The sequence below is a fragment of the Arthrobacter sp. PM3 genome, from assembly GCF_003352915.1.
Classification (GTDB): Bacteria; Actinomycetota; Actinomycetes; order Actinomycetales; family Micrococcaceae; genus Arthrobacter.
On the sequence record NZ_CP022314.1, the window covers coordinates 2,091,394 to 2,148,845 of the forward strand.

49 protein-coding genes, 1 tRNA gene and 1 riboswitch (2 of these 51 only partly in view) are annotated in these 57,452 nt (G+C 66.5%); of the genes, 25 read left to right on the forward strand and 25 right to left on the reverse strand.

Going from position 1 to position 57,452, the window contains the following annotated elements; all coding sequences use genetic code 11:
• The 5 genes from CFN17_RS09695 to CFN17_RS09715 all read right to left on the reverse strand — a co-directional run.
• Positions 1-446, reverse strand: the 5' portion of a protein-coding gene (locus tag CFN17_RS09695; RefSeq protein ID WP_208751182.1) for a hypothetical protein. It extends 172 nt beyond the left edge of the window; only the first 446 of its 618 coding nucleotides appear in the window; it begins with the start codon at positions 444-446; its stop codon lies beyond the left edge, outside the window.
• A 153-nt stretch (positions 447-599) separates the two neighbouring features.
• Entirely contained in the window at positions 600-755 is a 156-nt protein-coding gene (locus CFN17_RS09700; RefSeq protein ID WP_208751183.1) for a hypothetical protein, read from the reverse strand.
• Positions 739-1,002 carry a hypothetical protein gene (locus tag CFN17_RS09705; RefSeq protein WP_208751184.1) on the reverse strand — a complete coding sequence of 88 codons (264 nt, stop codon included), beginning with the start codon at positions 1,000-1,002 and terminating at the stop codon, positions 739-741. Before CFN17_RS09705 ends, CFN17_RS09700 begins: the two co-directional genes overlap by 17 nt.
• Before the next feature lie 75 nt (positions 1,003-1,077).
• Positions 1,078-1,656, reverse strand: coding sequence for an SRPBCC family protein (locus CFN17_RS09710; RefSeq protein WP_208751185.1), 579 nt, complete (start codon positions 1,654-1,656; stop codon positions 1,078-1,080).
• Positions 1,657-1,668: 12 nt separating this feature from the next.
• The gene (locus tag CFN17_RS09715) at positions 1,669-2,679 is read right to left on the reverse strand and encodes a LacI family DNA-binding transcriptional regulator (protein ID WP_208751186.1); all 1,011 of its coding nucleotides are present in this window, start codon (positions 2,677-2,679) and stop codon (positions 1,669-1,671) included.
• A gap of 244 nt (positions 2,680-2,923) precedes the next feature.
• Between CFN17_RS09715 and CFN17_RS09720 the strand changes: the two genes are divergently transcribed.
• The 12 genes from CFN17_RS09720 to CFN17_RS09775 all read left to right on the forward strand — a co-directional run bounded on the left by CFN17_RS09720 (position 2,924) and on the right by CFN17_RS09775 (position 17,470).
• Complete coding sequence (locus tag CFN17_RS09720) at positions 2,924-4,468, forward strand: sugar ABC transporter ATP-binding protein (RefSeq protein WP_208751187.1); 1,545 nt, start codon at positions 2,924-2,926, stop codon at positions 4,466-4,468.
• Positions 4,465-5,511, forward strand: a complete 1,047-nt coding sequence (locus CFN17_RS09725) for an ABC transporter permease (protein ID WP_208751188.1) — start codon at positions 4,465-4,467, stop codon at positions 5,509-5,511. The genes CFN17_RS09720 and CFN17_RS09725 overlap by 4 nt, the downstream gene beginning before the upstream one ends.
• Positions 5,504-6,586 (forward strand): ABC transporter permease, encoded by a 1,083-nt coding sequence (locus CFN17_RS09730; protein ID WP_208751189.1) that lies wholly within the window; start codon positions 5,504-5,506, stop codon positions 6,584-6,586. The genes CFN17_RS09725 and CFN17_RS09730 overlap by 8 nt, the downstream gene beginning before the upstream one ends.
• Before the next feature lie 79 nt (positions 6,587-6,665).
• On the forward strand, positions 6,666-7,733 hold the full coding sequence (rhaS, locus tag CFN17_RS09735; protein ID WP_208751190.1) for a rhamnose ABC transporter substrate-binding protein: 1,068 nt from the start codon (positions 6,666-6,668) through the stop codon (positions 7,731-7,733).
• A 186-nt stretch (positions 7,734-7,919) separates the two neighbouring features.
• Positions 7,920-9,368, forward strand: a complete 1,449-nt coding sequence (locus CFN17_RS09740; protein ID WP_208751191.1) for an L-fucose/L-arabinose isomerase family protein — start codon at positions 7,920-7,922, stop codon at positions 9,366-9,368.
• On the forward strand, positions 9,365-9,748 hold the full coding sequence (locus CFN17_RS09745) for an L-rhamnose mutarotase (RefSeq protein WP_208751192.1): 384 nt from the start codon (positions 9,365-9,367) through the stop codon (positions 9,746-9,748). The genes CFN17_RS09740 and CFN17_RS09745 overlap by 4 nt, the downstream gene beginning before the upstream one ends.
• On the forward strand, positions 9,745-10,923 hold the full coding sequence (gene rhaI / locus CFN17_RS09750) for an L-rhamnose isomerase (RefSeq protein ID WP_208751193.1): 1,179 nt from the start codon (positions 9,745-9,747) through the stop codon (positions 10,921-10,923). Before CFN17_RS09745 ends, rhaI begins: the two co-directional genes overlap by 4 nt.
• A 2-nt stretch (positions 10,924-10,925) precedes the next feature.
• Complete coding sequence (locus CFN17_RS09755; RefSeq protein WP_222612666.1) at positions 10,926-12,983, forward strand: bifunctional aldolase/short-chain dehydrogenase; 2,058 nt, start codon at positions 10,926-10,928, stop codon at positions 12,981-12,983.
• Positions 12,980-14,503, forward strand: coding sequence for a rhamnulokinase family protein (locus CFN17_RS09760; RefSeq protein ID WP_208751195.1), 1,524 nt, complete (start codon positions 12,980-12,982; stop codon positions 14,501-14,503). The genes CFN17_RS09755 and CFN17_RS09760 overlap by 4 nt, the downstream gene beginning before the upstream one ends.
• The gene (locus CFN17_RS09765) at positions 14,500-15,303 is read left to right on the forward strand and encodes a (Fe-S)-binding protein (protein WP_208751196.1); all 804 of its coding nucleotides are present in this window, start codon (positions 14,500-14,502) and stop codon (positions 15,301-15,303) included. Before CFN17_RS09760 ends, CFN17_RS09765 begins: the two co-directional genes overlap by 4 nt.
• A complete protein-coding gene (locus tag CFN17_RS09770) occupies positions 15,300-16,832 on the forward strand; it encodes a LutB/LldF family L-lactate oxidation iron-sulfur protein (RefSeq protein WP_208751197.1) in 1,533 nt (510 codons plus the stop codon). Before CFN17_RS09765 ends, CFN17_RS09770 begins: the two co-directional genes overlap by 4 nt.
• A complete protein-coding gene (locus CFN17_RS09775; protein WP_208751198.1) occupies positions 16,829-17,470 on the forward strand; it encodes an LUD domain-containing protein in 642 nt (213 codons plus the stop codon). Before CFN17_RS09770 ends, CFN17_RS09775 begins: the two co-directional genes overlap by 4 nt.
• Before the next feature lie 24 nt (positions 17,471-17,494).
• Here CFN17_RS09775 and CFN17_RS09780 read toward each other — a convergent pair whose 3' ends face one another.
• On the reverse strand, positions 17,495-18,361 hold the full coding sequence (locus CFN17_RS09780) for an MIP/aquaporin family protein (RefSeq protein ID WP_208751199.1): 867 nt from the start codon (positions 18,359-18,361) through the stop codon (positions 17,495-17,497).
• A 170-nt stretch (positions 18,362-18,531) separates the two neighbouring features.
• Here CFN17_RS09780 and CFN17_RS09785 point away from each other — a divergent pair, with 170 nt between their 5' ends.
• A complete protein-coding gene (locus CFN17_RS09785) occupies positions 18,532-19,308 on the forward strand; it encodes a potassium channel family protein (protein WP_208751200.1) in 777 nt (258 codons plus the stop codon).
• Here the strand turns inward: CFN17_RS09785 and CFN17_RS09790 are convergent, their stop codons facing one another.
• Positions 19,309-20,322, reverse strand: a complete 1,014-nt coding sequence (locus tag CFN17_RS09790) for a LacI family DNA-binding transcriptional regulator (RefSeq protein WP_261792429.1) — start codon at positions 20,320-20,322, stop codon at positions 19,309-19,311.
• Positions 20,323-20,540: 218 nt separating this feature from the next.
• Between CFN17_RS09790 and CFN17_RS09795 the strand changes: the two genes are divergently transcribed.
• On the forward strand, positions 20,541-21,980 hold the full coding sequence (locus tag CFN17_RS09795) for a sugar porter family MFS transporter (protein WP_208751201.1): 1,440 nt from the start codon (positions 20,541-20,543) through the stop codon (positions 21,978-21,980).
• Between the two features lie 119 nt (positions 21,981-22,099).
• Here the strand turns inward: CFN17_RS09795 and CFN17_RS09800 are convergent, their stop codons facing one another.
• The 5 genes from CFN17_RS09800 to CFN17_RS09820 form a co-directional block, all read right to left on the reverse strand.
• Positions 22,100-22,426, reverse strand: a complete 327-nt coding sequence (locus CFN17_RS09800) for a DUF1905 domain-containing protein (protein WP_208751202.1) — start codon at positions 22,424-22,426, stop codon at positions 22,100-22,102.
• Between the two features lie 72 nt (positions 22,427-22,498).
• Positions 22,499-23,131 (reverse strand): hypothetical protein, encoded by a 633-nt coding sequence (locus tag CFN17_RS09805; protein ID WP_208751203.1) that lies wholly within the window; start codon positions 23,129-23,131, stop codon positions 22,499-22,501.
• Between the two features lie 1,859 nt (positions 23,132-24,990).
• The gene (gene pepN, locus CFN17_RS09810; protein ID WP_261792430.1) at positions 24,991-27,606 is read right to left on the reverse strand and encodes an aminopeptidase N; all 2,616 of its coding nucleotides are present in this window, start codon (positions 27,604-27,606) and stop codon (positions 24,991-24,993) included.
• Between the two features lie 132 nt (positions 27,607-27,738).
• Positions 27,739-29,157 (reverse strand): MFS transporter, encoded by a 1,419-nt coding sequence (locus CFN17_RS09815; RefSeq protein WP_208751205.1) that lies wholly within the window; start codon positions 29,155-29,157, stop codon positions 27,739-27,741.
• Between the two features lie 78 nt (positions 29,158-29,235).
• Complete coding sequence (locus CFN17_RS09820; protein WP_208751206.1) at positions 29,236-30,609, reverse strand: M14 family zinc carboxypeptidase; 1,374 nt, start codon at positions 30,607-30,609, stop codon at positions 29,236-29,238.
• A gap of 87 nt (positions 30,610-30,696) precedes the next feature.
• On the opposite strand from CFN17_RS09820, the gene CFN17_RS09825 reads away from it, so the two are divergent.
• A complete protein-coding gene (locus tag CFN17_RS09825) occupies positions 30,697-31,293 on the forward strand; it encodes a TetR/AcrR family transcriptional regulator (protein WP_208751207.1) in 597 nt (198 codons plus the stop codon).
• Between the two features lie 530 nt (positions 31,294-31,823).
• Here the strand turns inward: CFN17_RS09825 and speB are convergent.
• The 6 genes from speB to CFN17_RS09855 all read right to left on the reverse strand — a co-directional run bounded on the left by speB (position 31,824) and on the right by CFN17_RS09855 (position 37,628).
• On the reverse strand, positions 31,824-32,798 hold the full coding sequence (gene speB / locus CFN17_RS09830) for an agmatinase (protein ID WP_208751208.1): 975 nt from the start codon (positions 32,796-32,798) through the stop codon (positions 31,824-31,826).
• Between the two features lie 571 nt (positions 32,799-33,369).
• Positions 33,370-34,215 carry an ABC transporter ATP-binding protein gene (locus CFN17_RS09835; protein ID WP_208751209.1) on the reverse strand — a complete coding sequence of 282 codons (846 nt, stop codon included), beginning with the start codon at positions 34,213-34,215 and terminating at the stop codon, positions 33,370-33,372.
• Entirely contained in the window at positions 34,212-35,198 is a 987-nt protein-coding gene (locus CFN17_RS09840; protein ID WP_208751210.1) for an ABC transporter ATP-binding protein, read from the reverse strand. The genes CFN17_RS09835 and CFN17_RS09840 overlap by 4 nt, the downstream gene beginning before the upstream one ends.
• Entirely contained in the window at positions 35,195-36,061 is an 867-nt protein-coding gene (locus tag CFN17_RS09845; protein WP_208751211.1) for an ABC transporter permease, read from the reverse strand. Before CFN17_RS09845 ends, CFN17_RS09840 begins: the two co-directional genes overlap by 4 nt.
• A complete protein-coding gene (locus tag CFN17_RS09850) occupies positions 36,058-37,005 on the reverse strand; it encodes an ABC transporter permease (RefSeq protein ID WP_208751212.1) in 948 nt (315 codons plus the stop codon). Before CFN17_RS09850 ends, CFN17_RS09845 begins: the two co-directional genes overlap by 4 nt.
• Positions 37,006-37,007: 2 nt before the next feature.
• A complete protein-coding gene (locus tag CFN17_RS09855; RefSeq protein WP_208751213.1) occupies positions 37,008-37,628 on the reverse strand; it encodes a TetR/AcrR family transcriptional regulator in 621 nt (206 codons plus the stop codon).
• Between the two features lie 115 nt (positions 37,629-37,743).
• On the opposite strand from CFN17_RS09855, the gene CFN17_RS09860 reads away from it, so the two are divergent.
• A complete protein-coding gene (locus CFN17_RS09860; RefSeq protein ID WP_208751214.1) occupies positions 37,744-39,405 on the forward strand; it encodes an ABC transporter substrate-binding protein in 1,662 nt (553 codons plus the stop codon).
• A 219-nt stretch (positions 39,406-39,624) separates the two neighbouring features.
• Positions 39,625-40,899: a M14 family zinc carboxypeptidase gene (locus CFN17_RS09865; RefSeq protein WP_208751215.1), complete on the forward strand. Its 1,275-nt coding sequence runs from the start codon at positions 39,625-39,627 to the stop codon at positions 40,897-40,899.
• A gap of 1,735 nt (positions 40,900-42,634) precedes the next feature.
• On the opposite strand, the gene CFN17_RS09870 is transcribed toward CFN17_RS09865, so the two are convergent.
• A tRNA-Ser gene (locus CFN17_RS09870) sits at positions 42,635-42,724 on the reverse strand.
• 140 nt (positions 42,725-42,864) lie between these two features.
• On the opposite strand from CFN17_RS09870, the gene CFN17_RS09875 reads away from it, so the two are divergent.
• The 4 genes from CFN17_RS09875 (at position 42,865) to CFN17_RS09890 (ending at position 46,732) form a co-directional block, all read left to right on the forward strand.
• Positions 42,865-43,887, forward strand: coding sequence for a dehydrogenase (locus CFN17_RS09875; protein WP_208751216.1), 1,023 nt, complete (start codon positions 42,865-42,867; stop codon positions 43,885-43,887).
• A 3-nt stretch (positions 43,888-43,890) separates the two neighbouring features.
• Complete coding sequence (locus tag CFN17_RS09880) at positions 43,891-44,289, forward strand: 6-carboxytetrahydropterin synthase (protein WP_208751217.1); 399 nt, start codon at positions 43,891-43,893, stop codon at positions 44,287-44,289.
• A 9-nt stretch (positions 44,290-44,298) separates the two neighbouring features.
• Positions 44,299-45,387 (forward strand): glycosyltransferase, encoded by a 1,089-nt coding sequence (locus CFN17_RS09885; protein ID WP_208751218.1) that lies wholly within the window; start codon positions 44,299-44,301, stop codon positions 45,385-45,387.
• A gap of 61 nt (positions 45,388-45,448) precedes the next feature.
• Positions 45,449-46,732 (forward strand): DNA glycosylase AlkZ-like family protein, encoded by a 1,284-nt coding sequence (locus CFN17_RS09890; protein WP_208751219.1) that lies wholly within the window; start codon positions 45,449-45,451, stop codon positions 46,730-46,732.
• An 18-nt stretch (positions 46,733-46,750) separates the two neighbouring features.
• Here the strand turns inward: CFN17_RS09890 and CFN17_RS09895 are convergent, their stop codons facing one another.
• A complete protein-coding gene (locus tag CFN17_RS09895; RefSeq protein WP_208751220.1) occupies positions 46,751-47,251 on the reverse strand; it encodes a nucleoside deaminase in 501 nt (166 codons plus the stop codon).
• A gap of 86 nt (positions 47,252-47,337) precedes the next feature.
• On the opposite strand from CFN17_RS09895, the gene CFN17_RS09900 reads away from it, so the two are divergent.
• The 4 genes from CFN17_RS09900 (at position 47,338) to CFN17_RS09915 (ending at position 50,004) form a co-directional block, all read left to right on the forward strand.
• Positions 47,338-48,192 (forward strand): phosphatase PAP2 family protein, encoded by an 855-nt coding sequence (locus CFN17_RS09900; RefSeq protein ID WP_208751221.1) that lies wholly within the window; start codon positions 47,338-47,340, stop codon positions 48,190-48,192.
• 12 nt (positions 48,193-48,204) lie between these two features.
• A complete protein-coding gene (gene upp / locus CFN17_RS09905; RefSeq protein WP_090582504.1) occupies positions 48,205-48,840 on the forward strand; it encodes a uracil phosphoribosyltransferase in 636 nt (211 codons plus the stop codon).
• A gap of 61 nt (positions 48,841-48,901) precedes the next feature.
• Positions 48,902-49,279 (forward strand): VOC family protein, encoded by a 378-nt coding sequence (locus CFN17_RS09910; protein ID WP_208751222.1) that lies wholly within the window; start codon positions 48,902-48,904, stop codon positions 49,277-49,279.
• A 44-nt stretch (positions 49,280-49,323) separates the two neighbouring features.
• Positions 49,324-50,004: an HAD-IA family hydrolase gene (locus CFN17_RS09915; RefSeq protein WP_261792431.1), complete on the forward strand. Its 681-nt coding sequence runs from the start codon at positions 49,324-49,326 to the stop codon at positions 50,002-50,004.
• Here the strand turns inward: CFN17_RS09915 and CFN17_RS09920 are convergent.
• From CFN17_RS09920 to CFN17_RS09940, 5 genes are all read right to left on the reverse strand, one after another.
• On the reverse strand, positions 50,001-52,028 hold the full coding sequence (locus tag CFN17_RS09920; protein WP_208751224.1) for a glycosyltransferase family 39 protein: 2,028 nt from the start codon (positions 52,026-52,028) through the stop codon (positions 50,001-50,003). The genes CFN17_RS09915 and CFN17_RS09920 overlap by 4 nt on opposite strands.
• 6 nt (positions 52,029-52,034) lie before the next feature.
• Complete coding sequence (locus CFN17_RS09925) at positions 52,035-54,068, reverse strand: glycosyltransferase family 39 protein (RefSeq protein WP_208751225.1); 2,034 nt, start codon at positions 54,066-54,068, stop codon at positions 52,035-52,037.
• Complete coding sequence (locus CFN17_RS09930; RefSeq protein WP_208751226.1) at positions 54,069-55,457, reverse strand: bifunctional glycosyltransferase family 2/GtrA family protein; 1,389 nt, start codon at positions 55,455-55,457, stop codon at positions 54,069-54,071.
• Positions 55,458-55,637: 180 nt separating this feature from the next.
• On the reverse strand, positions 55,638-56,453 hold the full coding sequence (locus CFN17_RS09935) for a hypothetical protein (protein WP_208751227.1): 816 nt from the start codon (positions 56,451-56,453) through the stop codon (positions 55,638-55,640).
• A riboswitch (cyclic di-AMP (ydaO/yuaA leader) is annotated at positions 56,453-56,612 on the reverse strand. (Overlaps the previous gene by 1 nt.)
• Positions 56,613-56,771: 159 nt before the next feature.
• On the reverse strand, positions 56,772-57,452 hold the 3' portion of the coding sequence (locus CFN17_RS09940) for a HAMP domain-containing sensor histidine kinase (protein WP_208751228.1). It continues 918 nt past the right edge of the window; the window shows 681 of its 1,599 coding nt (coding positions 919-1,599); its start codon lies beyond the right edge, outside the window — the gene reads right to left on this strand; it ends in the stop codon at positions 56,772-56,774.

The window sequence follows — 57,452 nt, forward strand, 5'->3', positions numbered from 1 at the left end:
CACAGGGCGTCCTCGCCCTTGGCCAGGAGCAGCGCGCAGGCCAGGGTGGCCAGGGCGTGGCCGGCCAGCATCAGCAGGGCAACCGGGGATTCCAGCTCATGGGCCGGGAGGTGCACAAGCGTTCCCCCGGGGAGGGCCGCCGTGCCGTGGAGGTGCGGCCCGCCGGCCGGAGCTCCGGGGACGATTCCGCCGAACGCGGTGAAGGCCTCGTGCAGGACCACCTGGCCGGCGCCCAGGAGGGCGGTCGCGGCCGGGAAGCCGAGCCGGAGCCGGGTGGCGGCGGTGCAGGCCAGCCCGGTCAGGGCCAGGATGGCGACGAGGATGCCGGAACCGGGCAGCTGTCCGCCGGAGACGACGTGGGCGCAGGCAGCCAGCGTCACCGCCGTCGTGGCGAACAGGGCCGCGCGGAGGGAATGGAAAGGAACCCGGGCGTGGTTAGCTCGCACGGATTCCTCCACTCAGTTGACGCTGTCAGATGGCGCTGCGCGGTTCGCAGGGTCTTCCCAGATTCTACCGGGGGCGGCAGCCGGGCAACTCCCCGGAGCCGGGGGCGGCGTAACGTCCGCGGCGGCAGCGCCGCCGTTGGGGACTCGCTGCCGCTAGTCGGTCTCGGGGCCGGTGCAGTAGTGGCAGTCCTCCGGGCAGGATGCGCTGGCGGCGGCCCAGGCGTCGGCTCCGGCCACGCCGGACAAGGGGCCGGCCAGCGAGCCGGGCTGCAGCACGGTGGCCGCGGGGCGATCAGTTGTCAGCAGCATGGTTGTCTTCCTCGGGGTCCGCGACGATCAGTTCGAAGCCGTCGGCGACATGGAACAGTTGCCGGCGTCCGCCGTCGGAGAGCACCCACACGACGGCGCCGTCGGCGGTGCGGTCATCCACGCGGCCTGCGTAGGCAACGCGGTCGCCGCGGCGAAGCTCAACGGCGTCACCGACCTCGACGTCATCCCAGTGGGCGGGGCCGCCTGAGGTAGGGGCCTTCTGCAAAGTCGTCTTCGGCAAAGTCATTGAGCATTCCTGAACGGTCACGGGAAACATCTGATGTGATCCAGCTAACCGCGGAAGCGCTGCCCGCCTCAATGGTCAAATGACCGAGCCGTCCAAGTTTCGTTGTGCACGAGTCCAACGGGCGAACGTGGGTCCGGGGGGCCGGGGAACCGGCCCTGCTGCGGAGATCCCCGCGGCGGCCCTGCGCCGGCGCAGCTCCAGGGCCAGGCTCTCCTGACCGCGGGCCATCGCCCAGCGGTGGTTGGCGGCGAAGCCCGGCTTGAGCAGCCAGCTGAGCCGGCGCAGCAGCGGCTTGGCCGCACTGACCCGCCAGTCGTAGGTGATGACCGTTTCCGGCCCGTCCGGCTCAAAGGTCCAGCGGCCGGTGCCGTTGAGGTCCCCGGCCGCGGCAAGGGCGAAGCCGCTGCGGGTGACCGGCTCCGTGACCGTGAGTGTCCACCGCAGCGTGTAGGGCAGCCAGCCCTTCGTGTGGAGGGTGACGGGGCGGGGAATGCCGGGCCCCGGCTCCGGGCCGCCGGCCACCGGCTGGACACTGAGATAGACGGACGGCCACCACCGGGGCAAGGCAGTGGCGTCGCCCAGGACGGCGGCGACCTCCTCCGGCGTGCCCGCCACCCGCCAGACGGTCCGGAACTGGTAGTCAGTGCTGCCCATCGGGGCCTCCTCTCAGCCCTGCGTTGATGCCCGCACAATGAGTTCGGGCGGAAACACCACCTGGGTAGGTTGAAATCCGTCCTCCGCGGCTGCCTCGCGGAGCAGCAGTTCCAATGCCGTGGAACCGATGAGGGCGCTGGGTTGCCGGATGGACGACAGCGGGACGACGGCGGCGGCCGCGAACTCGATGTCGTCGTACCCGATCAGGGCAATCTCCTGCGGCACCTTCACGCCGCCCAGGAGCATCAGGCCCTGCAGGACGCCGACGGCAAGGAGGTCGTTGGCGGCAAAGATCGCATCCGGGCGTTCGGCTTCCGGCCGGAACCGGATGGACTCGCCGGCCGCCCTGCCGGAGAGTACGGTCAGGGATTCGGTCGCGATGACCTCGAGGGTTGCGCCCGCTACGGCGTCGATGGCCTTCCGTGCCCCGGACAAGCGGTCCGCTACCTGGCGGATGCTTTCCGGGCCGCCAACGAATGCGATCCGTCGCCGGCCCAGCGACAACAGGTGGGCGACAGCCATCTCCCCGCCCGCTAGGTCGTCCACCGCCACCGAAGAGAAGCTCATGTTCTCGGTCTGGCGGTCTACGAGCACCGTGGGGATGCCCCTGCGCCGGAGTTGCTCCAGCCGGGGGATTACGTTGCCTACCGGCGAGAGGAGCACGCCGCGGACGCGCTGTTGCTCGAAGAGGTCCAGGTATGCGGATTCCCTGGCCGCGTCTTCATTGCTGTTGCCGACCAGCACCGTGAAATTTTCCGCCGCCGCGCGGTCTTCGGCGCCCCGGGCCAGATCCGTGAAGAAGGGGTTTGCGGAGTCCAGGACCACCAGTCCGATGCTGTGGCTCATGCCGGCGCGCAACTGACGCGCGGCGTCGTTGCGGACGAAGCCGAGCTTGTCGATGGCGGATTGGACCCTTGCGGTGACTTCCACGGACACCTTTTCCGGCCGGTTCAGCACATTGGAGACCGTCCCCACTGAGACACCGGCCAGGGCCGCCACGTCCTTGACGCTCGCTGAAACCATTTCGTGTGCTCCTGAAGGTGGAGGTCGCAGCCCCTAGGGGCACGCGCCGCGTACGCAAAATACTCTCTTCAGGATACCCGTCAGGGCTCACTTTGAACCCTTTCATTGAAACGAATCAAAATGCGTGTCATGAATCCCAGACGACTGTTGACGTCAGAATTTAGACGTCATATGATTCAAGCCACAGCTGGCTATGAAACGATTCATTGCAGCGTTCACTGAGCCCCAAAGGTGCGGTTAATTTATGCAGCAGACATTCAGTTCGCGATCCGGCCCCTCGGAGGGGGTGCCGGATCCGGTCCTCTCGCTCTCCCACGCAGCCAAGACCTTTGGCCCGGTGGTGGCATTGGCCGATGGAACCATCCACATCGAGGCCGGTGAAATCCACGCGCTCGTCGGTGAGAACGGCGCCGGCAAGTCCACTCTGGTGAAAATCCTCGCAGGCCTGCACCACCCGGATTCCGGTGACTTTCAGGTGGCCGGCCAAAGCGTCCAGTTCCGCAACGTTGCCGACAGCAAGGATGCCGGTATCTCCGTCATCTACCAGGAACCTACGCTTTTCCCGGACCTGAGCGTCGCGGAGAATATTTTCATCGGCCGCCAGCCCAAGGGCCGCTTCGGACTCATCAGCAAAGCGATCATGGTCAGGGAAGCGAGCAAGCTCTTCGAACGCCTCGGTGTCCCTATCGATCCCACCCGCATCGCCGAAGGGCTGTCCATCGCGGACCAGCAGATCATCGAAATCGCCAAAGCCATTTCGCTGGACGCCAAAGTCCTGGTGATGGACGAGCCAACGGCTGCCCTCAGCGGTGTCGAGGTTGACCGGCTGTTCGCCGTGGCACGGAGCCTTCGGGACCGGGGGACCGGCATTCTCTTCATTTCGCACCGGTTCGACGAGGTCTTTGACCTGTGCGACCGCATCACTGTCATGCGGGACGGCCGGTACATCTCTACCCACCGGACGGCCGATGTCACGGTGGATCAGATCGTTCGCGAGATGGTCGGCCGCGACATCGGCGCCCTGTTCCCCAAGATGGCGGCCGAGATCGGCGATGTGGTCCTGAAAGTGGACGGTATCAGCCGTGCCGGAGTTTTCCGCGACATCAGTTTCGAGGTCCGTGCCGGGGAAATCGTTGCCCTGGCCGGGCTCGTGGGCGCCGGCCGCACCGAGGTGGCCCGCGCCGTGTTCGGTATCGATCCCTACGATTCCGGCGCCATCAGCTTCGAAGGTCACCGCCTCAAGTCCCGGGACCCACACGCTGCGATCAGCGCAGGCATGGGCTTTGTGCCGGAGGACCGCCGCAAGCAGGGCCTTGTGATGGATCTGTCCGTCGCGCGCAACGTCACGCTCACACTGCGCAACAAGTACACGACAGCCGGACTGATCAACGGTGCCGCCGAACGGCGCGCCGCCCAGGAGTGGAGTAAACGGCTACAGGTCAAGACCGGCTCACAGGAGCACGCCGTCTCGACGCTCTCCGGCGGCAACCAGCAGAAAGTGGTGCTCGCAAAGTGGCTGGCCACGGACCCGCGGCTGCTGATCATCGATGAACCAACCCGCGGTATCGATGTCGGCACGAAGAGCGAGGTCCATCGTCTCATTTCGGATCTCGCCGGTCGCGGGATCGCGATCCTCATGATCTCCTCCGAACTGCCCGAGGTCCTCGGCATGGCGGACCGGGTTCTGGTCATGCGGGAAGGCCGGATCACCGCAGAACTCGACCGCGCCGGTGCAAATCCCGAATCGGTCATGCACGCCGCAACGTCATCCGGAGGAGGAACCCTGTGAGCTCAGCTCTGGACCAGAAGAACGCGCCGACGCCGGCACCCGCGGCGGGCCCAGGGAACGCGGTCGCCTCGCTGATGCGGATGCGCGAGCTCCCTGTGCTGATCGCACTGGTACTGCTGGTGCTCGTCACGTACCTGATCAATCCGCTGTTCCTTACGCCCCAGGGCGTGAAGGATCTGCTGCTCAACGCCACTATCATCATGATTCTGGCGGTAGGGCAGACCCTGCTGATCATCACCCGGAACATCGACCTCTCCGTCGGCTCCATGCTGGGGTTGGTCGCTTTCGGAACCGGCTCCATCTTCTCGGCCGCACCCGATGTGCCAATCATGGCGGTCTTTGCGATCGGCATGGCGTTCGGGGCGCTGCTGGGCGCCTTCAACGGCATCCTGGTCACCGCTGCCAAGGTTCCCGCGCTGGTCATCACTCTCGGGACGCTCTACGTCTTCCGGGGCCTGAACAACGCTTGGGCCGGCGGCAAGCAATTCTTCGCCGGCGACCGCCCGGACGAGTTCGGTGCCCTCTCGGTGAACACCGTGCTGGGGTTCCCCGTCATTACGCTACTGGCCATCGTTGTCGTAACGGTCGTAGCTGTCTACATGTCCGGCACCCGCCCGGGCCGTGACCTGTACGCCATCGGCTCGGACCCGGACGCGGCCACGGCATTTGGCATCAAGGTCTCCAAACGCGTATTCCTGGCCTTCCTGGCCAACGGGGCGCTCGCAGGTCTGGCCGGCGTCCTCTATGCCAGCCGCTTCAACTCGGTTGGCGCCACCACAGGCACCGGCATGGAACTGACCGTGGTTGCGGCCGCCGTTGTCGGTGGCGTGGCCATCTTCGGAGGCAGCGGATCGGTGACCGGGGCGGCGCTCGGCGCCGTGCTTCTGACCACCATCACCAGCTCCCTGACCGCACTGCGGGTGGACAAATTCTGGCAGCAGGCGATCGTAGGTGTATTGATCCTCACGGCCATCATCATCGACCGCGTGGCCAGCCTGCGCACAGCCAAGAAACTGCGGATTAGCGAGGCTCGCAATGTCTGAAACCACCTCCACCACCAGCACGGCGCCAGCCCCCGTGGCTGACAGCACCAAGCCGCTGGCCAGCGAACCGAAGGGCCGGACCGGAGCGGCACGGATCCTCACCGGCCGTGACGCCATGACTATCTACGCACTGGTTGCCTTTCTGATCTACGCAGCCATCGCGATCCCGCGCTTCGCCTCCCCGGTCACCACCGGGTTCCTGCTCCTGGACGTGATCCCGGTCCTGTTGATCGCCATGCCGATGACGCTGATCATCATCACGGGCGAAATTGACTTGTCCGTAGCCAGCACCGCCGGCCTGACCAGTGCATTGATGGGCGTTCTTTGGGCCGGCGGGATGGACATCTGGCTGGTCCTGGCAATCAGCCTGCTGGCGGGAATTGCCGCCGGCATGTTCAACGGCGTCCTGATCGCAGTCTTGGGCCTGCCCTCCCTGGCAGTGACCATCGGCACCCTGGCGTTGTTCCGCGGCCTGGCTCTGGTCATCATCGGCGACAACGCCGTGGCCAACTTCCCGAAGGCGCTGACCGCCTTCTTCACCTCCAAAATCGGCGGAACCGGCATCCCCACGGTGATGATCGGCGTCGTCGTGGTCGTGGTTTTCTTCGGTGTGCTGCTGCACTTCACACCGTTCGGGCGGGGGCTCTATGCGATGGGGTACAGCAAGGAAGCAGCCTCCTTCGTGGGCATCAACGTGGCCCGCAGCAAGTTCTGGCTGTACGTCGGATCCGGTACCGTCTCGGCGCTCGCAGGCATCTACTGGACGTTGCGCTACACGAGCGCCAGGAGTGACAACGCCTCCGGCCTGGAACTGGCCGTCATCGCCGCTGTCTTGTTGGGCGGCGTGTCGATCTTCGGCGGGAAAGGCTCCATTCCTGGGGTCATTGCCGGCGTCCTGCTGATCGGCACGCTGAACTATGCCCTTCGCCTGGCCCGGGTGTCCGACGTCGTCCTCATCACGGTGACCGGTCTGCTGCTGATCGTCTCCGTGGTGGCGCCGAGTATCGGCGCCGCCATCAGACAGTGGCGCCACACCCGGCGCGTCCGCCGAAGTTTCACCCGCAAGACCACCTGAATCTGCTCACCAGCACCACCCCAAACCGTGCCCGCCTGGGACCGGCTGTACCGACCGCACGAACGAAAAGGGAAGAACAATGATGTTGAACCGCAAGAACAAAGGCCGGACCGGCCGACTCGGGAGCATGGTGGCCATCACCGCCGTGGCCGCACTGGCACTGACAGCCTGCAACAGCGGCTCTGCATCCTCCAATGGCACCAGCAGCCCCTCGGCAGGGGGCGGGGACCAAAAGATCACTTTCATCCCGAAGCAGCTGAACAACCCGTACACGGATGTCGTCTTGGGCGGCGGCAAGAAGGGCGCCACGGAGGCAGGATTCGCGTCCTCCCAGGTGGTCGGACCGCTGGAAGCTTCCGCCTCCAGCCAGGTTTCCTTCATCAACGCCGAAACGCAGGCCGGCACCAACGTCATCGTGATTGCCGCCAATGACCCCGACGCCGTCTGCACGGCCCTCGGCGAGGCCCGGTCCGCCGGAGCCAAGATTGTCGCGTTCGATTCCGACACCAACCCTGACTGCCGCGACGTCTTCATCAGCCAGGTCGTCGCCAAGGACGTCGCCCTGATCCAGACCAAGCTGATCTCCGAGCAGATCGGGGGCAGCGGCGAGATCGCGATCCTGTCCGCCACCGCCAATGCCACCAACCAGAACGAGTGGATCAAATACATGGAGGAGGAGCTCGCCTCCAACCCCGCATACAAGGACATCAAGCTGGTCGCCAAGGTCTACGGCGATGACAACGACACCAAGTCCTTCCAGGAAGCTCAGGGACTCATGCAGGCCCACCCGAACCTGAAGGGCATCATTTCCCCGACCACCGTAGGCATCGCAGCCACCGCCCGTTATCTCTCAACTTCGGCCTACAAGGGCAAGGTTGCCCTGACCGGGCTGGGACTGCCGAATGAAATGCGCCCCTTCGTGAAGGACGGAACCGTCAAGGAGTTCGCCCTCTGGGATCCGGCACAGCTCGGCTACGTTGCGGCATTCGCCGGCAAAGCCCTCCAGGAAGGCAAGATCAGCGGCGCCGAAGGGGACACCTTCACCGCCGGCGAGCTTGGCGAACGCAAGATCGAAAAGGGAGGTCTCGTGATCGTCGGGCCGCCGACCGTCTTCAACGCCGAGAACATCGACAAGTACAACTTCTGATCCGTTTCTGACCCTCCGAGCGGCCGGGCGGGCCCGACAGCCCGCCCGGCACCTCGACTCATCACTGCACTTCTCTCCACTCCACCGGTGCCACAGCACCGGGACCACGGCGCCTGCTCCACAGCCGTGCCCGGAAACCACATTCCGGAGCCCCGATTCCCTTTTCCCTGCCGGAAGGCCCCTCACATGAACCAGAAACAACCGGCAGACCGGCTGCTGCAACCGCATCGGCGCCGCCCCACCCGCATCGGGCTGGTCTCCGGCGGGCTCGGCGCGTACTGGCCGCAGTTCCCGGACTTGCTGCCTCAGCTGCAGGACTCCGTGCGCTACGTCACCGGCCGCTTCCAGCGGCTCGACGCCGAAGTCATCGACACCGGCTTCATCTCTGATGCCCAGGAAGCCGCGCACGCCGGCGAAAAGCTGCGCGTCGCCGACTGCGACCTCATCGTCATTTTCCTCACCACGTACCTGACGTCCTCCATGGTCCTGCCGATCGCCCAGCGCGCGAAGACCCCGGTCCTGGTGATCGACCTGCAGCCGACCGAAGCGATGGACCACGCCAACTTTGACACCGGTAAATGGCTGGCCTACTGCGGCCAGTGCCCGGTGCCGGAGGTCGCCAACGTCTTCCGCCGGGCCGGGATCGACTTCCGCTCCGTCTCCGGGCACCTCAAACAGGAGTCCGCTTGGGAGCGCATCACCGCGTGGGTCCATGCCGCCGGCGTCCGCGCCCGGCTCCGCAATGGCCGGCACGGGCTCATGGGCCATCTTTATCCCGGCATGCTGGATGTCGCCACGGACCTCACCACCGTATCCACCACCTTCGGCTCCCACGTGGAGGTGCTCGAATTCGATGACCTCCGCGAACGGGTCAACGCCGTGACGGAGGCGGAGGTCGCGGAACGGCTGGAGCTTGCCCGCGAACTTTTCGTTGTGGACGGCTCCGTGAACGACGACGACTTTGCGTGGGGCGCGAAGGTATCGGTGGGCCTGGACCGCCTCGTGCAGGACTTCGACCTCGACTCCGTGGCCTACTACCACCGCGGACTGGCCGGTGAACAGCACGAACGACTGGGCGCCGGGATGATCCTGGGCTCCTCCATCCTGACGGCACGGGGCATCCCGATGGCCGGCGAATTCGAGCTACGGACCTCCATCGCCATGCTGGCCGCCCAGGCGATCGGCGCCGGGGGATCCTTCACCGAAATCCAGGCCCTGAACTTCCTCGACAACGTGGTCGAAATGGGACACGATGGTCCCGCACACCTGGCCGTATCCGCCCAGGACCCGCTGCTGCGCGGACTCGGCGTCTACCACGGCAAGCGCGGCTGGGGCGTCTCGGTCGAATTCGATGTGCGCCACGGACCGGTCACCACCTTCGGCCTCGGCCAGGACCCGGACGGAAGCTACGTCTTCGTCACGTCCGAGGGGGCAGTGGTTCCCGGCCCCCTCCTGCAGATCGGCAATACGACGTCCCGGGTGGACTTCGGCGGGGACCCAGGGCTCTGGGTGGACCAGTGGAGCCAGACCGGAATCGGCCACCACTGGGCTCTCTGCGTGGGACACCGGGCTGCCGACATCAAGGCCGCCGCATCGCTGCTGGGTATCGAACACCGCCACGTGGTGCTCTCATGACCACGCAACGCGTCTGCTTCCAGTTACAGGTCAAACCCGCCCTGATCGGGGAATACACCCGCCGGCACGCCGCCGTCTGGCCCGAGATGCTTCGGGCTCTCAAGGCCTCCGGCTGGGACAACTACTCACTCTTCCTCCGGCCCGACGGGCTCCTGATCGGCTACTTCGAAACGCAAAGCCTGACCGGTGCCCAGGCCCGGATGGCAGCCACGGACGTCAATGCCCGCTGGCAGGCCGACATGGCCGGTTTCTTCGAGGATCTCGCCGGCGCACCGGACCAGGGCTTCGTCCAGCTCACCGAAATCTTCAATCTCGAGGACCAGTTGTCCGCGGCCAACGCCCCCGGGGACAACCATCAACCGCAAAAGGAACAATCATGAACACCACAGAATCGGCCCTGGGCCGCCTCGGGGAACTCGCCATCGAGGTCCCCTCCTGGGCCTATGGCAACTCCGGGACCCGCTTCAAGGTGTTCGGCACCCCCGGCACCCCGCGTACCGTGCAGGAGAAGCTGGCCGACGCGGCGAAGGTCCACGAGCTGACCGGCCTGGCGCCCACGGTGGCCCTGCACATCCCGTGGGACAAGGTGGATGACTACGCGGCCCTGAAGGAATACGCTGCGGATCTGGGCGTGGGGCTGGGCACCATCAACTCCAACACCTTCCAGGATGACGAGTACAAGTTCGGCTCCCTGACGTCCTCCGACGCCGCAGTCCGCCGCCGCGCGATCGACCACCACCTCGAGTGCCTCGAGATCATGCACGCCACCGGCTCCCGCGACCTGAAGATCTGGCTCGCGGACGGCACCAACTACCCGGGGCAGGACGACATGCGCGGCCGGCAGGACCGCCTGGCCGAGTCCCTGCAGGAGATTTACGCGGCGTTGGGTGATGAGCAGCGCCTGGTGCTGGAGTACAAGTTCTTCGAGCCGGCTTTCTACCACACCGACGTCCCGGACTGGGGCACGTCCTACGCGCAGACCCTGGCCCTGGGCGAGAAGGCGATGGTGTGCCTGGACACCGGCCACCACGCCCCGGGCACCAACATCGAGTTCATCGTCATGCAGCTGCTGCGCCTGGGCAAGCTCGGTTCCTTCGACTTCAACTCCCGCTTCTACGCCGACGATGACCTGATTGTCGGCGCGGCCGATCCTTTCCAGCTCTTCCGCATCATGCACGAGGTCATCCGCGGCGGCGGCTTCGGCAAGGACCCTGAAGGGAATTCCGCTGTCGCGCTGATGCTGGACCAGTGCCACAACCTGGAGGAGAAGATCCCCGGCCAGATCCGCTCGGTGCTCAACGTCCAGGAAATGACGGCCCGCGCCCTGCTGGTCGACACGGACGCCCTGGCCGAAGCCCAGCGGTCCGGCGATGTCCTGGCCGCCAACGGCATCTTCAACGATGCCTTCTACACCGATGTCCGCCCGGCCCTGGCGCAGTGGCGTGAATCCCGCGGCCTGCCCGCGGACCCGCTGGCCGCGTTCAAGGCCAGCGGCTACCAGAAGAAGATCAACGAGGACCGCGTCGGCGGCCAGCAAGCCGGATGGGGCGCCTAGGCATGAATATGCAGAACACAGACACAACGAACAAGACTGTTGAAGGCCTGATTGCCCGCTCCAACCGCCTCGGCGCGGACAAGCGGAACACCAACTTCGCCGGCGGCAACACCTCCGCCAAGGGCACCGCGACGGACCCGGTCACCGGCGAGGACGTCGAACTCCTCTGGGTCAAGGGCTCCGGCGGCGACCTCGGCACGCTGACGGCCGAAAACCTCGCCGTGCTGCGGCTGGACCGGCTGCAGGCGCTGAAGAACGTGTACCCCGGCGTCGACCGTGAAGACGAAATGGTGGCCGCGTTCGACTACTGCCTGCATGGCAAGGGCGGGGCGGCGCCGTCGATCGACACCGCGATGCACGGCCTGGTGGACGCCGCGCACGTGGACCACCTGCACCCGGACTCGGGGATCGCCCTGGCCACCGCGGCCGACGGCGAGGCCCTCACCAAGGAAATCTTCGGCGAAAAGGTGGCGTGGGTGCCGTGGCGGCGCCCGGGCTTCCAGCTGGGCCTGGACATCGCCGCGATCAAGGACGCGAACCCGCACGCCGTCGGCACCATCCTCGGCGGCCACGGCATCACCGCCTGGGGCGCCACCAGCGAGGAAGCCGAAGCCAACTCGCTGTGGATCATCGAGCAGGCCGAAACCTACATCAGGCAGAACGGCAAGGCCGAACCCTTCGGCCCGAAACTGCCCGGCTACGCCGCCCTCCCGGAAGCCGGGCGCCGCGCCAAGGCCGCCGCCCTGGCCCCCGTGATCCGCGGCCTGGCCTCCACGGACAAGCCGCAGCTGGGGCACTTCAGCGACGCCCCCGCCGTCCTGGAATTCCTCGAGTCCGCCGAACACCCGCGCCTGGGTGCCCTGGGCACGTCCTGCCCGGACCACTTCCTGCGCACCAAGGTCAAGCCCCTGGTCCTGGACCTGCCCGCCGGCGCCCCGATCGAGGACTCCGTGGCCCGGCTCAAGGAACTCCACGCCGCCTACCGCGAGGACTACCAGGCGTACTACGACCGGCACGCGACGCCGGACAGCCCCGCCCTGCGCGGCGCAGACCCGGCGATCGTGCTGGTCCCGGGGGTGGGCATGTTCTCCTTCGGGGCGAACAAGCAGACCGCCCGGGTCGCCGGAGAGTTCTACCTCAACGCCATCAACGTCATGCGCGGCGCCGAGGCCGTCTCCACGTACGCCCCGATCGAGGAAGCCGAGAAATTCCGGATCGAATACTGGGCCCTGGAAGAAGCCAAACTGGCCCGGCTGCCCAAGCCGAAATCCCACGCCGGCCGCATCGCCCTGGTGACCGGGGCGGCGTCGGGCATCGGCAAGGCGATCGCCACCCGCTTCGCCGCCGACGGCGCCTGCGTGGTCATCGCCGACCTCAACCTGGAGAACGCCCAAAAGGTGGCCGAGGAACTTGGCGGCGCCGACGTCGCGATCGGCGTCCAGGCCGACGTCACCGACGAGTCCCAGATCGCCGCGGCCATCGCCGAAGCCGTCCTCGCCTTCGGCGGACTGGACCTGGTGGTCAACAACGCCGGGCTCTCCATCTCCAAGCCGCTGCTGGAAACCACGGAGAAGGACTGGGACCTCCAGCACAACGTCATGGCCAAGGGCTCGTTCCTGGTGGCCAAGGCCGCCGCACAGGTGATGATCGGCCAGGACATGGGCGGGGACATCATCTACATCTCCTCCAAGAACTCCGTCTTCGCCGGCCCGAACAACATCGCCTACTCCGCCACCAAGGCAGACCAGGCCCACCAGGTCCGGCTCCTCGCCGCCGAACTGGGCGAATTCGGAATCCGGGTCAACGGCATCAACCCCGACGGCGTCGTCCGCGGCTCCGGGATCTTCGCCGGCGGCTGGGGCGCCAAGCGCGCCGCCGTCTACGGCGTGCAGGAAGAGGAACTGGGCAAGTACTACGCCCAGCGCACCCTGCTCAAACGCGAAGTCCTGCCCGAGAACGTCGCCAACGCCGCCTCCGTGCTCACCGGCGCGGAGCTCTCGCACACCACCGGGCTCCACATCCCCGTCGACGCCGGCGTGGCCGCGGCCTTCCTGCGATGAGTGCCGAAACCTCAGCGCCGGCCGGCAGTCTCTTTGCCGGCAGTGTTTTCGCCGCGGTCGATATTGGCGCGTCCTCCGGCCGGGTCATTCTGGGCCGGGTCACGGACAATAATGGCGGGAAGAAAGCGGAGCTGGAGACGGTGCACCGCTTCCCCAACGGGGTCAAGGAGCTCGACGGCGGGCTCCGCTGGGATTTCGACGCGCTGTTCGCCGAGGTCCTCACCGGGCTCGCGGCCGCCGCCACGGCGGCCGCGGCCTGCGGGGAGAGCATCACCAGTATCGGGATCGACACCTGGGCCGTGGACTACGGCCTGGTCAACGCCGCCGGCGAGCTCACCGCCGCGCCCTTCAGCTACCGCGACGACCGAAGCCGCGCCGCCGTCGCCCGCGTCCACGGGCGGCTCGACGAGGCCCGGCTCTACGCCACCACGGGGCTGCAGTTCCTGCCGTTCAACACGATCTACCAGCTCGCCACCGAGCGGAACCTCGAGGGACTGCAGGCGCTGCTCATCCCGGACCTCATCGCGTTCCTGCTCACGGGCGTCCGCGGGACGGAGGCCACCAACGCCTCCACCACCGGGCTGTTCGACGCCGTCGCGGGGGAGTGGGCCACGGAATTCCTGGCCGCCTTGGGCCTGCCGAAGAACCTCTTCCCCCCGCTCGTCCAGCCCGGCGAAACCGTCGGCACCCTCACCCCGGAGATCGCGGACCGGCTCGGGCTGCCCGCCAGCACCGCCGTCGTGGCCGTGGGCTCGCACGACACCGCCTCGGCCGTGGCCGCCGTGCCCGCCGGCTCCGGAGGCGATGAGGAGAGATTCGCCTACGTCTCCTCCGGCACCTGGTCCCTGGTCGGCGTCGAACTGTCCCACCCGGTCCTCACCGAGGCCAGCCGGGCCGCGAACTTCACCAACGAACGCGGCGTGGACGGCACCATCCGCTACCTGCGCAACGTCGGCGGCCTCTGGCTGCTCAGCGAGTGCCAGCGCACGTGGGCGGGGGAGGGCTACCGGCCGGACCTGGCGGAACTGCTCAGCGCCGCGGCGGCGCTTCCTCCCGGCGGGCCGCTCATCAACGCCGACGACCCCTACTTCATCGCCCCCGACAACATGCCCGAACGCATCCGGGCGGCGGTCCGCAACACCGGGGCCGTCCTGCCGGAGCACCCGGCGCACATCGTGCGGTGCATCCTGGACAGCCTCGCCGCCGGCTATGCCCGGACCATCGCCGACGCCGAGCGGCTCGCGGACCTGCGGGCCGACGTCGTGCACATTGTCGGCGGCGGATCCCAGAACCGGCTGCTGTGCCAGCTGACCGCCGACGCCACCGGCAAGCGCGTCGTGGCCGGCCCCGTGGAAGCCACGGCGCTGGGCAATGTCCTGGTCCAGGCCCGCGCCGCCGGCGTGCTCAGCGGCGGCCTGGCCGAGCTGCGCGCCGTGGTCCGCGCGTCCCAGCACCCGGCGGAGTACGTGCCGGCGGCCCGTCCTGTCGCCAACTCCATGAGCAGCGGAGGTGTCCTGTGAGGATCGCACTTTTTGCCACATGCATCGTGGACGCCATGTACCCCGGCACGGCCCGCGCCACGGTGTCCATCCTGGAACGGCTCGGCCACGAGGTCATCTTCCCCGCCGGGCAGGCCTGCTGCGGGCAGATGCACGTCAACAGCGGCTACTTCAAAGAGGCGCTGCCGGTTGTCGCCAACCATGTGAAGGCCTTCGAGGCGCAGGAGTACGACGCCGCCGTCGCACCGTCCGGCTCCTGCGTCGCCTCCGTGAAGCACCAGCACCCTATGGTCGCCCGCCGCTGCGGGGACGCCGGGCTGGAAGCCCGCGCCGCCGCCGTCGGGCAGAAGACCTACGAGCTGTCCCAGCTCCTGGTGGACGTCCTGGGCGTCACGGACGCCGCGGCGCAGCTGGGCTCCTACTTCCCGCACCGGATCACGTACCACCCCAGCTGCCACGGCATGCGCCTGCTCCGGCTCGGCGACCGGCAGCTGGATCTCCTGCGCTCGGTGGGCGGGATCGAGCTGGCCGAGCTGCCCGAGGCCGGGCAGTGCTGTGGCTTCGGCGGCACCTTCTCGATGAAGAACGCGGACGTGTCCTCGGCAATGCTCGCGGACAAGACCGCCAACATCTGCGGCACCGGCGCCGAGCTCTGCGCCGGCGGCGACGCGTCCTGCCTGATGCATATCGGCGGCGGACTGTCCCGGCAGGGCAGCGGCGTCACCACGATGCACATCGCCGAGATCCTGGCCAGCACCCTCGAGAATCCCGCCGCCGTCACCGGCGACGTCCGCCTCACCACCGGAAGGACCGCACGATGAGCGGCACATTCCTGGGGATGCCGTCCCTGCCTGTTTTCGGCACCGGCAACCTGCACGAACACGAACCCTTCCCCAAGGCCGCGCACCGCGAACTCGGCAACACCCAGCTGCGCGCCAACCTCGGCCACGCCACCGGCACCATCCGGGACAAGCGGCTGGCTGTCGTGTCCGAACTCCCCGACTGGGAAGGGCTGCGCGAGGCCGGCCGGGCAATCAAGGAATCCGTCATGGCCCGGCTGCCTGACCTCTTGGAGAAGTTCGAGGCGAACTTCACCGCCCGCGGCGGGAAAATCCACTGGGCCCGTGACGCCGGCGAGGCAAACGCGATTGTCGCGTCCCTCATCCGGGAGCAGGGCGCCGACGAGGTGGTCAAGGTGAAATCCATGGCCACGCAGGAAATTGGGCTCAACGAGTACCTCGAGGACCAGGGGATCGCGGCGTTCGAGACCGACCTCGCCGAACTCATCGTCCAGCTCGACCACGACAAGCCCAGCCACATCCTGGTCCCGGCCATCCACAAGAACCGCACCCAGGTCCGGGACATCTTCCTGCGCGAAATGGAGGGCGTGGACCCGGACCTGACCAACGAACCGGCCCGCCTCGCCGCCGCCGCCCGGGCCCACCTGCGCCGCAAGTTCCTCAGCGCCAAGGTGGCCGTGTCCGGCGCGAACTTCGCCCTCGCCGACTCCGGCACCCTCGCCGTCGTCGAATCCGAAGGCAACGGGCGCATGTGCCTGACGCTCCCGGAAACCCTCATCACCGTGATGGGCGTGGAGAAGCTGCTGCCGTCCTGGGAGGACCTGGAAGTGTTCATGCAGCTGCTCCCGCGCTCCTCCACCGGGGAGCGGATGAACCCGTACACCTCGCTGTGGACCGGCGTCACGCCCGACGACGGGCCGCAGAACGTGCACCTGGTCCTGCTGGATAACGGGCGCAGCGCCGCCCTGGCCGACGAAATGGGCCGCTCGGCCCTGCACTGCATCCGCTGCAGCGCCTGCATGAACGTCTGCCCGGTCTACGAACGCACCGGCGGGCACGCCTACGGCTCCACCTACCCGGGTCCGATCGGTGCGATCCTGTCCCCGCTGCTGACCGGGATCACGGCGGAGGAGAACAACTCCCTGCCGTATGCCTCGTCCCTGTGCGGGGCCTGCTACGACGCCTGCCCGGTGAAGATCAACATCCCGGACATCCTGGTGCACCTGCGCGGCGAGGACGTGGACAGCAAACGCGGCAAGAAGAAGCTGCCCAGCCAGATGGACCTCGGCATGAAAGCCGCCTCCTGGGCGCTGTCCTCCGGCAGGAACCTCGGGCTGGTGGAGAAGGCGCTGCCCCTGGGCCGGCTTGCCGCCGGCCCGGACCGCAAAATCACCAAATTGCCGGGCATCGCCGCCGGCTGGACACAGAGCCGGGACATCCCCGCTCCGCCCGGTCAGTCCTTCCGGCAATGGTGGGACAAGGAACACCGGGCCCCGGCCGGTCCTGCAGAAAGCACAGCGCCGGTCGAGGGCCCGGAGGGAGAATCATGAGCGCACGCGACGAAATACTCGGCCGAATCCGCTCGGCCCTGCGGGACACCCCGTCCGTGCCCGAGGTCCCGCGCGACTACCGGCGCTCCTCCGAGCTGGGCGAGGAAGAGCTCATCGAGCTGCTGACGGACCGCCTCTTGGATTACAAGGCGAACGTCGTCGTCGAGCAAGCATCCGCGGTCCCGCGGCGCCTCGCCGCGCTGCTCGAGGGCACCGGCCGCTACGCTGTCCCGCACGGCCTGGACCAGTCGCTGTTCGCGGAGGCGGACGGGTTCGACGGCGGTTCCAGCCGCCGCGTCACTGACGCACCCGGGCACCGGCTCAGCGTCGAGGAGCTGGACGCGGTGGACGCCGTCGTCACCGGCAGCGCTGTGGCGGTCGCCGAAACCGGCACCATCATCCTCGACGCCGGCCCCGACCAGGGCCGCCGCGTCATTAGCCTCGTCCCGGACCGGCACATCTGCATCGTCCGGGCCGGCGACATCACCGCGATCCTGCCGGAGGCCCTGCGCCGGCTCGACGCCGCCCGCCCGCAGACCTGGATCAGCGGCCCCAGCGCCACGAGCGACATCGAACTCGAACGCGTCGAGGGCGTCCATGGCCCGCGGACCCTGGACGTGGTGATCGTGCGGGGGTAGGAAGCAAAAGTTGGGCGGCGGGGGTCAGGGCTGATCCTTGGTTGCGGCTTCCGTGAAGAGCGCTCCCTGCGCGGCCCCGGAACCGGACTGCCCGCCGCCTGGGCCGCGCAAGACGAACGCGAGACCGACCGCGACAGCTGCGCCCACCAGCGGCCCGGCGACATACACCCAGTAGTCGCTGAAGTTGCCGCTGACCAGATCAGGTCCGAATGTGCGGGCGGGATTCATCGACGTGCCGGAGATGGGGCTGCCCCACAGGCCGGCCAGGGCAATGTAGCCGCCAACCCCGAAGGCTCCCAGCAGCCCGACGTTCTGGGCGCCGGACGCTGTTCCGAGAATGACACTGACCAGCCCCAGGGTCAGCAGGGCCTCCATCCAGAATGCCGCTCCCGCGGAATAATTCGTTGCGGGATAGTTGGAGCCGTACGAGGCCGAGACGCCGATGACGGACTGCAGCAGCAGGCAGGCGAGGGTCGCTCCGAGGAGCTGGGTGGCGATGTAGCCCGGCACGCGCCACCACGGGAAGTCGCCGCGGAGCGCGAACGCGATGCTGACCGCGGGGTTCAGATGCGCCCCCGAGACCTTGCCCATGAACAGAATGATCCCCAGCACCATCAGCCCGGGAGACACCACGGCCGCCGTGCGGCTGATGACTCCGGGGAACGCCTGACTCATCATCCCGCCGCCGGCTGCCACAATGACCAGCAGGAAGGTGCCGTACAGTTCCGAGAACAGGCGCCGCCATTCCTGGCGCGGGTCGTTGAAGTCTTCGATCCGCACCAGGATGTTCTGTTCGATGGTTCCGAGTTCGCTGGCGAGGCCGCGGCTGTGCGCCGGGTCCTCGTGCCGGTTCCTGCGTCCGGTTCCGGATTTGCCCTGCTGATCCACCATGACCTTTTCGCCTCCGCCGATTCTGGCATCGTGGCCGGTCAAGCCCAGCGCGGGCCGGCACCTCAGAGCCTTAATGTACCGCCGCCGGGGGCCGGATGTCACCGGTGCGAAAAGGCCGGGATCGCCATTTCCGTAAGGACATCCGGGCAGCAAAGTCCTACCATTCAGCCATGACCCAAGAGACGTGGCGAAAGTACTCCGAATGGCCCCTCGTCGGCGCGGCCTTTCTCTTCCTGGCGGCCTACTCCATCCTGGTGATTTACGAACCGCCGGCGCCTTACGCCGCGATCCTGAACTGGGTCATGTGGTTGACCTGGATAGTTTTTGGGCTCGACTATCTTGTGAAACTGGCTCTCGCACCCCACCGGGGACGGTGGTTCGTTCGCCATCCGATGGACCTGCTCATGGTGGTGGTGCCGGTCGCGCGGCCGTTGCGGCTCCTGCGTCCCTTCACCCTGCGCCAGGTCATGGCACGGTCGCCGGGGCTGGCCATCAGGACGCGCGTCATGGCCTACGTCATCGCCTCCGCCCTGATCCTCATCTATACCGTCGCCTTGAGTGTCCTCAGTTCAGAGAAGAGCGCCCCGAACGCGAACATCACCACTATGGGTGATTCGCTGTGGTGGGCGACGGTCACGATCACGACGATCGGCTATGGCGACTACTACCCGGTGACGGTGCCCGGCCGCTGGGCTGCGGCGGCCCTGATGGTCGGCGGCTTCGCCGTGTTGAGCATGGTCACCGCGGCCGTCTCGTCCTGGCTCGTCGAAAGCGTGAGCGCGGCGACCGCTGCACGGATCAAACCCAGTGAGGTCTCAACCAGCGAGGAGCTTGCCCGCCTCACGGCGCAGATCGAGCAGCTTCATGCCCGGCTGGCTGCAAACCCGGAAGCCGCCCACGACGACGACGGCCGGCACGGGGGCATGCAGGACGGGGCAGCGCGTTAGCTACGTGGCTGCCGCCGTCGAGCCGCGCACCACCAGGCGCGACCCGAGCTTGCGGTCGACGGCGGGACCGCCCGGGTTGGCGAGCCGATCGAGCGCGGTGATGCCCGCGGTCCGTCCAAGCTCGAGGGCATGGAGATCCACCGAGGTCAGGTCGATGCCGTGAAGCCTGGCGATTCTTGAGTTGTCGTAACCGACGAGGGAGAGATCCCGGGGAACTTCCAGACCGTGGACGACGGCGTTCTCCCGGACGCCCAGCGCCATCTCGTCGTTATGCGCAAAGACAGCGGTCGGCCGGTCCCATGGTCCGAAGAGCCGGTCCGAGGCCTCGCTTGCCGCTTCCTGGGTGTAATCCTGCGCAAAGACCACCTGCGGCACGAGGCCGGCTTGGCGCATGACGCTCTCGTAGGTCTGCCGGCGGTCCTCGTGGCCCTGGTGGGCGGGGCCGGTCACGTGGGCAATGCGGGTGTGTCCGAGCCTGAGCAGATGTTCCACAGCGGCCTGCGTGCCCGCAACGTTGTCTGAATAGACGCTGTCCACGCCGTCCACGCGCCGTGTGACGCTGACGAGGGGCACGCTGCGGGCGAGTTCCTGGACCTGCGCGTCGGGCTCGAGGAGCGTCGCCGCGATGACGACGCCGACCCGCGCCTCGATCAGCGAACCCACCGAATCCGGGTCGATGCTGCCCCTGGAGCGGGAGACGCTGAGGATGAGGCGCTTCTTCGCGGGGGAGAGCGACTCGCGCACACCGCTGAAAATGTCCACATAGACCTCGTTGCTGAGGTCGAGAAGGAAGAGGCCGATGGTGGAGGGCTGCTTCCTTGCCAGGTCCGCCGCGGCCGCATTGTGCCGGTAGCCCAGAATTTTGGCCGCGTCGAAAATCGCCTGCTTCGTTTCCTCGCTCACGCCGGGCGCGCCGCGGAAGGCAAACGACACCAGGGTCCGGGACACGCCGACCTCGCGCGCGACATCCGCCTGGGTGATCGAGTGAGGCCGTCCCGCAGCCGGGCGGGTCACCCGCTCCGCCTGAACTGCCACATGGGGCCCGACAACATAAAGTCTTTTATACCTGACATGCTGCTGTCCCGACCGGCGATCAGGCCTGCCGGGCCCCTTGGTCGGCTCAAACGGTCATCAATTACTCTATTGTTAGTTTGACCTGACATATGCACTTTCGCGTGTTAGTCTTGTGATGCGGGTCACGAGCGGTCCGCGCCAGTAGACAAAGGAGTCCCATGGAAACCGCAACTCTCCGCGGCACAACCTCACTACCGCCACTGAGCGACGGCCCGCACCGCCGCCGCCTTGGCCTTGTCGCCCTGGTTGCCACGTTCGGCGGCTTGCTGTTCGGCTACGATACCGGCGTCATCAACGGCGCCCTCCGCCCGATGTCCGCCGAACTCGGTCTCACGGCGATGACCGAAGGCCTCGTGACGAGTTCCCTCGTTTTCGCAGCCGCGTTCGGGGCGCTCATCGGCGGACGCCTCTCGGACGGCTGGGGCCGCCGGAAGTCCATCATCCTGCTCGCCGTACTGTTCTTCGCAGGCACTGTTGCGGTGGTCTTCACGCCGAACTTCGAGACCCTCGTGGTCGGCAGGGTCCTCCTTGGCCTCGCGGTCGGCGGCGCCTCCACCGTGGTCCCGGTGTTCCTGGCCGAGATCGCCCCGTACGAAATCCGCGGCTCCCTGGCGGGCCGGAACGAGCTCGCGATCGTCATCGGCCAGCTGGCGGCCTTCGTCGTCAACGCGGTCATTGGCAGCCTCTTCGGGCACATCGACGGCGTCTGGCGCGTCATGTTCGCCATCTGCGCCCTGCCCGCGATTGCCCTGTTCTTCGGCATGCTGAGAATGCCGGAATCGCCCCGCTGGCTGGTCGAAAAGGGCCGCCACGACGAGGCCCTGGCCGTACTGCGCACGGTCCGCACGGAAGACCGCGCGGCCGCCGAGCTGGCCGACGTCGAGCACGTCGCCCAGGAGGAGCAGGAAAGCCGCCAGATCGGCTGGCGTGCGATCTTCTCCAACAGGAACCTGCTCCGTATTCTGCTCGTTGCCATCGGCCTGGGCATGGCCCAGCAGCTCACCGGCATCAACTCGATCATGTACTACGGCCAGACCGTGCTCGTCGAGTCAGGTTTCAGCGAGAGCGGCGCCCTCGTCGCCAACATCGCTCCCGGTGTCATCGCCGTCATCGCCGGCTCCATCGCCCTGGTCCTCATGGACCGCATCGACCGGCGCAAGACCTTCATCTTCGGGCTGGCCCTGACGGCAGTCTCGCACCTGCTCATCGGCGTCGCATCGATGGCGCTTCCGGCCGGCAACCCCGCGCGTCCCTTCGTCATCCTGGCACTCGTCGTCGTGTTTGTCGGCTCCGTTCAGCTGTTCCTGAACATCGCCGTCTGGGTCTACCTCTCCGAGGTGTTCCCGCTGCACATGCGCGGCATCGGCATCGGTATCTCGGTGTTCGTCCTGTGGATCACGAACGGCTTCCTCTCGCTGTTTTTCCCCTCGCTCGTGGCCGCCGTGGGCATCACGGGCTCGTTCTTCCTCTTCGCGGTTATCAACGTTGTGGCGCTGGTCTTCGTCATCACCCAGGTGCCGGAGACCCGCGGCCGGACCCTTGAGGCCCTCGAAGAGGACGTCACAACCGGGGCCATCTACCTGGTCCACAAGAAGTAGCTGCGTCCCTAGACGCATGAAGCGGTCAGCGCCGGTACCCGGTTGGGGTGCCGGCGCTGACCGCGTTGGTGCTCTGGCGGCTGGGGAGCGCCGGCCCGTCGATTCTGCCTGGGGGTGCCTCACATGGTCGGGCCGGTGCCGTTGGCGGCCCGGCCGCCGCGGGGAGCCACGCGCAGGGCGACCGTCACCGCGTCGCCGGCGCCAAAACGCTCCTGCCTGCGGACGTCCTTTCTCACCGGCAGAACGTACCCGCCGTCGCGCGGCAGCAGCGAGGTTTCCCACTCGGTGCCACCGATTCGCACGCATACGGGGATAGCTCCCCACCCGTAGCTGGCCGCCGCCGCGTTGGCGCGGACGTAGTCACAGGCGTCCGGGGTCAGCGGCAACCAGTAGAACGGCGCCGGACCACGCCATTCGAACAATTCCGCGCTGAAGGTCGTGTCCACGGGACGCAACGCTAGTGGCCGAACGTCGCGTTATCAATCAATCTGTTCGCCGACGCTTCGGCCTACCTGGGATTAGACGCCGGCGGGGAATGTGAACGTCGCGGGCAGCGGGTCCGGTGCTGTCCCGTGGAACAGGACGATCTCGTCGTGGGCTTTCAGGACGACAGCCTGGGCGGGCCCGTCCTGCTTGGCGCCGTTCACGGCGACGGTCCAGTCCGATATGCCTGAATGCGCTGTCCCGGGCTTGCCGGTGCCGTCGAGGACGCCCCATTCGGTCAGGATCTGGCCAAGCGTGTAGGTGTCGCCGGCGGCCGGCGCCTCGATGTGGATGATGCCCGACTCGTCGTGGGTGTGCAATGCCGAGATGCCGTCGGGCTGACCTGCCGCGGAGAAGCTGAAACCGATATCCGCCGGGACGGCGACGGGTTTGCCGTCCACAAAAACGTCCAGATGGGCGTGGAAGTGCTCGGCCGCCCCTTCCATGTTGAGAACCGGCAGGCCTGCAGCCTTAATCCGCTCGGCCCCGCCGCGGGTGTCCAGCTCCCAGCCGGTGGTCGGAGCGGTGGTTGGAGCCGTGGTTGCGGCGGAGGAGGTCGCACCCGGAGTCGGCCCGGCCGTGCCCGGGCCAGAGGTGGCGGCTGAACATCCGGAGACGGCCAGGACGACGGCGCCGAGTGCAACGGACAGAGGGCGGAGCTTCTTCACGGCGATATCTTTCATTCGGCCACAGGTACGCAGTCAATGTGTGCGGACCGGACTGGAACGCTCACCGGAAACCGGGGGCGCACCCGGGGCAGCGACCGGCTCATCCAGCCACTAGTCGATGCTATCTGACCGGGCCGCCTCTCGGACTTCGGCGTAGAGCGAGGGCAACACGTCCGTTGCAGGCTCGGTTTATGGCGAGCACCGGCAGAGCAAGGCCCAGGCAAAGCAAAGGCCCTGCTTCCCTTTATTTACAAGGGAAGCAGGGCCTTTCTACGTGGCGGTGACGGTGGGATTTGAACTTTCGCAAATGCACAGGCGGCAGAGCAAAAACGTTGAAAACTCGCGAATTTTGATGCTTCCCTGGCGCCAAATATTTCTGCTGATCACATCAGATTGCGCTCAAATCGTGCTCATATTGGAGGGACGTCTGCCCGTACCGTCTACTTGCTAAGGGTGCTGACTCTCAGGCAGTTCATGATTGTCCGGACAGCGTCCCGACCAGACATCCATCATGATCTCTCCGTTTGCGTTCTTTTGAAAGATGCGGCTCCACAGGACGGTGCGTACCTGCCCACACTCCCGGCAGTGCTGGTTACGGCTAATCTCTGTCTTCATGCTCGTACGGTAACCCGGGGAGGGGCCGCAGGGGCAAACCCGTATGGGCAGGGCACAGCGGGTTCATTTTCGAGCCGTGCCGTGGACATTTCTCGCTGCACTGGTTCAGCGGGTTTCAACCCCGGAAAAGCAAGGTGGCAGGGCGAACCCGTGTAACCCGCTGAACCCATATGGAAACGGGTTTCTAAGTAGTCAGGGGCTTCACAAAAGGATGGGCTCACCATTAGTTCCGTTGCGACCAATGCCACATCAAGCGCCCTTCGTTGACTGTTTTCGGCGAACGCTGGCACAGGCTTTAGAATCCTCGGGCCGCCAGACCGTGTGCACGCCAATATCGAGCAACTTCCGATCGCCGTAGTCCGTGATAATCCAAACAATTCCGTGTTCGGGAAAAGTCGTGTCAACCCATCCGCGCCACAATGCCCCGTTTTCGTGATCTCTCGCCGCGATGCGTTGGCCGCGGGCCAGGGACAGGAAGATTTCTGTTTCGCACTCTGTCAGCGAATCTTTCGACCCGTTTCTCCTCCACGCCACGTCGACAGCCGCCGTGTGCAGCGAGCAGCCGGCGCGGCGGGCAGCAGGGCAATCCATATTGAAATCGCTGCTGGCCGGCGAACCGGACCGATCTCCCCGACGCTCGTTCATCGCGGCTCACCGCCCCATCTTTCGATTGTCATGCCCGGGGGGACGTCGCTGTTCAGACGCGCTTCATAGCGCCCCGGGGCCAGGCGCGTCACGGAGATACCGACTTGGCCAGTCATCGCCGCCGGCTTCAGGAGATCCACCGCCTCGTCTAGGGCGGCGTCTAATTCCTCTCGGGTTTGAACGGCTACGACGAGACAACAGGGAGATGCTTGCATTGTTATGAATCCTTACTCTCATGGCGGTGATCAGTACTTTGGACACGCCAGTTGCCTTGGCGTCGAGGGGCGGAACGGTGGCCCGCCGACATGGTCAACAGGAGCCTTGATCGAGGCGGCGGTTGGCCCCAGCGGATCTTAGGGAAACGGGTTTCAGTCAGAAGGGTCCGGGGCCCTGGAACGTTGCACAACGGCGCTTTGCTGGGCCTGCGGCTTCCCGATCGGCGCATCCCAATCTGGGACGCGGCTTCCAGGCCACGTCCCCGGTGGCCAGGTCTGTGATTTCAACACCACCGTCTTGCCTGTCACCTGCCGAGCCAAACAGACCGGCCGTGGTTAACTGCGAAGGGCCGGATGGGGGACTCGGGCAACGCCTCACTCACGTTACGGTTTGCTCGAAGCTTCAACGCCCGGCAGACCGGACATATCTGCCCGAAAAAACCTGTCGGCTTCTTGTGCTCGCAGCGCCCGAGTGAGGTCGTCGCGGTTTTCGAGCATCATGCGGCGAAGGGCAGCGCTTTCCCCAGACAAGTCGGCAAGGAACTCGTCGGTACGGGCGACGGTGGCCTGGGTGGTCAGCTGGGCCGGATAGAGACCCACGACGATTTGCTGTGCCAAGGCGTGGGTGCGTTCCTTGATGATGCCCGGGACCGCCTCGAAGTACTTTTCGGCGTAAGGTTCGAGCAGGGCGGTGTCCGGGACGCGCGTAAAACCGGCCACGGCGGAGGCCTGCAGGGCGTTGGACAGTTCGCCGTTGACGACAATCGATTCCCAGGCCGCTGCTTTGGCCTCAGGCGTGGGGATGGCTGCTTCGGCCAAGGCCGCCGCGTTGTGGCCGGTGGACGTGTTGTCGCGGGCGAGTTCCTCGTCGATACGTTCCTGGCTTTGCCTGCCGTTCGCCACGAGTGCGGTCAGCAGTTCCCAGCGCAGGTCCTGGTCCACGGTGAGCCCCTCCAGCGTCGACGACCCGTCCAGCAGAGCCTGGATGCGGTCCAGTTGGCTGCCGCTGCGCGCGATCTGGGCGTAGGACTTCACGAACTGCAGCTGGGCATCGGACCCAGGCGCGGCAGAGGACGCGAGCTCCCACAGTTTGTCGGCGGCCAAGATTGCGGCAACAGTCCTTCGTCCGGCAGGCACGTAATAGGTGAGAGCGGTTGCCAGCTGGCTTAGCTGGACCAGGATCACGGAGGAATCAGCTTCGTGAGCGATGTGGGCCAGAACGAGCTCAACGTAACTGCGGGCCGGGGTTTCGCCGTCGCGGGCGGCGTCCCAGGCCGAACCCCAGACGAGGGAGCGGGGCTGGCTGGCAGCGAAGTCCTTCAGGTGCTTCTTGGCAGTGGCCATTGAATGTGGGTCCAGACGAATCTTGGCATAGGCAAGGTCGTCGTCGTTGAGCAGGATCAGGTCCGGCCGTGCCAGGCCCACGAGGCCAGGAACTTCGGTGTGTGGGCCGTCGATGTCCACCTCTTCCCGGTGGGTGCGTTCGAGCTTTCCCTCAGTGTTCAGGTTGTAGAAGCCGACGGCGAGGCGGTGCGGCCGAAGTGTGGGCTGCTCGGCGATCGCTGACTGAAGGATGGCGAAGCTGGTGATTGCGCCCTCACCGTCGACCTCCAGTTCAGGGGCCAGGGTGTTTACACCTGCGGTTTCCAACCAGAGCTTGCCCCACAGGCCCAGGTCCCGGTTTGAAGCGGCCTCAAGTTCCGCCATGAGGTCCGTGAGCTCGGTGTTCTTCCAGGCATGCTTGGCGAAGTATGTGCGGACGCCGGCCATGAACTGTTCCGGACCCACCCAGGCGACGAGCTGGCGCAGCACCGACGCGCCCTTGGCGTAGGTGATGCCGTCGAAGTTGACCTCGACGTCTTGGAGGTCGTTGATCTCGGCGAAGATCGGGTGCGTGGTGGGCAGCTGGTCCTGCCGGTACGCCCAGGACTTCCCCTCGGACGCGAACGTGGTCCAGGCGTGGTTGAACTCGGTGTTCTCCACTGCGGCCAGGTGGGACATGTACTCGGCGAAGGACTCGTTGAGCCAGAGATCGTCCCACCAGCGCATCGTCACGAGGTCACCGAACCACATGTGCGCCAGCTCGTGCAGCACCGTGATGGCGCGCCGCTCCACCTGGGCGTCAGTGACCTTGCCGCGGAAGACATAGCCCTCCAGGATGGTCACGGCCCCGGCGTTCTCCATGGCGCCGGCGTTGAACTCCGGCACGAACAGCTGGTCGTACTTCTCGAACGGGTACGGGCAACCGAACTGAGCCTCGAAGAACTCGAAGCCCTGCCTGGTGAGCTCGAAGATGTTGTCCGCATCCAGATACTGCATGAGGGACTTGCGGGCGAAGATGCCCAGCGGGGTCACCCGGCCCTCCGCCGAGGTGACCTCGCTGCGGACCGACTGGTACGGCCCGGCGATCAGAGCCGTGACATAAGAGGACAGCCGGGGCGTCGGCGTGAACTCCCAGACCGAGCGGGCGCCGCCGTCTTCACCGGGAATGGTCTCCACCGGCACCGGGGTGGGGGAGTTGGAGACGACGTCCCAGTGCGAGGGCGCCGTCACGGTGAACGTGAAGCTCGCCTTCAGGTCGGGCTGTTCGAACACGGCAAACATGCGGCGCGAATCGGGCACCTCGAACTGTGTGTAGAGATAGACCTCGTTGTCCACCGGATCCACGAACCGGTGCAGGCCTTCGCCGGTGTTCATGTAGGGCGCGTCGGCGACGACGGTCAATTCGTTCTCAGCCACCAGGTCCGGGAGCTGGATCCGGACGCCGTCGGAAACCTCCGCCGGATCCAGTTCACGCCCGTTGAGGCTCACACTGTGCACCGCGTGGGTCACGGCGTCGATAAAGGTGGACGAGCCCGGCTCTGCGGAAAATTTCACCACTGTGGTGGAGCCAAATACTCTTGCGCCTTTGGTCAGGTCAAGGGTGACGTCGTAGGACTCGACGGTCAGCAGTTCAGCGCGGTTCGCTGCTTCTGCGCGCGTGAGATTCAGGCCTGGCAAGGGGTGTTCCTCCATAAGTAGAAAGGTGTTGTTTGTCGATCGCCGATCTGCGACCGCATCAAGGCGGATTGCATCCGCAAGCGGACTCATAGGTGGCAAGAACCCACGAGACCGCTTGCTTCGCAAGTCCAATTAGTTGGGGAATGCTTCGGTCACTACGCCGCGGTCTCGCGGAAAGGCGAAACTGGCGACGAAGCCAGCGGCGGAGAGACCCGCCGCGAGGAACAGCCCGAGGGTGAAGGCGGACTGGGGTAGCTCGGGATCGGCCAGCGCTGCCGCGCCCACCTGGGTGCCGACAGCCAGACCAAGGCTCCTTGCCAGGGCGACAAGAGCGGTGGCGATACCCACCTCGTTTGAAGGTACGGCCAGGGCCGTGGCTGCATAGACAGACGAGGCGGCTGTAGCCGAGCCGATGCTGACTACCACGAGCCCTGCGATAACTTGAGTGGCGTCAGTGAAGAGCGCCAGCCAGATAGAGCCAGCCGCGAGCAGAATGCACCCAATGGTTGCCACCAACGCTGTGCCGACCTTGGCCGCAACCCGTCCCGCCAACGGTGCCGAGATGACTCCCGCGGCCGATCCACAAATCAGGAACAGACCAGTTTGTCCCACGTCCGCGCCCAACCCGTATCCCGTCTCCGTCGGCAGAGCAATGCGCTGAAGGATCAGGAAGGAAGTCGCGGATACAGTCGCCCCCTCAACAGAACTGACGATCATCGGCGCCCACACTCCGCGCTCACGTAGCAGGCCGACCTCGACCAGCGGGTTCTTGGAGCGTCGTTCCGCCAAAAACCACACGATGAGAAGGACTATGCCCGCTGTGAGGAGACCCAGTGTGCCGGTTGCAAGCCAGCCATATTCCGGTCCCAGATTGAGGCCCGCGAAGAAGGCCAAGAGTCCGAAGCCGAGGAGAGACGCGCCAAGCCAGGGCACCTTGCCCACGGCAGCTCCACTATCCGAGCCGGTACCGATCCTCCCGACCAAGAGCAGCACCGCGGCGAGAACAAGCGCTGTTGTCGGTATTGCGAACATTGCCGCCCGTGAGAGGGAGAGCGCGACAGGCCCGGCAAGCAACAGTCCGAGCCCCTCGCCGGCCGTAATCATGGAAATTACTACGCCAGCGGCGATCGTCATCTGACGACGCTCGAACGAGGAGCGGAGCACGACGAATATGACAGGAATGAGCGCGAAACCGCAGCCGACGAGAACCTGGCCGATAAGGAAGACGGGGAATGAGACAGCGAACGCGGCGAGGTAGCCCCCGACGATGACGGCGGCGATGAGCGTCAGAAGAGTCCGCCGCGGACCATGTATATCCGCCATGCGGCCAGCTAGCGGTGTCGAAACCACAGCGGCAAGCGTAGACGCGATCAATGCCCCGGCGAACAAGGACGGCGTGACGTCAAGTTCTGCCTGCAGCATTGGAAGGGTAGGGAGAATGACTCCAGCCAGGAACGGCTCGGCGACAGCGATCAGCGACAGCGTGGTGAGAGTTAGAGCACGACCTTTGGAGGTGTTGCTTGGGCTTTTTAAGGGACTGGTCTCGATCATTTCAAATTTCCAGACGGCGCCATTGACGACGGACTATTTTCGGTGGCTATGAGTTTTTCTGGTCGGCATGCTCTGCGCTCAAACAGGTTCACCGTCGCGAACCCGGCCGGCCGCCAGTAAGATCGCCGCGCACTGAACAGCCACCAGATTTGAGATAGGCACCGGGTGGCCGGGCCGATCGGCTTCAATTTCAGCAGTCCAGGCGTTGAAGAGTGCACTGAGATCCATTTGAGCTTGCTTGATTTCAGGGCACAAGGCTGAATCGGCCAGAAGCCGCAAGAGCGTGCCTGCCGCGCGCAGGCGCATCGTCTCCGTATACCCATGCATTTCAGTGAAAACTTCGGCCCTCGTTGCTAGGCGCGATCCAACTGATTCAGCGTCCGCTGTTCGGCTTTCGGCGGTTTCGATCATGGTCTGGAATGCGTCGACGGCCGCGGGGTAGAAGGGGCTGTTCTTGTTCAGCAGGGGTTCAAGTTTATCGAGGTGGTCCTCAAAGACTCCTGCGGACTCTTTGAGTTCTGTCGCGGAAAGACGTAAAACTTCGGCAAAGGTGAACGCTGATTCCCGCGTGTCCGTCCCACGGGGATCGGTCCACAGCGGTAGTTCACAAACGAGCATCTGTCCGCCAAAGCGGGCCGCATAGTCCCGGGTGCTTCCGCCCGTGAGAGCCTGCTGGGCCAGTTCAGGGTCAACAGCCGCCAGTGCCTTGAAAGTCTCGCCGAAGCTGACAAGTTCGAATACGGCAGGTGCAAGAGTATTTGCTCCCGGCAGATCCGGAAGACCGCCTTCCAAGTCCACCCCGTAGTGCGTGAGGATGTCGGTCAGTGCCTTCCAATAGGTCGGGTCACCGCCCGTGACGTAGAAGTACCCGCCGCCGAAGTCAGCGTTGTGCAGCGACACAACCAAACGTGGCCTCACCACCTCGATGAGGCGCATGAGCGCTTGAGTTTCCGGAACTGGATTTCCTACCGAGACTCCTTCGTGTTCGACAGGAAACGTCCACTCAATTTGATCTCCGGTTGCCGGCCGGTAGGCGTTGCGGGCGACATTGCTGCGGGTAATTGGTCCGCGGTACCACGCCTCGTTCAGGCGGGTCCCGTCAGGGTCAATACAGAGAACGAAATGCCATGTCGAACCCGTAGTTTGGAGAAGCCGGCCGTTTTCGCAGAGCCGTGTTGCCAGGTGCTGGATGGTCGCAAGGCCAATCGGTTCGTCGGGATGAGGGTTTCCGATCACGAGGATATGGTTTTCGCCCGAGCCGATTTGCAGGTCAAAGAGTTCGTCCCCTGAGCGAGACGCGCCAATCGAGGTCAACGAGGTGAGGCCCGGGTAATCGGAGACCAGACGGCGGGCGAACTGATTCATCTCGTCCACCGTTGGGAAGCCCTGCCGTTCCGCAACGTGTCCAACCAAATCACTGAGCGCAGCGGTATGTATCGTGTCGTTAATCATAGATAACAGTATTACTCAGATAATGACGTTATTGCAATAATCTCACTAGGGATATCATGGTTCCTTGGAGCAGATAGGAGGGCACACATGCGGCTGAGTAGGGTCGAGTCCAAGGAGAGGACGCGTCAATCCTTGTTGGATGCCGCCGAGCTGCTTTTCGCGGCCCAGGGACCCTCGGTAAGTCTTGAGGAGATTTCCGAGGCGGCCGGGCTAAGCACTGGTGCCGTGTATTCCAACTTTGGGAGCAAGCGTGCGCTGATCGCCTCGGTTTTCGAACGCATGACCGAGGCTCAGCTTCAGCGGATAGAGGATGCGGTTCGCCCCGAATATGATCTTCGACAGACTCTGAGCGTCATCACCAATTGTTGGGCCCAGGTGGGCGACGAGCAGGTCATCGCCGAAGCTAGGATGGAGCTTCAAGTCATGCTTTGGGCCCTTGAAGAACCGGAGCTCGCGCCTGAGCTCGGTGTTGGACTGGCCAAGCTTGATGAGCGTATGACAGGGCTCCTGACTGATCGCTTAGTGGCGGCCGGCCGCCGCACAACGGTGCAGGATGCGTCTCGCCTACTGATTCATCTCCGTGCGCTCGTGGGATACCACGCCACCGCAGCTGTTTTTCGTGAGCCACTTCCGGACTTGGCCGGACTTGGTGCTGAGCTCTGGCGGCTCGTCGATCAGAGCTGAGCAGCACCAGGGGGACCTGTCTTCCCACGTTGCGATGCCTGAAAGGGGCGTTCGCGAGCTCTCAGCCGTTGCAGGTGGTCCAGCAGCAAAGGGGGCCAATGACATCCGCCCCTCATACTCCTATACACACCGATGAGCGGTCACCGCGGGTTCCACGAAGCCCTGTCCGGAATGCTTCCGGGCCAGTGGAGCATACATGCAGTGACCGTCTTTGTGGTCAGGGCCTTGGTAGAGATCCCATGCCGTGCCGCCGCCACATGCCGTGCCTTCCCCCCGGATACAGTGACGTCCAAGAACTGGCGGAACACGTCACGGCGTTCTTTGAAACTTCGCCGTGGGCCCGCCGACGCAACATTGGGGTGGCAGCCGCCTGCGCGGCCACCACCCCTGCAATAAAGCGGCCCTGCCACTCAAGGGCCTGGGCCGGTCACCAAACGGGGCCGTACGGCAGCCAAGATGCCAGCGCGGCCCTATCAAGAAACCCCGGCCCCGCTGCTGCATCCCGCAGGGCGGACGCGTGCCGGATCCGTTCAGGATCGGTGAGCTTCGCCTGCGGTTTCGCGAAGACCCATGAGCGTGAGCAGCTCCCACGCGGTGTGAGCGGCAGCCAAGCCCGTTACACCGGCATGATCGTAAGCCGGCGCCACTTCGACGACGTCACAGCCCACGATGTCCAGCCCACGCAACAGCCTGAGAACGGTGAAGAATTCACGGGTGTTGATACCAGCCACTTCCGGTGTCCCAGTGCCGGGCGCGTGCGCCGGATCAAGAACATCGACGTCAACTGAAACGTAGACCGGACCGGAACCTAGCCGACGCCGGATCTGTTCGGCGATGTTCGGGATGGACCGCTCCTGGAATTCTTCGCTGCGGATGATTTCAAACCCTGCGCGCTGGTCATCCTCCAGTTCGGTCCGGTCATACACGCCGCCACGGATACCTACGTGCTGGCAACGGTCCAGGTCCAGCAGACCCTCTTCCGCCGCACGGCGGAAGGGCGAGCCGTGCCAGATTGATGCTCCATGCAGGACATCCCACGTATCGAGGTGCGCATCAAAGTGGAGTACCGCCAAGGGGCCATGCTTCGCCGCTGCTGCCCGCAGCAGCGGCAACGCAATCGTATGATCGCCACCCAGCGCCATGATCCTGATGCCTGCCTGGGTAAGCTTCTCCGCAGCTGCCTGGATGGTCCTAACAGCACTGTCAATCCCGTACGGTCCCACGGAGACGTCGCCGGCATCGACAACCTGCTGGTCCCGGAAGGGGTATGCATCGTGTATCTGGTGGTAGGGATGCAGCTGACGCGAGTTTTCGCGGATATGCGCCGGACCGAACCGTGCACCCGGGCGGAAACTGGTGCCCGAATCGAAGGGAATGCCCAAGACCGCCACATCCGCCCGCTCGACCTCCTCAAGCCGGGGCAGAAGCGCGAAGGTCGCGATTCCCGCATACCGCGGCGCCTCCGGGTCGTTTCGTTGTCCGACGATGTCTGATGTGTTCGCCATTATTTTCCTCTCTTTTTCAGTGGGTACCGTTCGGGCCGTCCTGGTGAGCTCCGTGTGAGACACCTCGGGGCCGGTCGTCAGGTCAAAATGTGACGTTGCAGTGGTGCTCGGCAACGAGCGCCGTCCACGTTGGGCTTCAAGCTTGGGCGGCTCTCTCGTGGCCGCTTGTCCTCCATTTTGAGGCGCTTTAGCGCCAGCTGGAGACAGTACCGATCATGGCGATAGCGGCAGCCAGCAACAGTCCGAGTCTGACTGCGGCCTCAGGCAGTGGGGGACCGGTCAAGGCCGCCGCACCGACCTGCGCGCCCATCACCAGGCCTAGGCTCGGCGATAACGCAACGAGCGCAGTTGACGGCATCGACGAGGTCGTAGACGCGTAGGCCACGGACGACCCACCCCTGCAGAATCGGCAAGTAACACTGCCGCGAGGACCTGGCCGGCGTTCACCGTCTCGAGTCCCGCAGGGTGCAACCGCTCCCTATTTGGCTCTGCGCCGGCGTTCGCTTCGTGCTCCGCTACCAGTACTCCCGCCAGTCTTCATGGTTCTACGCTCATGCAGAGACACGACACGTCAGCCGGCCGCTAACTGCACAACCGGAGCTGATGCCTCCTCCGCACGCATCGCGTTAGTGCGCCGCGTGGGACGCCACCCGGGCCCGGGCACGCTACGACGGAGGAGCTGTGTGTACTCCGATTGAGGGTTATCGAGCACAGCAGTTGTTTGTCCGGCCTCGAGCACACGTCCGTTCTGCATAACAACGCAGGCCTCGGTCAGGTGACGAACGACGGCGAGATCGTGGCTGATGAGGATGTACGCAATAGAGGTCTCGGAACGGATGTCAGCGAGCAGGTTGAGGATCTGCGCCTGGATGGAGACATCCAAAGCGGAGACCGACTCGTCCAGAATCATGACACTGGGTTCGACGGCCAGCGCCCGGGCGATTGCCACCCGCTGGCGCTGACCTCCGGAGAGTCGTCGAGGAAGCGCTTGGCGTTGACGACTGTCGAAGCCGACCATGTCGGCGAGCTCGTCCACACGTACTTGACGCGCCTTCTTGGTCAACTCCGGGCGATGCAGCCGCAACACCTCTTCGAGGCATGATTCGACTGTCTGTCTCGGATCGAGAGTCGCGTACGGATCCTGAAAGACGATCTGCAGCTCGCGCGCTCGTCGACGGCGTTCGGACACGGACGCATGGGGTTCGCGATATCGACCACAAACCTTGATCGTTCCTGCCGTCGGCGCCTCCAGTCCTACGAGCATGCGCGCAATCGTGGTCTTGCCTGAGCCTGATTCGCCGACGATGCCAAGCGAACCGCCCTCCGGCACGGTGAAACCGACATCGTCAACGGCCAGATAGTTGCCGAAGCGCTTTTGCAAGCCGGCAACTTCCACGATGGGTTCGAGTGATGTCATACTGCATCTCCTGTCGCATTCAGCGTGAGTTCTTCTGCCCTGAAGCAGCGCACGGCTCCGAAGGTGCTGCGTTCGAGCGTAGGCTCGCCCGAGACGCATTCCTCGGTGACGAATCCGCACCTGTCGGCGAATGCGCATCCGCTTTGAACCTCGAAGGCGGCGCGCGGCCGTCCCGGGATTGCGGCGAGACGCGAGACGCGGCGTGAGACATCGGGCCGGGCTCCCAGAAGCCCTGCCGAGTAGGGGTGGCGGGGATGCTCGACCAGGTCTTCGCTCCCTCGAACTTCGACGATCTGCCCTGCATACATGACCGCGGTTCGATCACAGATTGCTGCGGCAAGCTCGAGGTCGTGGGTGATGAAGATCAGCGCCATCCCGCGGCTCTTGCACAGGTCGTCGATGATCGCCATCACATCCGCTTGGGTCGACACATCAAGGGCTGTCGTCGGTTCGTCGGCGAGAAGGAGTCGTGGATCGCTGGCCAGTGCCGCCGCAATCATGGTGCGCTGCAGAAGTCCCCCGGAGAGTTCATGCGGGTGCTGGCGCAGGCGTCGAGCCCCATCGGGGATGCCGACTTCATCCAGCAGCCCGATGACCTTGCGTTCCGCGGCCTTTTTTGAGAGGCCCTGCGTGTTCACGAGCCCCTCGGTAAGGAAGTCACCGATGGTGCGGACGGGATTGAGGTGGACCCGCGGGTCTTGGAAGATCATTGCCATCTCGGTTGCCTGGAATCGGCGGAGTGCAGCATCCTGTAACTCCAGGACCTGCTTGCCGTCGAACAGGATCGATCCTGATGCGGTTGCCCCGGGCGGAAGCAGCCGGGCGATGGCGCGTGCTGTCATCGACTTGCCAGAGCCAGACTCGCCAACGATCGCCAAGGATTCGCCGGCCTCGAGTTCCAGGTCGATGCCCCGCAGGACAACTCGCCTTTCCTTGCCGACAGGGAGACTGACTCGGAGGTCTTCGATTGATAGCAGGCTCATGCTGCGGTCACCTCCGCGCGTCGAGTGATTCGCTCACCGAGGATGCTGATGGAACAGATGGCAATGATCAAGCAGAGTCCGGCGGATACCGCTTCCATCGGATAGCCCTGGAGGACTCCGGCCTGGCCGTTAGCGAGCATGATCCCCCAGTCAGCGGCGGGTGGCTGAATGCCGAGCCCGAGATAGGACAGACCCGCGATATCCACCGTCGCCCATGCCACTGTTAGCACCGCTTGTCCCAGGACAATCGGCAGGATGTTTGGGATGACGTGGCGTAGGCAGATTGCGAATGCCGAGAAGCCTTGAACCCGAGCCGCTGCAACGTAGTCCTTGCTGATCTCGGCGATGGCGGCGGAGCGCACGACCCGCGCCATGTAAGGGGTGTATGCGAGTGCGAGTGCGATAACGGTCGCCTCAAGTCCGGGACCAACGATGGCGACGACCATCACGGCGAGCAGCAGACCGGGGAACGCCAAGGACGAGTCGAGTATTCCCGCGAGGGCGGCGTCGATCCACCCTTTGCACCATGCTCCGACGATGGCCAACGTCATCCCGGCGGTGGTCGCCGCGACAACGATGACGAGTGGACCGAGGAAGCTCGAGCGTGCACCGTGCAGCAGCCGGGAGAAGATATCTCGCCCCTGTTGGTCGTATCCGAGCGGATGCCCGGGCTCGGGCCCCCAGTAAGACCGCGAAAGGTCTACGAGGTTCGGGTCGTGTGGCGCAAGAAGAGGGCCGAATGCCGCGAGGAACGCGAAGATGATCACGAGCAGCAGTGCGATGTGTGCGATGATGTCCAGCCCCGGGACGGGACGTATTACGCGCAGAGCGCGTGGGACGAAACGTGTGTCAATGGCGGTCATTTTGTGCTCCAAGAACTGCGAACCCGAGGGTCGAGGGCGGCGTAAAGCAAGTCGACAAGCACATTCGTGGCGGCAAATACGGTGACCAGGATGAGTGCGACAGCCTGAGCGACGGGAAAATCTCGTCCTGTCACCGATGAGATGAGAAGGCTGCCGAGCCCGTTCAGCTGAAAGGCGCTCTCGACAATTACCGTGCCAGCGACAAGTCCCGCGAACGAGAGCCCAACGACTGTGCTGATGGGAATGGCGGCGTTGCGGAAGACATGTCTTCGAACAATATGCCGGGGTGTCAGCCCGCGGGATCTCGCAGTCTCGACATGCTCCCGGCCATGTTCTTCGCGCATCGATGCGCGCGCGGTCTCGCCAACGACTGGCCACCAGGCGACGGTTAGTGCCACCGCGGGAAGGACCAAGTGATGTATCCGGTCGACAAAGTCCGTGCCGGGACCGAAGACGGGAAACCAGCCGAGCCCGACAGCAAATACCGCGATGAGGAAAACGGAAGATACGAACACCGGAGTGGCAATGGAGACTGTCATCGCCGCCCGGATGCCGTCGTCAACTGGGCCTCGCCGGAACGCCGCGGTGCCTCCAAAGAACACGCCGACAATTACAACAAGGATCAGCGTCATGACGACCAGCAAGATCGTTGTCGGCAGACTGGCAGTGATGAGTTCAAGGACGGGCCGGCGACGACCTATTGATTCGCCGAAGTCTCCCTGAAAGGCGCCGGCGACCCATTGAAAGTAACGCTGGAAAAACGGGTCGTTGAGGTGGTACTGCGCCGCCAGCGCTGATCGGGTTTCAGGAGATGATGGTCGACCGCCCATGAGGAAGCTGATCGGGTCGCCAGGGGCGAGATACAGGCTCGTGAAGATGAGGAAACTGGCCCCCACGATCGTGGCCACGCAAATGACAAGCCGTCGCGTGATGAACCGGCCCACCGCTATCGCCCCGCCTGGGCGTCAACGTCGGACGAAGCAAACGACCTCAACAAGGGCCGGAGGCCGGCACGGGCCGCGGCCTTAACGTTCTCGGGCTCGCTCGTGATCGTTGCGTAAAGGAACAGGCCGTCTAACGTGGCCTCTACGAACTCAACAAGTTCAGCCTCGGGCTCACGGCCAAGGGCAACCAGCAGCGCGGCACAGGCAGCCTCCTGTGCCGCCTCCCACCTCCCGAACGCGTCTCGATCGATGGTCAACCTCGGAATCTCCAGAGTCAACGCGAGCCCCGCCAGCGCCCGTTCGCGGCGCGCATACGATCGCTCCGCAACCTCGGCGACGAGTATCTCGGTGAGCATCTCAAGATCTCCCGCGGCCGCGACGATCTGGGACTCCAGTCGGCCCATTTGCTCAGCTTCATCTGCAGCCAGTGCGTCCAGAGTCGCCGCGATCATCAACTCAGTGGTGCTGAAGTGGTAGGTGATTAGGCCGACCGATGCGCCTGCTTCGGCAGCCACCCGCCGTTGGGTGACCGCGCGCACGCCGTCGATGGCAATTACATGCAGGGTCGCGTCCAGGATGCTCGATCGTCTGAGCTCTCCCCGCGACGTTGGAACAGTATTCATGTCGACATCCTGACACAAGTTGAGCTTGTGCTCAACTTAAAGTTGTGCAATTGTTCAACTCGTCGCAACAACGATGTTGCCGACACTTCCTCGACTTGTCTTTGGAGAGTCCCCTATGAAGAACACCAGCTGGCGACGACCTGTCGCCACCGCGGCGGCGCTTCTGGTCGTCGCATCAGGTCTTGCAGGCTGCGCCGGAAAACCGCACGGCTCAGCAAATGCCACCGACGACCAGCAATGGCCAACCGCCGCCCCTGCCGCGACAAAGGACGTCGACAGCATCACCTGGAACCTTTCTGGCGGCGAGCCGGCAACTCTCGATCCAGTGAAGGTTTTCAACGGATCCGATCTGCAGGTAGCGGCAAACCTGTGCGAGAGCCTGCTGACGATGACCGAAAGTGGTGATGTCAGCCCCGCCCTCGCAAGTTCAATCGACCAGCCATCCCCGACCGAATACGTTTTCCACCTGCGCGACGGCGTTGCCTTCAGCGACGGGAGTCTTATGACCGCTGAGGATGTGGTTTTCAGTCTCAACCGCATTCGGGACCCTGAATCCGGCTCGTACTGGGGGTATTTCGGAGAGAACGTCAAATCGGTTGTGGCGACGGATCCCCACACCGTGACAGTCCAGATGCTGAAACCCGACGCCATCTTCTACCGCATGCTGGCCACACCGCTCGGAGAAGTCATCCAGAAGAAATACGCCGAAGCGGCTGGCGCCTCATATGGCACACCGACGGGAGGCGTGATGTGCACGGGCCCTTATTCCCTCGAGAAATGGACCCCCGGGGACAGCATCGTGCTGAAGAGGAACGAGCACTGGTGGAACATCGACAAGCAACCGTTGCAGACGAAGGCAGCCAAGTTCACGTTCCTCACCGACAATTCGACGATGACCTCTGCATTGCTGAACGGCGATCTCGACGGGACCATGGACATCGACAGCACCAGCATCTCGCAGTTGCAGAATGCCAAAAACGGAGAACTCCTGGCGGGCCCGTCGACCCGGCAATTCGTCCTGATCCCAACGAAACTCGGTACCGGCAGCGACAGCCCGCTGGCAGATCCGAAGATCCGGCAGGCACTCGCCAAGTCCATCGACTACAAGGGCCTACTCTCATCGGTCTGGTCGGGCCTGAGTAAACCGCTGCGCACGATCGTCCCGCCAGGAGCCTGGGGATACAGCGGCGGTATCTACCAAGACGGCTACAACAAGTTCACAGACCCTGAACGCGATATCGAAGGAGCGAAGAAGCTGCTCGCTGAGGCGGGCAACACGCATCCGAAGATCGTAATGGCGGTTCCTAGCGACTTTCAACAGTATGTGACGGTCGGCGAGAGCATTCAGAGCAATGCGAAGGACGCCGGGTTTGATATTGAACTCCGCCCGCTTGCGGGCGCTGAGTCAAGCGCCTTGTTCAGCGATGAGAAGGCGCGCGAAAAAGTCGACGTTTTCGTGTCGGATTTCTACTCTGACATTGCCGACCCGACCGAGCTGTACATGCAGATCGGTATGCCGAAGGGGCCGTCAAACTTCGGCAACTATGACAACCCGCAAGCCGCGAGCCTCCTAGAACAGGCCCGCGCCACCAGCGATGACAACAAGCGCGCCGAATTGACGGTGGAAGCTCAGGACATCATGACGAAGGACCTCGTTTGGATCCCCGTTGCGTACCCCTTGCAGAGCGTCTTCCTGAACTCGCGGCTCGGTGGGGCTACGGCGGGCTTCCTCTCGTCACTTTACACGCCGTGGCTCGCGAAAATCGGCGGACGCTGAATGAACGGTGCAACCAAGATGGACTTGACCAGGCCACTCGCTTCCGTCACGCCACAATCCAAATTTCCCACAAGTCGCGAAACCGACGCTCGCATCGACCCGTTGCAGAGCGGCTTCCTCAACTCGCGGCTTGGTGGGGGCACAGGGGGCTTGCTCGCGGCGCTGTACACGCCGCGGCTCGCGAAAAACGGCGGACGCTGAAAGAAAGGTACAACCACGATGGACTTGACAAGGGCACTCGCCTCCATCTCACCACAATTCAGGTTTCCCACAAGTCGCGAGATCGACGCTCGCATCGGCGCGTTGACGAGCGCATTCCCCTCGCGGGTTCAAGCAGAGACGATCGGTTGGTCCCGCGAGGGGCGTCCGCTCCGTCGGCTTAAGATTGGCTCGGGCAGCCGCCACGCCGTGGTGGTTGGAATGCCCCACCCCAATGAACCGACAGGAGCGCTTGGCGGGCTCGGTCTCGCCGAACTGTTGTGTCGAGACGATAGCCTCCGCGAGGATCTTGGTTTCACCTGGCATATCGTGCCGTGCGCTGACCCGGATGGGAGCGTTCTGAACAAGTCCTGGTTCGCTGGCCCGTTCAGTCGGGAGTCGTATGCCGTTGGCATCTACCGGCCCCCGCTGGCGGAGGACTTCGAATGGACATTTCGACGTGACGACCTCCTCGAACCGGGCATGCCGCACATCCCAGAGACTGCTGCGGTGATGGCATTGCTCGATGATGTGCGTCCGGAATTGATGGTCTCGATGCACAACGGTGAGGCGGGTGGCCTTTACACCTACGTCACGGACTCTGGTCCGTCGATCGTCAATGGTTTCCGGGAGACGAGCCTCCTTACCGGGCTGCCGGTGGATCATGGCTTCCCGGAAGGATCAGAGGCTAAGCTCTCACCCGGTGTCTTCTACTCGAAGCCTCTGCTCGACGGCGGCCCCCGGCTCAGCAGTACCGACTACGCGGCGAAGCACGGCACCTTCGGCGTTGTGGTAGAACCGCCGCTGTGGGTCGTCCCGGCCGTCGCGGACACGACGCCAACAGGGACAACAGCCGCCCAGCTACACGACTACATCGAACAGCAGCGTAGCGTCGTCCGTAGCGAGTACTCCGGCTGGCTGGATCGTCTCGACAAGGGAACGCCTCGGGAATCGGCACGCTGGCGCGCTGTACATGCTGGTACAGGACATCTCGCGCAGGCATGGCACCCAATGGCCGACGCCGATCAACGTCTCACCGTCGCGGAGGTATCCACGGTGAACCGTCTATTCGATCTGGAGCGACTGCGACTTGCTGGCCATATCGTCGCGGCAATCGCCGATTCGCCGGCACCCGTTACACCTGCAGAACGAGCGGTACAGCGCGATGCTGCGGCTGCCATAGAGCGGTGGTCCAGCGTTGCGATTAGCGGGGCGTTCTGCGGTTTGGAAGCGAGTGTCGCGGCGCATGTTGGAATCGCCCTGACCAGCGCGGAAGCTATCAACCGACTGAACTGACCGCGCAACCCCTCCCTCTGGGAATGAGTGGCCGCTTTATCAACCAGCACTCCAAAGCGACATCCAACCTGCAGGGAAAAGTGGGTCGTCATTTGCAATTCGTACTGGCGGCCGTTGCTGTTCGCCCCCAGCACTGCAATGTGACCAGTGATTGCTTGCCCGTTCGAATAAGAGTAGTCAAATCGATCAATCAATCTAATTCCTGTTGTCTCTTATGAGCTTTATCTGCTCAAATATCGACAGAGGTAATGGCTACCGCCGCGACCTTGATGGCTACAGGACCCCGGCACACACCACCCGGGGCCCTGGACAATGCGTCCCGCAAGGAGGCTGCCACCACCCCCTAAATGAGGTAACCCAGATCTATGTTTCTCGAGTCCTATAAAGCCCTGGCGGAGACGGCTATAGCCCTGCAGGAGCGGCGATGATGCGCTCCCAGCGTGGGCAAAGACTCCTCGATGATGACCCCGCCACGCTTCCGACCAAGAGTAATGAAATTCTCCAAAGGACGACCGCCATTCCACTTCAGGTGCAGGGCAGTGATAAACCGACTCCCAGTGAGATTGGTGTCGATATCAACTGCGACGACGACTGCTACTACTGCCAGGGTCCAGAAACAGATTAACGGCCATGCCTTGGTAGGGCGCGTACCCGAACGGCCGAGGTCAAGGAGATCCTGAACGCATGCCGCCGACCATTTACGCGTTGCTTGCGTTATTCGAATTGCGCGGTGTGCGGGTGGGCGGAAGGGGAGTGTGGCGGGTCATTGAGGATGATCTGGCAGGCAGTTCCTTCGTCTGAAGGCGACCGCTCCAACGGGCGGACCCGCCGATCCTACAGGACCTCCAGCGCCTCTACCTCGGCGGCATCAAGAAGCCCTGCAGAGTCTGCCCCAGTAGCCCGGGCCAGATCATCCAAGGCACTGAAATGGACGCGTGCGAGAACGATGGCTACCAGTTCCAGCTCGGGGACCTCGGCATGACCGCCGGCGGACCGTGGGGGGTAGCAAACGGGCGGGCACGTCAATCGAATGCTGGACGGGGGCATCGGCGCATGCCCTGCTGGTCCTTGGGCGACCGCCTGATACCGCACACGGTAAGGCCCACCATCAGCCATCGTCCGCGTGTATGGCGGCCGACATATCGGCCGTCGCCCCAGCGGCTTGCACACACAGAGCGCCTATTCGGGAGACTAAATAGGGTTTGACTCCTGACCCTAACGGTCGTCCCTGTTTCCTTTCAGATGAATGTGGATGAGGAACGTGTTTCTGGACGATGCGCGCATCGGAGACTGTCGCCGAACCCCGCATCTATCCCGCAGATTCGATGACAACCGGCGAAAGCGGATGACAGCAGAAAACAGGCCTGACCTGCGACGATCGAAGGTGCTGATAGCCCGCAGAAACCCCCGAAAGAGCCGTACTCTTACTCGAAAGGTCCGGATCGAGGCTGGTCGGATCCACCAGCTAGAACCCCGTAGCCCCAGCGTTTACTGGGGATCTGCAGGGCTTTTCCGCTACTTGAAGACCCTGATGCTTCAGCGTCGATCAGCCGACATCAGCCTGTTTTGATGCGGACCTCTGCTGCGACGCTGAGCCTGGAGCGCCTAGGTCCGTTGGCGGTTGGCCTTTCGTGCCGTAGGAAAGGTTTGCCAATTCTTTGCCAATGAGGTTGGCCCAGACAAAGCAAAAGGCCCTGCTTCCCTTTGTTTGCAAGGGAAGCAGGGGCCTTCTATATGGCGGTGACGGTGGGATTTGAACCCACGTTGGCTTTTACACCAAACAACATTTCGAGTGTTGCACCTTCGGCCGCTCGGACACGTCACCAACCTGACTAGGGTACCGGAGCAGGGCGCCCATCTACAAAACGGGCATCACCGGCCCGCCCTGGCCAAGGCCGCCGGCGCCGCGCCGGACACCCGGCACACTTCCCCCCGAACAGCCCGGGCACTAGATTCGTAAGCACCATGACCTTTTCTGAAAAGCAGGCCACCGCCACCGCCTACTGGACCGTCGGGCCTGAACAAGGTGAGCTCCGCAGCGAGGAACTGCCCGCCCTCGGACCCGGCGAAGCGTTGGTCCGGACCCTTTATTCGGGCATCAGCAAGGGCACCGAACTCGTGGTCCACCACGCCAGCGTCCCGGACTGCGTCGCCGGAGCCATGGCCGCCCCCCACCAGGCGGGGGACTTCCCCTACCCGGTGAAATACGGCTACCTCACGGTCGGGGTGGTTGAGGACGGGCCGGACGGGTGGGACGGGAAGACCGTGTTCTGCCTGTACCCGCACCAGGACCGCTTCGTCGTCCCGGTCGACTCGCTGACAGTGGTTCCCGACGGCGTCCCCGCCCGCCGCGCGGTGCTCACCGGCACGGTGGAGACGGCCATCAACGGCCTCTGGGAGGCCGGGCCGCGGCTGGGCGACCGGGTCGCCGTGATCGGCGCCGGCCTGGTGGGCGGCATGGTGGCCAAGCTCCTGGCCGGTTTTCCCCTGGCACGGCTGCAGCTGATCGACGTCGACCCCGCCAAGCGCGCCTTCGCCGACGCCCTGGACGTGGACTTCGCCCACCCGGACGACGCCCTGACGGACTGCGACATCGTGATCCACTGCTCGGCGTCGGAGAGCGGACTGCAGCGCAGCCTGCAGCTGGTGGGCGACGACGGCGACATCATCGAAATGTCCTGGTACGCCGACCGCAAAATCACCCTGCCGCTGGGGGAGGACTTCCACGCCCGGCGCCTGTCCCTGCGCGCCAGCCAGGTGGGCATGGTGGCCCGGGCCCGCCGGCACCGCCGCACCAACACCGAACGCCTCGCGCTCGCCGTGTCCCTGCTCCAGGACCCCGGCTTCGACGCCTTCCTGACGGGGACGTCGCCGTTCGCGGAACTGCCCGACGTCGTCCGGCGGCTCGCCGACGGCACCCTGGACGCGTTGTGCCACGTCATCGAATATCCGGATTCCGATTTCCCATCCATCGAAACCACGAGGTAGCCAGTGTTCAGTCTGACCGTCCGCCGCACCTTCATGATCGCCCACAGCCTCCCCCGCGAGGTCTTCGGCCCCGCCCAAGGCATGCACGGCGCCACCTTTGTCACGGAGGTTACGTTCCGGCGCCGGGAACTCAACGACGACGCGATCGTGCTGGACATCGGCGCGGCCGGAGACGTCGTGGAGGAAGTCCTTGCTGGCCTGAACTACAAAAACCTTGACGAACACCCCGACTTCGCCGGCAGGCTGAGCACCACCGAGGCGCTCGCCCGGTACATCGCCGACGCCGTCGCAGGTCAGATCCGCGCGGGCCAGGACGGCCGGGAACTTGCCGGGCTGGACGTCACCCTGCGCGAGACCCCCGACGCCTGGGCCGGCTACACGCTGGACTTCGAAGCCCGCTAGGCACCGCACATGCAGCCGGCCGGCCTCCGCCTCCGGTTCCTGGTGCCCGGCAACGTCCGGCACAACTCCGGCGGCAACGTCTACAACGCCGCGCTCGCCCGGGAACTCGCCGCCCTCGGCGCCGCCGTGGAGACCTGCCCGGTCGACGGCGGCTGGCCGGGCGGCAGCGCGGAGGACCGGCAGCGCCTGGCCCGGCTGCTGGACCCGGCGCCGGGCACCCTGACCCTGATCGACAGCCTCCTCGCCTGCGGCGCGCCCGACGAGCTCGAAGCGGCCGCCGCCGCCGGGCGCCCGGCCTGGATCCTGCTCCACATGCCCCTGCCGGACCACCCCGACCGCGAGGGCAGGGCCCTGCGGGCCGCGGCCGGGATCATCTGCACGAGCGCCTCGGCGGCGGCGGGGATCCGCGCACGCCATGGAACCGACGACATCAAAGTCGCACTCCCCGGCACCGGGGCCGCCCCGCCGGCTCCCGGCAGTATCCGGGCCGGGGCAGGGGAGCCACACTTCATCGCCGTCGCCGCGCTGCTGCCCAACAAAGACCAGTCGCTCCTGCTGGCCGCGCTCGCCCAGCTCACGGACCGGCCCTGGACGGCGTCCCTGGTCGGCTCGGACACCGCCGACCCCGGCTACGCGGCGCAGCTGCGAAACACGGCGGACCGGCTGGGCCTGGCCGGGCGGGTCAGTATCCCCGGTGAGCTCCGCGGAGCAGCCCTCGACGCCGAATGGCGGGCCGCGGACCTCAGCCTACTCATTTCCCGGGCCGAAACCTACGGCCTGGTGGTCACCGAGTCGCTGGCCCGCGGTATCCCCGTGGTGGTGCGCGCGGGCACCGGCGCCGTCGAGGCCCTCGCCGCCGGAACACATCCGGTCAACATGCCCGGGACCTCGTCCGGCACTCTGCCGGGCGCAGCCGTCGCACTCGGCACGGACCCCGCGCCGCTCGCGGAGCTGCTGCGCCGGTGGCTGGACGAGCCGGACCTGCGCGCACAATGGCGGGACGCGGCGGCCGCCGCGCGCGGCCGGTTGCCGGGCTGGGACGCCACCGCCCGGGCCGTGCTGGGGCACCTGACGGCGCGGGCTCGTACTCCTTCTTGATGCTGCGTCTTGATGCTGCGTCTTCATTCCGCTGACGCGGATGCTGTTGGAGAATGACCCCATGAGCTCCCTGCCTGTGACGACGCACGCAGCGTCCGTGGAAGATCCCGCCACTGTGCCGGAACCGCAAAGCCTGACCCCGGAACGGCTCAGGGCCTGGGCCTGGCACCGGCAGGGCCTGGACGGCTCGCTGGCCGGCTGCACGGCGGAGCAGGTGCTCGCCCGGGCCGGCTGGGCCCGGTCCGTGGGCGGCGCCAACCCGTACCTGACGCTCTTCGCCCGCGCCGGCATCCGCCGCGGCCAGGTGGACGCCGACGTCCTGGGACACCGGATCCTCGAGCTCCCCGCCGCCCGCGGCTGCACCTACGTCCTGGGCCGGGACGACTTCGCCTGGGCACTCCAGCTGGGCCGCGACGCCGCCGAATCAGCGTTCAAGGTGGTGGGCCGGCTCGGCGTGGACCGCGGCGAAATCACGCTGCTGGAAGAACAGGTGCTGCACACACTCGCCGAAGCGGAGGGGCCGCTGGACCCGCGGCAGCTCAAGGAAGAACTCGGCGATTCGGTCCGGAATCTCGGGGAGGAAGGCAAGAAGAAGGGCGCCACCACCACGCTGCCCACCGCCCTGGGGCTCCTGCAGGCCGACGGCAGAATCCGCCGGGTCCCGGCCAACGGCCGCCTGGACCAGCAACGCTACGCCTACGAGCCCTGGGGCCTGCCGGCCAGCGGCCTCGACGACGACGCCGCGCGAGCCCGCCTCATCAGCCGCTACCTGGGCTGGACCGGCGGCGCCACCTTCAAACAGTCACAATGGTTCACGGCGTTCACCGTGGCGCAGACCAAGGCGGCGCTCGCCGCCGCCGGCGCCGTCGAAGTGCCCACCGCCGCCGGGGGCGAGGCCCTGTGGCTGCTGCCCGACGACGTCGAACGCCTCACCGCCTTCGACCCGCCGGAAGAAGAGCAGGTCCAGCTGCTCGCCGGCACGGACTCGCTGTTCCTGCTGCGCCGCAACGCCGCGGACCTGCTGGCCGGGGAGGACCGGCACCAGCCGGTGCTGGAGTCGCTCGCGCTGCAGGCGGACCTCCCGGACCACCCCATCGTGGACCGCGGCCGGATCATCGGGCTCTGGCAGTACGAACCGGCAAAGGAACGGATCGTGTCCTGGCTGTTCCACGGCCCCACGCCCGCCGTGACGCAGCGCATCGCCGAGGTGGAAGCCTGGATCCGCGAAGACCTCGGCGACTTCCGGGCCTTCAGCCTCGACTCACCGGCCACCCGGCAGAAGCGCATCGACGCGCTGGCCGCCTCCGCCCGGTCGGCGGCACCTGCGACCGGCGCTGCCGGGTAGACCGGCCAGGGGAAGGACTCAGGCGCGGTGACCGGCGAAGAAGTCCCGCAGCAGCGCGGCGCACTCCGGCTCCCGGACCCCCGCGTACACCTCCACCCAGTGGTTGAGCCGGCGCTCGCGGAGGATATCGAACACGGAGCCCGCGGCCCCTGCTTTCTCGTCCCAGGCGCCGAACACCACACGCGGAATCCTGGCGAGCACCACGGCCCCGGCGCACATCGCACAGGGTTCCAGCGTGACCACCAGGGTGCAGTCCGCCAGCCGCCAGCCGTCGTCGTCCTTGCCTTCCATCGCCCGGCGGGCCCGCAGCCGGGCGGCGGCCTCCCGGATCGCGACCATCTCGGCGTGCGCCGTCGGGTCGCCAAGGGCCTCGCGTTCGTTGCGCCCGGTGCCCAGCACCGAACCGTCCGGCCCGATCACGACGGCGCCGATCGGCACGTCCGCCGTGGCGAGGGCATGCCGGGCCTCGGCGAGGGCAAGGCCCATCCATTCCGCATGCCGGGGCTCGGGGGAAGTCATGGCTCAATGATAGTTTCGACACTAAGCAGGCTGTGCACCCGGGGCGGGCGGCACCACGGAGTCTGGAACGGAACCGGGAGGCGCGCGTGAGCACCAGGACCGAGAGCTGGCTGAACCAGCGCTGGGGAAAATGGGTCGTGCCGTACGCGGCCCTGTGGATCACCCTGCTGATCGGCGGCGTCGTGGTGGTGGCTCTCGCCCTCGCCAGCGCCGAGGTCTACGACAACGTGGTGGACGACGCCGGCGTCGCGAACCTGGACAAGCCGATGCTGGCCTCCATGGAACAGCTCCGCAGCCCCGCCCTGAACAGCTTCGTGACCGGGTTCACCAACATCGGCGGCGGAATCGGCATGCCCATCCTGGCCAGCATCCTGACGGCACTGCTGATCTACACGTCCCGGTCCTGGCGTCCGCTGATCCTGATCGGCGGCGCCGCCGCGGTCTCGGTCACGGCCACCGCCGTGGGCAAGAAACTGATCGGCCGGACCCGCCCGGACCACGCCGACGCCGTCCCGCCCTACGAAAACTCGCCGTCGTTCCCCAGCGGCCACACGCTGAACACCACGGTGGTGATCGCACTGGTGGTGTACCTGGTCTGCCTGCAGGTCAAACGGACCCTGGTGCGGGTGGCGGTGATCGCGGCGGGCACCATCTTCATCCTCGGGATGGGCATGAGCCGGGTCTACCTGGGCCATCACTGGATGACCGACGTGATCTTCGGCTGGATCCTGGGGCTCGCCTGGGTGGGGATCGTGATCCTGGCCCACCGGCTCTTCCACGCGCTGCGGCACCGGGAGCACGCCGGTCCCGCGCCGACGTTCGAGCACCCGGCGCACCTGCACGAGGGGGCCGACGGCGGTACTCCGGGCGGCCGTGCTCCGGCAGGCGGCAACGACGCCGATACACCGGGTTCGGCGGGCCGGCCCTCCGCGTCCGGGTGATAGTTTTGACCCATGCGCACTCTCGTTGTGGACCACCCGCTGGTCGCCCATAAGCTCACCGTTCTGCGGGACAAGAACACCCCGTCCCCGGTCTTCCGCCAGCTGACCGAGGAACTCGTCACGCTCCTGGCCTACGAGGCCACCCGCGACGTCCGCACCGAACCGGTGACCATCGAGACGCCCGTTAGCACCACCGTCGGCACGGCGTTTACCAAGCCCACCCCGCTGGTGGTCCCGATCCTCCGCGCCGGGCTCGGCATGCTCGAGGGCATGACCAAACTGGTCCCCACCGCCGAGGTCGGCTTCCTGGGCATGGCCCGCGACGAAGAGACGCTGGACATCATCACGTACGCCGAGCGCCTCCCCGAGGACCTCACGGACCGGCAGATCTTCGTCCTGGACCCGATGCTGGCCACCGGCGGCACCCTGCGCGAGGCCATCAAGTTCCTCTTCAAGCGCGGCGCCTCCGACGTCACCTGCATCTGCCTCCTGGCCGCCCCCGAGGGCCTGGCCAAGCTGGAGGAAGAGCTCTCCGACGCCAACGTGACGATCGTCCTGGCCTCGATTGACGAGAAGCTCAACGAGAAGTCCTACATCGTGCCGGGCCTCGGCGACGCCGGGGACCGGCTCTACGGCATCGCCGGCTAGGGCATAGCTCCCTGCGGGGCAAGCCTTCCGCAGCGACGCGGCCCGCGCTAGCCTGTCGGCCATGGACTGGAAACTTGAACTTGTGTTTGTGCCCGTGTCCGACGTCGACCGGGCCAAGGATTTCTACGTCAACAAGGTGGGCTTCAACGCCGACTACGACGAACGCCCCATGGACGGCATCCGGTTCGTCCAGCTGACCCCGCCGGGCTCCGGATGTTCGATTGCGATCGGCGAGGGACTCAACGACGCCCCGGCCGGCACCGCCCCGAGCCTGCAGCTCGTGGTGGCCGACATCGAAGCCGCGCACAAGCAGCTCAAGGACAACGGCGTGGACGTCAGCGACATCGACGTCCAGGACTGGGGGCACTTCATTTACTTCGCCGACCCCGACGGCAACAAATGGGCCGTGCAGTACATCCCCGGCCGGCCCAACGGCTGACGTCCCCGGCAGGCGCCGGCCCGGGGATGGGGCAGGATGGACTCATGAGCCTGCAGTCCAGCCCCCGCACCGCAACCCTGACCGCCCGCGCCGTCCTGTTCGACATGGACGGCACCCTGGTCGATTCCACGAGCATCGTGGAACGGGTGTGGACAGCGTTTGCCGGGCGTTTCGGGCTTGACATCGACGAGATCCTGCGCACCTCCCACGGGGTCCAGGCCATGGACACGGTCCGCCGGTTCGCGCCGGCCGGCACGGACATCCATGCCCTGACCGCGGAACTGGGCCGGATGGAGCTCGCCGAGACCCGGGGAATTGTCCCGGTGCCGGGCGCGCCGGAGCTGCTGGCATGCCTTCCGCCGGACGCCGTGGCGCTGGTGACCTCCGCGTCACGGGACCTCGCCGGGGTACGGATGGCCGCGGCGGGGATCGGCATCCCTGCCGTCTCGGTCATGTCCGAAGACGTTGACCGGGGCAAACCGCACCCCGAGGGCTACCTCCGGGCCGCCGCCCTGCTCGGCGTGGCCCCGGCCGACGCCGTGGTCTTCGAGGACGCCCCGGCGGGCATCGCCGCCGGACTCGCCGCCGGCATCCGGACCGTGGCGGTGGGACCCAACGCCGGCGAACTGCCGGACGGCGTGCTCCACATCCCGGACTACTCCGGGGTCACCGTCACCACCCACCGCACCGCCGCCGGGGTGCGCACCCTGTCCTTCAGCTTTTAGGCCTGTCCCGACTCCCCGGCCAGCACGTACACGGTGGTACCGCCGACGTCCTGCGCGCTGAAGCTGGCCTGCACCCACGCCGCGATCTGCGCCGCGGCATCGGACCCGCTTTCGCCCTGCATCATGCGCCCGGCGATGAAGTAATGGATTTTCCCCGCGGCCACGTACTGCTGGAACTGTTCCAGCGTCGGCGCCGGATCCGTGCCGTTGAACCCGCCCACGGCCATCACCGGCAGCTGCGTGGCCAGCTGGTAGCCGGCGGCGTTGTTGGACCCGACGACGGCGGCGGCCCACGTATAGCTGCGCCCGTCCGTCTGCAGCGCGGCGACCAAGTCCGCCGACGGCGTGCTCGCCCCCAGCAGTCCGCCCATTCCGCCCATACCGCCGGCCCCGCCCGCGCCGCCCGTTCCGCCCGCGCTGCCCGTTCCGCGGGTGACGCCGGTGCCGGTTCCGCGGGTGAGGCCGGCGCCCGGGCCGTTGCGGTTCGCGCCGCCGAACACCGCCGGCATCCCGGCTCCGAACCGGCCGGCCACGGCCGGGCCCGCGCTGACGATTGAGCCGCTGTGTGCCGTCGAGGCGGTGGAGAGCGAGTACGCGAGCGGCCCGGCGAGTGCGGCCGCGACGGCGAGCGCCGCCGTCGTCCGTGCCATGACCCCGGTGCGGGACCCCCGGCGTCCCGCGCCCTGCACGGGAAACCGGGGTGCCGCGGCGGCCGCCAGCACCAGCCCGGCGGCGGCGAGGGACCCCAGGAGAGCCACCCAGCGCAGCCACGGAATGTACGTCGCGGTGCGGCCCAGCAGCTCGGAGGCCATGACCCCGGCGGCGACGATCGCGGCGGCGAGCACCGCGGCCGCCGCTGCCTGGCTGCGCCGCTGCCAGAGCAGGACGCCGCCCAGCCCCGCCAGGCCCGCAATCCCGGGAGCCAGCGCCACCATGTAGTACGGGTGGATGATCCCGGCCATGAAACTGAACGTCAGGCCGGTGACCGCCACCCAGGAACCCCAGATGATCACCGAGGCCCGCACGGGATCGGTGCGCGGGGCCCGGCGCCCCAGCCACAGCAGCCCGGCCCCGAGCAGCAGCACCGCGGGCAGCAGCCAGGCGATCTGGCCGCCGAACTCGGAGTTGAACAGGCGGAAGAGCCCGGGCGTGCCCCAGCCGTTGCCGCCGCCCACGCTGCCGGTTTCATCGCCGTTGAGCCGGCCCAGGCCGTTGTAGCCCAGGGTCAGTTCCAGGATGGAGTTGTTCTGCGAGCCGCCGATGTACGGCCGGTCTGCCGCGGGGATGAGTTCGACGGCGGCCAGCCACCACCCGGCCGCGACGGCCATCGAGCCGCCCGCGGCGAGCAGGTGCAGGACGCGTCTTCCCGGTCCGGCCGGCGCAGCGACCAGGTAGGCGAGGACGAAACCGGGAACCACGAGCAGGACCTGCAGCTGTTTGGTGAGGAACCCGAACCCCAGGAGCGCCCCGGCGGCCAGGAGCCAGCGCAGGCGCGCGTCCTGGATAGCGCGCAGCACGGCGTAGGCGGCCGCGGTCATCAGGAGCACCAGCAGGGCATCGGGGTTGTTGAACCGGAACATCAGGACGGCCGCCGGGGTCAGCGCCATGACAGCGCCGGCGAGGAGCCCCGCGCGGTGGGCCAGCAGGGCATCGGCCGTAGCGGTGGCCGCCGCCCGGCGCACGGCCAGGTAGACCAGCCAGACTGTACCGACCCCCATGAGCGCCTGCGGCACCAGGATGCTCCAGGAACTCAGCCCGAAGAGCCGGACTGAGAGCCCCATGACCCACAGGGACGCCGGAGGCTTGTCCACCGTGATGGCGTTGGCGGCATCGGAGGAACCGAAGAACCAGGCCGTCCAGTCCTGCGAGCCGGCCTGGGCCGCGGCCGAGTAGAAGGCGTTGGCCCAGCCGGACGCGCCGAGGTTCCACAGGTACAGCACGGCCGTGGCCAGGAGCAGTGCGGCCAGTTCCAACCGCTGCCGCAGCGGCCGGTTTCCCGGGCGGCGGCTCAGGGTGTCAGCCATGCCGGTCTATGCCCCCAGCTTGTAGACGGTGCTGCTGCCCACGGTCTGGGCCTGGAAGTTGGCCTCGACCCAGGCGGCGACCTCGGAGTTCCCGCCGCGGCCTCCGCCCATGCCGCCCATGCCGCCGCCGGCGATGAAGTAGCCGATCTCGCCGCGGTCCACCATCGCCTGGAACTGGGCGAGCGTGGGGTAGGGGTCCCCGCCGTTCCAGCCGCCGAGCGCGATCACGCTGGTGCCCGTGGCGAGCTCCAGGTCCGCGGCCTGCGTGGCGCCGGAAACAATCGCGGACCACTTGGTGCCGCTGGATTTCAGCAGGGCCGTCAGCTCGGACGACGCCGTTTCCCCGCCCATACCGCCCGGCGCGCCGCCCATCCCGCCGCCGGCGGTCGTGCCCCCGTCGCCGGTCATGCCGTCGGCGGTGGTGCCGCCGTCGCGCGCCGTCCGGGCGCCGAAACCGCCGCCCATCGCGGATGCCGTGGGCCCCGACGTCGGGATCGACCCGGAATGCGGCTGGCCCGCCGTCGCGAGCGTCCAGGCCGCAGTGCCGAGCCCGCCGGCGAGCAGCGAGAGGATCACCACACCGGCCGTGGCGGCCTTGCGGGCCCTGGCCGGCAGCCCCGCCAGGCTGTCCACCCGCAGCAGGAGCGCCGCCGCGGCGAGGACGCCGAGGGCCACAACGATCACCCGGAGCCCGGGAAGCCAGGCCGGGTCGCGGCCCAGGAGGACCGCGGACCAGACCGAGGTGGCGAGCACCGTCACGGCCAGGACTGCCCGGGCGGGCCAGTACGCCCGTCCCCGCCACAGCTCCGCGGCGCCGATACCCGCCAGGGCCGCGACCGCGGGGGCCAGCGCCACGGCGTAGTACGGATGCACGGTGCCGCTCATGAAGCTGAAGATCCCGGCCGTGACCACCAGCCAGCCGCCCCACAGCAGGAGCGCCGCACGGGTCCTGGACGTCCGGGCTTCGCGGCGCGTGAACCACAGCCCGGCCGCCAACAGGACCAGGGCCGCCGGCAGCAGCCAGGACACCTCGCCGCCGAAGCTCGTCCCGAACATCCGGGTGATCCCCGCCGCGCCGCCGAAGCCGACGTTGCCGTTACCGCCCGGGCCCCCGCCGTTCCCGCCGGGCATGCCGTTCCCGCCCGGCATGCCGCCGGAGCCGGTGATCCGGCCCAGGCCGTTGTAGCCGAACGTCAGTTCCAGGAAACTGTTGGTCTCCGAGCCGGCCATGTAGGGCCGCGCCGAGGCCGGGGTCAGCTGGAAGAGGGCAATGTAGCTGCCGGCCACCACGGCGATCCCGGCGGCGGCGGCCAGCAGGTGCAGGATCCGCCGGCGCAGGGTGGTCGGCGCCGCCCACAGGTAGGCCAGGGCCAGCCCGGGCACGATCAGGAAGCCCTGCAGCATCTTGGTCAGGAACGCCAGCCCGATCACCGCGCCGGCAGCGGCGAGCCATGTCCAGCCGGCTTTTTCGATGGCGCGGGTGGTGAGGTAGGCTGCCAGCACCAGGCACAGGGTGAGCATGGCGTCCGGGTTGTTGAACCGGAACATGAGGGCGGCCACCGGGGTCAGCGCGAGTGCGCCGCCGGCCAGCAGGCCAGCTGCGGGCCCGGACACGCGCTTGACCGTCAGATAGAGGAGCCCGACGGCGGCGACTCCCATGAGCGCCTGGGGAATGAGCATGCTCAGTGCCGAGAAGCCGAAGATTCGCCCGGCAAGGGCCGGGATCCAGAGGGCGGCCGGCGGCTTGTCCACCGTGATGGCGTTCCCGGCGTCGAGGGAGCCGAACAGCAGCGCGGTCCAGTCCTTGGTGCCGGCCTGGATGGCCGCGGCGTAGAAGGAGTTGCCGTAGCCGGTGGCTTCCAGGTTCCAAAGGTAGAGCACCGCGGTGGCGGCCAGCAGCAGCGCGGCCGAGGGCCGCACCCAGCGGGGCTGCGGGCCGAACAGCAGCCGTTCCCGGCGGCTCGGCGACGGGGGTGTGTTCCGGGCTGCCGGCAGATCACCGGCGGGGGTTCCGGCGGCGGGGGTGATGGTTGCGGTCATTTACTTGGCCGTTTCTGTGCGGGGGAGGGAAGCGTCGGTGGCGCCGGGCGCCGGCACGGCGGCGGGGCGGTGGCGGAAGACCACCAGCCGGAAGAGCAGGAATTTGACGGCGGTGGCGGCCAGGTTGGCGGCGGTGACCGTGGCGAGTTCGAGCCAGCGGTCCGGTGTTCCGCCGGACACGCCGTGGACCAGAGCGAGGGCGCCCGAGGTCAGGGCCAGCCCGATCCCGAACACCAGCAGGCCCTCGAAGTGGTGCCGTGCCGCCTGGCTGCTGCCCTGGATGCCGAACGTGAACCGCCGGTTGGCGGCGGTGTTGGCCACGGCGGTGGTGAGCAGGGCGAGGAAGTTGGCCAGCTGCGGGTCCATGAACCCGCGGCAGAGCAGGAAGATCACCAGGTAGGCCAGGGTGGAGGCCACCCCGATGCTGCCGAAGCGGACGAGCTGTCCGAAGAGGCTGCCGCCGGGGCTTTGTTCCTGGGCCCGCGATGATGCCGGGAGCGGGCCGCGGGCCAGGGCGGCCCGCAGCTCGGGTAGCGGGATCCGGCCGGAGACCAGGTCCCGGCTTAGCCGCGCCATGCCGCGTAGGTCGGCGAGGGCGGTCTGCATGATGTCCACGCTGGAATCCGGGTCGTCGGTCCAGTCCACCGGGACTTCGTGGACCCGCAGGCCGCACTTTTCGGCCAGGACCAGCAATTCGGTGTCGAAGAACCAGGCGTTGTCCAGCGTGTGGGGGAGCAGTTGCCGGGCGACATCGGCGCGGATCGCCTTGAAGCCGCACTGGGCGTCGCTGAAGTGGGCGCCCATCAGGGACTGCAGCAGGAAGTTGTAGCTGCGCGAGATGAATTCCCGTTTGGGTCCGCGGACCACGCGTGAACTACGGGTCAGGCGGGTGCCGATCGCGAGGTCGGAGTGGCCCGAAATGAGCGGGGCAAGGAGCGGGCCGAGCGCCGCGAGGTCGGTGGACAGGTCCACGTCCATGTAGGCCAGGACAGGCGACGGCGAGGCGAGCCACACCTTCCGCAGCGCGTTGCCGCGCCCTTTCTCGGCCATGTGGACCACGGTCACTTCGCGGAGCTCGCGCGCTACCCGCTCCGCGGTCTTGAGCGTCCCGTCGGTGCTGGCGTTGTCCGCCACCGTGATCCGGAAGGGGTGCGGGAAGGATCCGAGGAGATAGGCGTGCAGGCGGCGCAGGCAGGCCTCGAGGTCGCGTTCTTCGTTGAAGACCGGGATGGTGACGTCCAGCAGCGGTGTGCTGGCACGCGTGTCAACCGGTGAGCGCCGGCCGCCGGGATCGGTCAGCGCACCGGCGAACGGAGCCGGTGCGTGCGCGTCGGCCAGCGTCGCCGTGGGTCGGGGCGGGGTTCCTGAGGCCTGGTCTGTGAACGTCATGGCTCAACTTTCCCGGCGGCCCATATGAGGGCTTTAGGGTCAAGCTGTGCGGGGCCTGTGGAAGTACGACGGAAACACAGGAACGCCCCGAACCGGCCGGTTCGGGGCGTTCCTGTGAGTCTGGCGGGCGCGGGCGATACCTGAGGTCCGGTGCCGGCCCATCGCCGGTACGGTGACGGCTTAGTACCAGTTGTGCGCCAGGTGGAAGTTCAGGGCGCCGCAGGGGGAGCCGTAGCGCTCCTTGACGTAGTTCAGGCCCCAGTTGATCTGGGTCCGGTAGTTGGTCATGTAGTCGGCGCCGGCGCTCGCCATCTTGGCAGCGGGCAGGGACTGGACCACGCCGTAGGCGCCGCTGCTGGGGTTCGTGGCGGTTGTCTTCCAGTCCGATTCCTTGGTCCAGAGCTTCTGCAGGCACTGCATCTGGCCCGGTGCCCAGCCGTAGCTGCCCAGCTGGGCAGCCGCGTAGGCCTGTGCGCCGGCGGGGTCGTCGATTGCGACCGGTGCGGCGGCCGGTGCCGGTGCCGGTGCGGGCGCGGCTGCCGGAGCGGGCGCCGCCGGCGCGGCTGCGGGCGCCGCCGGCGCGGCGGCCGGTGCGGGGGCGGCCGGGGCCGGAGCCGCGGGGGCCTTGGCCGGCGGCTCGGCGGCCTGCACATCGGCGAGCTGAGCTGCCACGTTCTTCCCGGCCGAGGCGCCGGTCGCGGCAACCTGGACGCGTTCGAAGTTGAGCTTGGCCAGCGGGTCGGCGACGGTGGCCGCCTCGGTGCCGGCAAAGTTTGCCGCGTGGGCGGCCGTCTCGGCTGCCTGGCTGGCGGCGGCGCCGCCGAGCAGCAGCGCGCAGGCTGCGGTGGCGACGGCGGCGCGGCGCCCGGTGGCGCCCAGCCCGGCGGCCAGCCGCGACAGTCCGGTGGCCTGGCGCGCCGGTTCGGCGCGGTGCCGGGATTTGGGGGAGCGGATAGAAGCGCCGTCAGGGCGCGTTTGTACCTGGAAGTCAGTCATGATCGCCTCTCAACGCCGGCGGAGTTAGCTGTCGGGTTCGGATGAGGTCATCCGGCCGCACGGAAAGTCACGTGTCGGCTTCACCCCAAGGGCGCAAGTGTGCAGAATGCCCGGGAACTCTGGGTCCCCCGCCTCTGCCTGGTCCAGCGGAATCCGGGAAGCGGCAGAGTTTGGCGTCCAACCGGATGTGCGGCGTCAGTTCAGGCCGCACCACATCGACGCTACAGCACTTGGCAGCTTAAGTCACATTTCGGTAACGGGGGTCACAGTGCCGGAGTGTCGGCTTGCGCGGCCGCCCCGCAGGCCTGAGGGCGGGCGCTAGGCCGACGGCGGTGCCGCCGGCAGCCGCACGGCGAACTCTGTCCGGCCGGGCCGCGACGTGACCTCGACGGTGCCCCCGTGGGCCGCCACGATGGACTGGACGATGGACAAGCCCAGCCCGCTCGTACCCTCGGAGGTCGGTGCGGGCGAAGCCGCCCCGGCCGGGCCGGCGCCAATGGAAGCAGGGCCTGCGCCGGCGCGGGGAGCAGACCCCGGCCGGGCGCCGGCCGTCGCCACCGCCGGCTTGGCGGCGGGACTTGCCGGATTGGCGCGCGCGGCATCGGCCCGGGCGAAGCGGGCGAAAACCCGCCCCACGAACTCGGGGGCGATGCCGCTGCCGTTATCTGTCACCGTGATCACGGCGCTGCCGTCCGCGGACCGCATGACGCCCGTGACTACCGTGGTCCCGGGCTCTGTGTGTTTGCGGGCGTTGGACAGCAGGTTGGCGAGGACTTGGTGGAGCTGCGTCGCGTCGCCGCGCACCACCACGGGCTCGTCCGGCAGTTCAAGGTGCCAGATACGGTCCGGGGCCATGACTTTCTCATCGCTCACCGTTTCGATGGCCAGCTGGGTGAGGTCGACGTCGGTGATCTTGAGCGGCTGCCCCTCGTCCAGGCGTGCCAGCAGCAGCAGGTCCTCCACCAGGGTGGTCATCCGCTCGGACTGGCTTTGGACCCG

What these genes read in the sequence shown, in the direction of transcription:
- CFN17_RS09700 (WP_208751183.1), bottom strand. Translation starts at nt 755, where the DNA reads ATGCTGCTGACAACTGATCGCCCCGCGGCCACCGTGCTGCAGCCCGGC.
- CFN17_RS09705 (WP_208751184.1), bottom strand. Translation starts at nt 1,002, where the DNA reads ATGACTTTGCCGAAGACGACTTTGCAGAAGGCCCCTACCTCAGGCGGC.
- CFN17_RS09710 (WP_208751185.1), bottom strand. Translation starts at nt 1,656, where the DNA reads ATGGGCAGCACTGACTACCAGTTCCGGACCGTCTGGCGGGTGGCGGGC.
- CFN17_RS09715 (WP_208751186.1), bottom strand. Translation starts at nt 2,679, where the DNA reads ATGGTTTCAGCGAGCGTCAAGGACGTGGCGGCCCTGGCCGGTGTCTCA.
- CFN17_RS09720 (WP_208751187.1), top strand. Translation starts at nt 2,924, where the DNA reads ATGCAGCAGACATTCAGTTCGCGATCCGGCCCCTCGGAGGGGGTGCCG.
- CFN17_RS09730 (WP_208751189.1), top strand. Translation starts at nt 5,504, where the DNA reads ATGTCTGAAACCACCTCCACCACCAGCACGGCGCCAGCCCCCGTGGCT.
- rhaS (WP_208751190.1), top strand. Translation starts at nt 6,666, where the DNA reads ATGATGTTGAACCGCAAGAACAAAGGCCGGACCGGCCGACTCGGGAGC.
- CFN17_RS09740 (WP_208751191.1), top strand. Translation starts at nt 7,920, where the DNA reads ATGAACCAGAAACAACCGGCAGACCGGCTGCTGCAACCGCATCGGCGC.
- CFN17_RS09745 (WP_208751192.1), top strand. Translation starts at nt 9,365, where the DNA reads ATGACCACGCAACGCGTCTGCTTCCAGTTACAGGTCAAACCCGCCCTG.
- rhaI (WP_208751193.1), top strand. Translation starts at nt 9,745, where the DNA reads ATGAACACCACAGAATCGGCCCTGGGCCGCCTCGGGGAACTCGCCATC.
- CFN17_RS09755 (WP_222612666.1), top strand. Translation starts at nt 10,926, where the DNA reads ATGAATATGCAGAACACAGACACAACGAACAAGACTGTTGAAGGCCTG.
- CFN17_RS09760 (WP_208751195.1), top strand. Translation starts at nt 12,980, where the DNA reads ATGAGTGCCGAAACCTCAGCGCCGGCCGGCAGTCTCTTTGCCGGCAGT.
- CFN17_RS09770 (WP_208751197.1), top strand. Translation starts at nt 15,300, where the DNA reads ATGAGCGGCACATTCCTGGGGATGCCGTCCCTGCCTGTTTTCGGCACC.
- CFN17_RS09775 (WP_208751198.1), top strand. Translation starts at nt 16,829, where the DNA reads ATGAGCGCACGCGACGAAATACTCGGCCGAATCCGCTCGGCCCTGCGG.
- CFN17_RS09780 (WP_208751199.1), bottom strand. Translation starts at nt 18,361, where the DNA reads ATGGTGGATCAGCAGGGCAAATCCGGAACCGGACGCAGGAACCGGCAC.
- CFN17_RS09785 (WP_208751200.1), top strand. Translation starts at nt 18,532, where the DNA reads ATGACCCAAGAGACGTGGCGAAAGTACTCCGAATGGCCCCTCGTCGGC.
- CFN17_RS09795 (WP_208751201.1), top strand. Translation starts at nt 20,541, where the DNA reads ATGGAAACCGCAACTCTCCGCGGCACAACCTCACTACCGCCACTGAGC.
- CFN17_RS09815 (WP_208751205.1), bottom strand. Translation starts at nt 29,157, where the DNA reads ATGATCGAGACCAGTCCCTTAAAAAGCCCAAGCAACACCTCCAAAGGT.
- CFN17_RS09820 (WP_208751206.1), bottom strand. Translation starts at nt 30,609, where the DNA reads ATGATTAACGACACGATACATACCGCTGCGCTCAGTGATTTGGTTGGA.
- CFN17_RS09825 (WP_208751207.1), top strand. Translation starts at nt 30,697, where the DNA reads ATGCGGCTGAGTAGGGTCGAGTCCAAGGAGAGGACGCGTCAATCCTTG.
- speB (WP_208751208.1), bottom strand. Translation starts at nt 32,798, where the DNA reads ATGGCGAACACATCAGACATCGTCGGACAACGAAACGACCCGGAGGCG.
- CFN17_RS09835 (WP_208751209.1), bottom strand. Translation starts at nt 34,215, where the DNA reads ATGACATCACTCGAACCCATCGTGGAAGTTGCCGGCTTGCAAAAGCGC.
- CFN17_RS09840 (WP_208751210.1), bottom strand. Translation starts at nt 35,198, where the DNA reads ATGAGCCTGCTATCAATCGAAGACCTCCGAGTCAGTCTCCCTGTCGGC.
- CFN17_RS09845 (WP_208751211.1), bottom strand. Translation starts at nt 36,061, where the DNA reads ATGACCGCCATTGACACACGTTTCGTCCCACGCGCTCTGCGCGTAATA.
- CFN17_RS09855 (WP_208751213.1), bottom strand. Translation starts at nt 37,628, where the DNA reads ATGAATACTGTTCCAACGTCGCGGGGAGAGCTCAGACGATCGAGCATC.
- CFN17_RS09860 (WP_208751214.1), top strand. Translation starts at nt 37,744, where the DNA reads ATGAAGAACACCAGCTGGCGACGACCTGTCGCCACCGCGGCGGCGCTT.
- CFN17_RS09865 (WP_208751215.1), top strand. Translation starts at nt 39,625, where the DNA reads ATGGACTTGACAAGGGCACTCGCCTCCATCTCACCACAATTCAGGTTT.
- CFN17_RS09875 (WP_208751216.1), top strand. Translation starts at nt 42,865, where the DNA reads ATGACCTTTTCTGAAAAGCAGGCCACCGCCACCGCCTACTGGACCGTC.
- CFN17_RS09885 (WP_208751218.1), top strand. Translation starts at nt 44,299, where the DNA reads ATGCAGCCGGCCGGCCTCCGCCTCCGGTTCCTGGTGCCCGGCAACGTC.
- CFN17_RS09890 (WP_208751219.1), top strand. Translation starts at nt 45,449, where the DNA reads ATGAGCTCCCTGCCTGTGACGACGCACGCAGCGTCCGTGGAAGATCCC.
- CFN17_RS09895 (WP_208751220.1), bottom strand. Translation starts at nt 47,251, where the DNA reads ATGACTTCCCCCGAGCCCCGGCATGCGGAATGGATGGGCCTTGCCCTC.
- upp (WP_090582504.1), top strand. Translation starts at nt 48,205, where the DNA reads ATGCGCACTCTCGTTGTGGACCACCCGCTGGTCGCCCATAAGCTCACC.
- CFN17_RS09910 (WP_208751222.1), top strand. Translation starts at nt 48,902, where the DNA reads ATGGACTGGAAACTTGAACTTGTGTTTGTGCCCGTGTCCGACGTCGAC.
- CFN17_RS09915 (WP_261792431.1), top strand. Translation starts at nt 49,324, where the DNA reads ATGAGCCTGCAGTCCAGCCCCCGCACCGCAACCCTGACCGCCCGCGCC.
- CFN17_RS09920 (WP_208751224.1), bottom strand. Translation starts at nt 52,028, where the DNA reads ATGGCTGACACCCTGAGCCGCCGCCCGGGAAACCGGCCGCTGCGGCAG.
- CFN17_RS09925 (WP_208751225.1), bottom strand. Translation starts at nt 54,068, where the DNA reads ATGACCGCAACCATCACCCCCGCCGCCGGAACCCCCGCCGGTGATCTG.
- CFN17_RS09930 (WP_208751226.1), bottom strand. Translation starts at nt 55,457, where the DNA reads ATGACGTTCACAGACCAGGCCTCAGGAACCCCGCCCCGACCCACGGCG.
- CFN17_RS09935 (WP_208751227.1), bottom strand. Translation starts at nt 56,453, where the DNA reads ATGACTGACTTCCAGGTACAAACGCGCCCTGACGGCGCTTCTATCCGC.